General features: G+C 34.6%; 43 protein-coding genes and 1 tRNA gene. 22 read left to right on the top strand and 22 right to left on the bottom strand.

Features of this window, described 5'->3' with window-relative positions; all coding sequences use genetic code 11:
* Nucleotides 1-142: 142 nt before the first annotated feature.
* Nucleotides 143-226 (top strand) — tRNA-Leu (locus EIG86_RS14040).
* 24 nt (nt 227-250) lie between these two features.
* The gene (locus EIG86_RS14035) at nt 251-1,018 is read left to right on the top strand and encodes a class I SAM-dependent methyltransferase (protein ID WP_127846815.1); all 768 of its coding nucleotides are present in this window, start codon (nt 251-253) and stop codon (nt 1,016-1,018) included.
* Here the strand turns inward: EIG86_RS14035 and EIG86_RS14030 are convergent, their stop codons facing one another.
* The 8 genes from EIG86_RS14030 to EIG86_RS13995 all read right to left on the bottom strand — a co-directional run bounded on the left by EIG86_RS14030 (nt 1,019) and on the right by EIG86_RS13995 (nt 8,409).
* Nucleotides 1,019-2,020, bottom strand: coding sequence for an FAD:protein FMN transferase (locus EIG86_RS14030; RefSeq protein WP_127846814.1), 1,002 nt, complete (start codon nt 2,018-2,020; stop codon nt 1,019-1,021).
* Nucleotides 2,017-2,376, bottom strand: a complete 360-nt coding sequence (locus EIG86_RS14025) for a Na(+)-translocating NADH-quinone reductase subunit F (protein WP_127846813.1) — start codon at nt 2,374-2,376, stop codon at nt 2,017-2,019. The genes EIG86_RS14030 and EIG86_RS14025 overlap by 4 nt, the downstream gene beginning before the upstream one ends.
* A gap of 64 nt (nt 2,377-2,440) precedes the next feature.
* Nucleotides 2,441-3,730, bottom strand: a complete 1,290-nt coding sequence (gene nqrF, locus EIG86_RS14020; RefSeq protein WP_127846812.1) for an NADH:ubiquinone reductase (Na(+)-transporting) subunit F — start codon at nt 3,728-3,730, stop codon at nt 2,441-2,443.
* 10 nt (nt 3,731-3,740) lie between these two features.
* Entirely contained in the window at nt 3,741-4,355 is a 615-nt protein-coding gene (gene nqrE, locus EIG86_RS14015) for an NADH:ubiquinone reductase (Na(+)-transporting) subunit E (RefSeq protein WP_127846811.1), read from the bottom strand.
* Nucleotides 4,356-4,376: 21 nt separating this feature from the next.
* Nucleotides 4,377-5,126, bottom strand: coding sequence for an NADH:ubiquinone reductase (Na(+)-transporting) subunit D (locus EIG86_RS14010; protein WP_127846810.1), 750 nt, complete (start codon nt 5,124-5,126; stop codon nt 4,377-4,379).
* 2 nt (nt 5,127-5,128) lie between these two features.
* Complete coding sequence (nqrC, locus tag EIG86_RS14005) at nt 5,129-5,887, bottom strand: NADH:ubiquinone reductase (Na(+)-transporting) subunit C (RefSeq protein WP_127846809.1); 759 nt, start codon at nt 5,885-5,887, stop codon at nt 5,129-5,131.
* A gap of 1 nt (nt 5,888) precedes the next feature.
* Nucleotides 5,889-7,052, bottom strand: a complete 1,164-nt coding sequence (locus EIG86_RS14000; protein WP_127846808.1) for an NADH:ubiquinone reductase (Na(+)-transporting) subunit B — start codon at nt 7,050-7,052, stop codon at nt 5,889-5,891.
* A gap of 13 nt (nt 7,053-7,065) precedes the next feature.
* A complete protein-coding gene (locus EIG86_RS13995; RefSeq protein WP_127846807.1) occupies nt 7,066-8,409 on the bottom strand; it encodes a Na(+)-translocating NADH-quinone reductase subunit A in 1,344 nt (447 codons plus the stop codon).
* Between the two features lie 150 nt (nt 8,410-8,559).
* On the opposite strand from EIG86_RS13995, the gene EIG86_RS13990 reads away from it, so the two are divergent.
* Both EIG86_RS13990 and pruA read left to right on the top strand, forming a co-directional pair.
* Complete coding sequence (locus tag EIG86_RS13990) at nt 8,560-9,804, top strand: type IX secretion system plug protein (protein ID WP_127846806.1); 1,245 nt, start codon at nt 8,560-8,562, stop codon at nt 9,802-9,804.
* A gap of 110 nt (nt 9,805-9,914) precedes the next feature.
* Nucleotides 9,915-11,540, top strand: a complete 1,626-nt coding sequence (gene pruA / locus EIG86_RS13985; protein WP_127846805.1) for an L-glutamate gamma-semialdehyde dehydrogenase — start codon at nt 9,915-9,917, stop codon at nt 11,538-11,540.
* Between the two features lie 80 nt (nt 11,541-11,620).
* Here pruA and rsmG read toward each other — a convergent pair whose 3' ends face one another.
* Nucleotides 11,621-12,253 carry a 16S rRNA (guanine(527)-N(7))-methyltransferase RsmG gene (gene rsmG, locus EIG86_RS13980; RefSeq protein ID WP_127846804.1) on the bottom strand — a complete coding sequence of 211 codons (633 nt, stop codon included), beginning with the start codon at nt 12,251-12,253 and terminating at the stop codon, nt 11,621-11,623.
* A gap of 259 nt (nt 12,254-12,512) precedes the next feature.
* Between rsmG and EIG86_RS13975 the strand changes: the two genes are divergently transcribed.
* Together EIG86_RS13975 and EIG86_RS13970 are read left to right on the top strand one after the other, a co-directional pair.
* Nucleotides 12,513-13,607: a fatty acid desaturase family protein gene (locus EIG86_RS13975; protein WP_127846803.1), complete on the top strand. Its 1,095-nt coding sequence runs from the start codon at nt 12,513-12,515 to the stop codon at nt 13,605-13,607.
* Between the two features lie 13 nt (nt 13,608-13,620).
* Complete coding sequence (locus EIG86_RS13970; RefSeq protein WP_127846802.1) at nt 13,621-14,805, top strand: pyridoxal phosphate-dependent aminotransferase; 1,185 nt, start codon at nt 13,621-13,623, stop codon at nt 14,803-14,805.
* Here the strand turns inward: EIG86_RS13970 and EIG86_RS13965 are convergent.
* Complete coding sequence (locus EIG86_RS13965; protein ID WP_127846801.1) at nt 14,802-15,659, bottom strand: mechanosensitive ion channel family protein; 858 nt, start codon at nt 15,657-15,659, stop codon at nt 14,802-14,804. The two genes, EIG86_RS13970 and EIG86_RS13965, sit on opposite strands and share 4 nt — an antisense overlap.
* Nucleotides 15,660-15,803: 144 nt before the next feature.
* On the opposite strand from EIG86_RS13965, the gene EIG86_RS13960 reads away from it, so the two are divergent.
* Entirely contained in the window at nt 15,804-16,466 is a 663-nt protein-coding gene (locus EIG86_RS13960; protein WP_127846800.1) for a ferredoxin reductase domain-containing protein, read from the top strand.
* 12 nt (nt 16,467-16,478) lie between these two features.
* Here EIG86_RS13960 and EIG86_RS13955 read toward each other — a convergent pair whose 3' ends face one another.
* The 4 genes from EIG86_RS13955 to EIG86_RS13940 all read right to left on the bottom strand — a co-directional run bounded on the left by EIG86_RS13955 (nt 16,479) and on the right by EIG86_RS13940 (nt 20,959).
* A complete protein-coding gene (locus EIG86_RS13955; RefSeq protein ID WP_127846799.1) occupies nt 16,479-16,940 on the bottom strand; it encodes a hypothetical protein in 462 nt (153 codons plus the stop codon).
* A complete protein-coding gene (locus EIG86_RS13950) occupies nt 16,940-18,979 on the bottom strand; it encodes an alpha-ketoacid dehydrogenase subunit alpha/beta (RefSeq protein WP_127846798.1) in 2,040 nt (679 codons plus the stop codon). The genes EIG86_RS13955 and EIG86_RS13950 overlap by 1 nt, the downstream gene beginning before the upstream one ends.
* A gap of 60 nt (nt 18,980-19,039) precedes the next feature.
* The gene (locus tag EIG86_RS13945) at nt 19,040-19,417 is read right to left on the bottom strand and encodes a GxxExxY protein (protein ID WP_127846797.1); all 378 of its coding nucleotides are present in this window, start codon (nt 19,415-19,417) and stop codon (nt 19,040-19,042) included.
* A 201-nt stretch (nt 19,418-19,618) separates the two neighbouring features.
* Complete coding sequence (locus EIG86_RS13940; protein ID WP_127846796.1) at nt 19,619-20,959, bottom strand: dihydrolipoamide acetyltransferase family protein; 1,341 nt, start codon at nt 20,957-20,959, stop codon at nt 19,619-19,621.
* 192 nt (nt 20,960-21,151) lie between these two features.
* Here EIG86_RS13940 and EIG86_RS13935 point away from each other — a divergent pair, with 192 nt between their 5' ends.
* The gene (locus EIG86_RS13935) at nt 21,152-23,293 is read left to right on the top strand and encodes a S46 family peptidase (RefSeq protein ID WP_127846795.1); all 2,142 of its coding nucleotides are present in this window, start codon (nt 21,152-21,154) and stop codon (nt 23,291-23,293) included.
* Between the two features lie 60 nt (nt 23,294-23,353).
* Here EIG86_RS13935 and EIG86_RS13930 read toward each other — a convergent pair whose 3' ends face one another.
* The 3 genes from EIG86_RS13930 to EIG86_RS13920 are packed head-to-tail and all read right to left on the bottom strand — an operon-like array spanning nt 23,354 to nt 25,141.
* On the bottom strand, nt 23,354-23,953 hold the full coding sequence (locus EIG86_RS13930; protein WP_127846794.1) for an acyltransferase: 600 nt from the start codon (nt 23,951-23,953) through the stop codon (nt 23,354-23,356).
* Between the two features lie 13 nt (nt 23,954-23,966).
* Nucleotides 23,967-24,338: a four helix bundle protein gene (locus EIG86_RS13925; protein ID WP_127846793.1), complete on the bottom strand. Its 372-nt coding sequence runs from the start codon at nt 24,336-24,338 to the stop codon at nt 23,967-23,969.
* A 50-nt stretch (nt 24,339-24,388) separates the two neighbouring features.
* Entirely contained in the window at nt 24,389-25,141 is a 753-nt protein-coding gene (locus tag EIG86_RS13920) for an enoyl-CoA hydratase/isomerase family protein (protein ID WP_127846816.1), read from the bottom strand.
* A 285-nt stretch (nt 25,142-25,426) separates the two neighbouring features.
* On the opposite strand from EIG86_RS13920, the gene EIG86_RS13915 reads away from it, so the two are divergent.
* On the top strand, nt 25,427-26,605 hold the full coding sequence (locus EIG86_RS13915) for an acyl-CoA dehydrogenase family protein (RefSeq protein ID WP_127846792.1): 1,179 nt from the start codon (nt 25,427-25,429) through the stop codon (nt 26,603-26,605).
* 96 nt (nt 26,606-26,701) lie between these two features.
* On the top strand, nt 26,702-27,484 hold the full coding sequence (locus EIG86_RS13910; RefSeq protein WP_127846791.1) for a DUF3050 domain-containing protein: 783 nt from the start codon (nt 26,702-26,704) through the stop codon (nt 27,482-27,484).
* Nucleotides 27,485-27,572: 88 nt separating this feature from the next.
* Here the strand turns inward: EIG86_RS13910 and nhaD are convergent, their stop codons facing one another.
* The 3 genes from nhaD to EIG86_RS13895 form a co-directional block, all read right to left on the bottom strand.
* Complete coding sequence (gene nhaD, locus EIG86_RS13905; RefSeq protein ID WP_127846790.1) at nt 27,573-28,952, bottom strand: sodium:proton antiporter NhaD; 1,380 nt, start codon at nt 28,950-28,952, stop codon at nt 27,573-27,575.
* Between the two features lie 14 nt (nt 28,953-28,966).
* Complete coding sequence (locus tag EIG86_RS13900; protein ID WP_127846789.1) at nt 28,967-30,193, bottom strand: Glu/Leu/Phe/Val dehydrogenase dimerization domain-containing protein; 1,227 nt, start codon at nt 30,191-30,193, stop codon at nt 28,967-28,969.
* Between the two features lie 101 nt (nt 30,194-30,294).
* Entirely contained in the window at nt 30,295-31,347 is a 1,053-nt protein-coding gene (locus tag EIG86_RS13895) for an anhydro-N-acetylmuramic acid kinase (protein ID WP_127846788.1), read from the bottom strand.
* 194 nt (nt 31,348-31,541) lie between these two features.
* Between EIG86_RS13895 and EIG86_RS13890 the strand changes: the two genes are divergently transcribed.
* The 12 genes from EIG86_RS13890 (at nt 31,542) to paaD (ending at nt 48,351) form a co-directional block, all read left to right on the top strand.
* Nucleotides 31,542-32,684 carry an acyl-CoA dehydrogenase family protein gene (locus tag EIG86_RS13890; protein WP_127846787.1) on the top strand — a complete coding sequence of 381 codons (1,143 nt, stop codon included), beginning with the start codon at nt 31,542-31,544 and terminating at the stop codon, nt 32,682-32,684.
* Nucleotides 32,685-32,799: 115 nt separating this feature from the next.
* A complete protein-coding gene (locus EIG86_RS13885; RefSeq protein WP_127846786.1) occupies nt 32,800-33,825 on the top strand; it encodes a T9SS type A sorting domain-containing protein in 1,026 nt (341 codons plus the stop codon).
* A gap of 128 nt (nt 33,826-33,953) precedes the next feature.
* Nucleotides 33,954-34,517 carry a sugar transferase gene (locus tag EIG86_RS13880; protein ID WP_127846785.1) on the top strand — a complete coding sequence of 188 codons (564 nt, stop codon included), beginning with the start codon at nt 33,954-33,956 and terminating at the stop codon, nt 34,515-34,517.
* A gap of 10 nt (nt 34,518-34,527) precedes the next feature.
* Nucleotides 34,528-35,676 (top strand): DegT/DnrJ/EryC1/StrS family aminotransferase, encoded by a 1,149-nt coding sequence (locus EIG86_RS13875; protein ID WP_127846784.1) that lies wholly within the window; start codon nt 34,528-34,530, stop codon nt 35,674-35,676.
* Nucleotides 35,677-35,680: 4 nt separating this feature from the next.
* The gene (locus EIG86_RS13870; protein ID WP_127846783.1) at nt 35,681-36,235 is read left to right on the top strand and encodes a nitroreductase family protein; all 555 of its coding nucleotides are present in this window, start codon (nt 35,681-35,683) and stop codon (nt 36,233-36,235) included.
* A gap of 79 nt (nt 36,236-36,314) precedes the next feature.
* Entirely contained in the window at nt 36,315-37,268 is a 954-nt protein-coding gene (locus tag EIG86_RS13865) for a Fic family protein (RefSeq protein WP_127846782.1), read from the top strand.
* A gap of 576 nt (nt 37,269-37,844) precedes the next feature.
* Nucleotides 37,845-44,315: an alpha-2-macroglobulin family protein gene (locus EIG86_RS13860; protein ID WP_127846781.1), complete on the top strand. Its 6,471-nt coding sequence runs from the start codon at nt 37,845-37,847 to the stop codon at nt 44,313-44,315.
* A gap of 208 nt (nt 44,316-44,523) precedes the next feature.
* Nucleotides 44,524-45,597: a 2Fe-2S iron-sulfur cluster-binding protein gene (locus tag EIG86_RS13855; protein WP_127846780.1), complete on the top strand. Its 1,074-nt coding sequence runs from the start codon at nt 44,524-44,526 to the stop codon at nt 45,595-45,597.
* A 45-nt stretch (nt 45,598-45,642) separates the two neighbouring features.
* Nucleotides 45,643-46,626 carry a 1,2-phenylacetyl-CoA epoxidase subunit PaaA gene (paaA, locus tag EIG86_RS13850; RefSeq protein ID WP_127846779.1) on the top strand — a complete coding sequence of 328 codons (984 nt, stop codon included), beginning with the start codon at nt 45,643-45,645 and terminating at the stop codon, nt 46,624-46,626.
* A 71-nt stretch (nt 46,627-46,697) separates the two neighbouring features.
* The gene (gene paaB / locus EIG86_RS13845; RefSeq protein WP_127846778.1) at nt 46,698-46,982 is read left to right on the top strand and encodes a 1,2-phenylacetyl-CoA epoxidase subunit PaaB; all 285 of its coding nucleotides are present in this window, start codon (nt 46,698-46,700) and stop codon (nt 46,980-46,982) included.
* A 37-nt stretch (nt 46,983-47,019) separates the two neighbouring features.
* Complete coding sequence (paaC, locus tag EIG86_RS13840) at nt 47,020-47,775, top strand: 1,2-phenylacetyl-CoA epoxidase subunit PaaC (RefSeq protein ID WP_127846777.1); 756 nt, start codon at nt 47,020-47,022, stop codon at nt 47,773-47,775.
* Nucleotides 47,776-47,850: 75 nt separating this feature from the next.
* Nucleotides 47,851-48,351 (top strand): 1,2-phenylacetyl-CoA epoxidase subunit PaaD, encoded by a 501-nt coding sequence (gene paaD, locus EIG86_RS13835; RefSeq protein ID WP_127846776.1) that lies wholly within the window; start codon nt 47,851-47,853, stop codon nt 48,349-48,351.
* Nucleotides 48,352-48,360: 9 nt separating this feature from the next.
* Here the strand turns inward: paaD and EIG86_RS13830 are convergent, their stop codons facing one another.
* A complete protein-coding gene (locus tag EIG86_RS13830; protein ID WP_127846775.1) occupies nt 48,361-49,074 on the bottom strand; it encodes a tRNA1(Val) (adenine(37)-N6)-methyltransferase in 714 nt (237 codons plus the stop codon).
* Nucleotides 49,075-49,141: 67 nt separating this feature from the next.
* Nucleotides 49,142-49,268 (bottom strand): T9SS type A sorting domain-containing protein (locus EIG86_RS14365; protein ID WP_157983142.1); only part of this gene is annotated, 127 nt, incomplete at its 5' end.

Raw genomic sequence — 49,268 nt, 5'->3', positions numbered from 1 at the left:
TGGTAGAGCATCTCCCTTTTAAGGAGAGGGTCCTGGGTTCGAGCCCCAGCCAGATCACTTTTTCAATTCTATTCAGTTTTCAAATTCTTACGAAAAACTAAGTTTAATTTCTATTTTGAAATTATATTTGCATCTATAATTTGCCCAGGTGCTGGAATTGGTAGACAGGCATGGTTGAGGGCCATGTGTCCATTAGGGCGTGCGGGTTCGACTCCCGCTCTGGGCACTTTTAAAGAATAAATTATTTCATGTGAAAAAAATCTTCAAATTTATTCTAAACTCGGTTCCGAGACCTTTTCTCATTAAAATCAGCTTTCTTATTCGACCGCTTTTAGTTTTTATCTACAGCGGAAATACTTATGAAGATCCTATTGATGGCAAGCGTTTTTCTAAATTTTTGCCTTACGGTTATGGCGAACAACGCCCCAATGTTTTGAGTCCTTCTACCCTTTCATTAGAACGTCATCGGTTACTTTGGCTATTTCTTCAGAATGAAACCGATTTCTTTATTAAACCACTTAAAGTTTTACATTTCGCTCCTGAGCAAGCCTTTTATAAGCGATTTAGAAAACAAGAAAATCTAGATTACACCACCACTGACTTGAATTCTCCTATTGCAGATGTGAAAGCAGATATATGTGATTTACCTTTTCAGAATAATATTTATGATGTCGTAATCTGCAATCATGTTTTGGAGCATATTCAGGACGACACCAAAGCTATGCAAGAAATTTACCGTATTCTGAAACCTGGCGGCATGGCTATTTTGCAAATTCCACAGGATTTAAGTAGGACTAAAACTTTTGAAGACAACAGCATTAAAGACCCAAAAAAGAGAGCCAAAATCTTTGGTCAGTACGATCACGTCAGAATCTACGGTCGAGATTATTTTGACAAACTTCGCTCTATTGGTTTTGAGGTTGAAGAAGTTGACTACACTTCAAAAATGAGCGAAGAAAATATCGACCGTTATCGTCTATCTAAAGGAGAAATTATTCCGGTTTGTTTTAAAAACTAATTAGAGTTCAATTAATTTTTCTTGAAAGCCCTTTGTTGAAAACGTTTTTTGTTCGCCTTCATCATTGATATAAATAAAAAAAGCATCAATTTCTTCGAGAGATTCGACCATAATTTTAGCTTTTGAAAAACCCATTGCCATGCAAGCCGTTGCATAAGCATCTGCTTCCATACAGGTTTTTGCGATTATTGAAGCCGATAAAATATTACTTTTTTTCGCTAAACCCGTTTTCGGATTTATGGTGTGTACAAATTTGTTTCCAGTAGCAGAATCTATTCTGAATTTCCTATAATTTCCCGAAGTCGCTAGGGCTTCGTTACTGAGTTCAGTCGCATATTTAAGAATGCGCTCATCATTTTCGGTAGGCATGTCGATGCCAAGTTTCCATAGTTGATCAGTACGCTTATTTTTACCTTTAACTCGGACTTCTCCACCAATTTCAACTAAGTAATTCTCGATTCCATTTTGTTCCAAAAAAATAGCAACACGATCAACCGCATAACCTTTTGCGATAGCATTGAAATCAATATAAAAGTGTGGCTTGGTAGAAAGTACTTGACGATTTTGAATTCTAAGTTTGTCGAATCCGACATACGTCATCAATGAGTCTAGTTCTGTCTTTGTAAAGTTCTCATCATAGCCTTCAGGACCAAAACCGTATGCATTTACTAAAAGTCCAACTGTGGGGTCAAAATAGCCTTCAGATTCATTATAAATCTTTTTAGCAGAATTAAAAACTTCTAAAAACGCATCATCTACTTTAATGTTTTCATAGCCAGAATTTATTTTTGAAATATCTGAATAAGTGATATACGTACTCATCGATTGATTTAACTTATCAAAAATAGAGTCTATGGATTTTTCATTAATTGCTTTAGCATCTGAAAAAAACTGAATTCCGTAAGTGGTACCAAAAGCATTTCCTTGTAAAACTTTATATTCATTGTTCTCTTCTTGACAACTGATCAAGAAAAATATTAATATAGGTAAGATGTATTTCATTTGATTTCAATTAAGCCAGTATAATTCATTACATAGTTTTCATCGGAATCTACTGGAAGTTGATAATCTATAGAATTTGCTAAACCAACGCCAGCATAAAAAGTTTTAGCTTTAAATTTTTGGCCGTGATTACTAATTTTCAAAAGTAATTTTTCGTCATATAACACAGGATTTTCAGGATATTTTATGGCCTTAACAACCACAAAAATCAATTTTCCAGATTTTGTTGCAACGAACTGAGGATTCTTTCCAATTTTGCTATTGACCGCTAAAAACTCATAACCCAAAGATTCAAGATCTTCGCCAACGACATTCATGGCAAGGTTATGTAATTGTTGTTCATTTAAAATACTCATCATTCAAATATAAAAAAACCCAAGCATAGAATACTTGGGTTTGTAAGTTTAAGTAAAAAATATTTTAACCTCCAAAGTCATCGAATCTGATATTTTCATCAGGAATTCCGAAATCTTCACCCATTTTCTGAACAGCTTGGTTCATCAATGGAGGACCACAGAAATATAATTCAATATCTTCAGGTTCTTCGTGATGATTCAGGTAATTATCGATTACACATTGGTGAATGAAGCCAACGAATCCGTCACCTTCATCATCTATACTTTTCTTTTCTTTCCAATTGTCTTCTTCCATTGGCTCAGAAAGTGCTAAATAGAATTTGAAATTAGGAAAATCTTTTTCTAGCGCTCTGAAATGATCAATGTAGAATAATTCTCTTTTTGAACGACCACCGTACCAGAATGTTACTTTACGTCCAGTTTTCAAAGTTCTGAACAAGTGGTATAAATGAGAACGCATCGGCGCCATTCCTGCACCACCACCAACATAAAGCATTTCTGCTTCGCTTTCGTTGATGAAGAATTCACCATAAGGTCCTGAAATCGTAACTTTGTCACCAGCTTTACAATTAAAAATATAAGAAGAAGCAATTCCAGGATTAACACTCATCCAGTCGCCTTTATCTCGGTCGAAAGGAGGCGTAGCAATACGAACGTTAAGCATTACTCTTCTTCCTTCTGCTGGGTAGGAAGCCATAGAATATGCTCTTTCTACAGTTTCCGTATTTTTCATAACGAGTGGCCATAATTTAAATTTGTCCCACTCTTCTTTAAATTTATCTTTTTGATCAGGATGTTCTTCAGGATGGGCAGTGATGTCCATATCTTCAAACTTTACCTGGCATGGTGGCACTTCAATTTGAATATAACCGCCAGCTTTATAGTCCATATCTTCTGGAATTTCAACAATAAATTCCTTGATAAAAGAAGCAACATTATAGTTAGAAGCGACTGTTGCTTCCCATTTTTTAATTCCGAAAACTTCTTCAGGAATTTCGATTTTCATGTCTTGTTTGACTTTAACCTGACAACCTAATCTCCAGCCTTCAGCAATTTCTTTTCTTGTAAAGTGAGGTTCTTCTGTTGGTAGAATAGCACCACCACCGTCTTTCACAATACACTTACATTGAATACAAGTTCCACCTCCACCGCAAGCTGAAGGTAAGAATAGTTTATTATCACTTAAAGTATTTAATAAGGTAGATCCAGACCCAACTTCCAAATCTTTTTCTTCGTTCACATTTATCTTAACTGGCCCAGATGGCGATAATTTTGACTTGGCAGTCAACAAAATGATTACCAATAACAAAATTAGAGTTAAGAAAACTGCTACACTCGCTAATATAACTGTCATAATTTTTTATTTATAATTTAATTCCCATGAAACTCATAAAGCCAATTGCCATCAAGCCGGTAATAATAAATGTAATTCCCAAACCTTTAAGCGGTGCTGGCACGTTAGAATAGGCTATTTTCTCTCTAATGGCAGCGATTGCTAGAATAGCTAAAAACCAACCTACACCACTTCCAAGTCCATAAACTGCTGCACCTTCAATACCATCGAAATCTTTTTGCTGCATGAATAAAGATCCTCCTAAAATAGCACAGTTAACGGCAATTAGTGGTAAGAAAATACCTAAAGAGCCATATAGTGCTGGAGCAAATTTTTCTACTATCATTTCAACTAATTGTACCATTGAAGCAATTACCGCAATAAACATTATAAAGCTCAAAAAGCTCAAATCTACCTCAGCAAATTCAGCACCCAACCAAGATAATGCACCAGGTTGTAGTAAATAATTGTCTAATAAATAATTCACAGGAACTGTAATAAGCAATACAAAAACAACAGCAGCTCCAAGTCCAACAGCGGTTTTAACAGTTTTAGAAACAGCTAAGTAAGAGCACATCCCCAAAAAGTAAGCAAAAATCATATTTTCAATGAAAATGCTTTTTACAAATAAGTTTATTAAATCCATTAATAGTAAGGTTTAAATATTTTAATTTTCTTCAACTAATTTTCTATTTCTAGCTCTTTGTACCCAAATAATTACTCCAACAACTATAAGTGCCATAGGCGAAAGCAAGAAGAAACCATTATTCTCATAACCTAAAGCGTAAAGACCTGTCGATTCTGCTAGCGTTGCACCTTTGTGTCCAAGTACTTCATAACCTAACAATTTTCCAGAGCCAAAAAGCTCTCTAAAAAAGGCGATAATTATTAAAATCAAACCGTATCCAGCAGCATTTCCAATACCATCAAGGAAAGACTTATAAACACCATTTCCTAGAGCGAAAGCTTCCAAACGACCCATAATAATACAGTTTGTAATAATTAATCCAATAAATATGGATAATTGTTTACTAACGTCAAACGCATAAGCTTTCAGAATTTGATCGACTAAAATTACCATTGCAGCAACAACAACCAACTGAACTATAATTCTGATTCGGCTAGGAATGGAATTTCTTAACAATGAAATAATAACATTACTAAATGCCATTACAAACACAACTGCCAACGACATTACAATTGCAGGTCTTAACTGAACTGTAATTGCCAATGCAGAACAAATACCTAAAACTTGAACAGTAATCGGGTTATTATCATCTAAAGGGTCTGAAAGAATTTTTCTATTAGCCTTAGATAAAAAGTGTTCTTTTTCTTCTGAACTAGAAAGAAACATAATCATTTCTTTCTTTTTCTCAGACTTATTTTCTTCGCTGTTCTTTATCTTTTTATCTTCCATAATTAACGCGTTGCAACTTTACCTGATTTTTTAACTTTCTCAAAATACGGCTTATAATGTTTCAATCTATTTTCCATCATTTTGGAAACACCATCACCAGTAATAGTAGCGCCAGAAATAGCATCTACTTTATTGTCATCTTTATTGTCTCCACCGCCATAGCCTTTCACAACTTCAACACCAACTATCTCGCCAGATTCATTGTAAATTTGTTCATTTACAAATCTTTCCTGAAACCAATCTGTAGTAATTTCTGCACCTAATCCGGCAGTTTCACCTTTATGGTCGAAAATAACACCTTCTATAGTATTTGCATCTTCTTTTAAAGCCACGTAACCCCAGATAGCATCCCAAAGTCCTGTTCCTCTTAAAGGTACAACATAAAATCTACTACCTTCAAATTCAGCAACATAAAGCGGGAAAGTTTGTTTGTCTTCTTCCAAAGATAATTGCTTCGCTAAGTTCACTTGAAAGGCGTTTTCACCTTCTTTCAAATCACCTTTATTATCTAATGTCAATTCTTCAAGAATGAAATCGTCGTATATTTTTGAAGCTACCGATCTTGATAATTCTTGTTTTTGACCATCAATAGTGACAGAATCTCCAACAAATGTTGAAAGTATACTTTGCATTTTTTCTTGACGCACATTTTCAGCTTGCATTGGTTGCAAGGAAGTTGCTGTAAAAGAAAGTGTCACAGCAACAACAATAACCATTGCTATAGCAAATATAAATGTATAAGCGTTACTATTTTTATCCATTTTAAGCTGATTTAACTGATTTCAATTTTAATCTCTTTTGACGATTTTTTATGTTGCCCTGAATCACATAATAATCAATTGTTGGTGCAAATACATTCAACAACAAAATAGCAAGCATAATTCCCTCGGGATAGGCTGGGTTGAAAACCCGTATCATTATACCAAACAAACCTATCAAGAATCCATAAATCCATTTTCCTTTCATTGTTTGCGAAGCACTCACAGGGTCTGTTGCCATAAAGACAATACCAAATGCTAAACCTCCAACAACTAAATGCTGATACCAAGGAAAATTAGTCAAACCATTTCCTTCAATATTCAATGCATTAAAGATTAAACCCATCAAGGCTGCACCAATAAAGCCGCTAACGATAATTCGCCAACTCCCAACTTTGGTTAAAATTAGTAGTAAAGCACCGACTAAAATGCATAAAGTTGAAGTTTCTGAAATTGATCCCGGAATAACACCCGTAAACATTTCAGCAACATTGTATTCTACTTCTTTATTAGCCGCTAAAGTTCCAAGAATGGTTTCCCCAGAAATGCTATCTACATTTGAAGCTTCACTAACCCAAATTTTGTTACCAGACATGTATGTTGGGTAAGCAAAAAATGCAAAAGCACGAGCTGTAAGAGCTGGATTCAAAATGTTCATTCCTGTTCCTCCAAAAGCTTCTTTACCAATTAATACTGCAAAAATTACAGAAAGAGCTACCATCCAAAGTGGTATATCTACAGGCATAATCATTGGGATAAGCAAACCTGTCACCAAATAACCTTCATTGACTTCGTGACCACGCATAATAGCGAAAGCAAATTCTAATCCTAGACCTACGCCATAAGACACGATAATCATCGGTACAATTTTGTATGCACCGTGTAAGAATGCTTCAATAAATGCTGGGTTTTCTCCTAACTGTGTAAAATGCTGATAACCTGCATTCCACATTCCAAAAATCAATGCTGGAATCAAAGCAAGCACAACAGTAATCATTGTTCTTTTTAAATCTACAGCATCTCTGATATGTGCACCTTTTTTGGTGGTATGATCTGGCACAAATAGAAATGTGTCTAATGCATTTACAGCCGGCCTATATTTTTCTAATTTATTGCCAGGCTCAAATGGCTCCTTAATTTTGTCAATTTTTTTTCTAATCCAATTCATAGTCAATATAGATTTATCCTACCTCTGTTATCATTATATCTAAACCATTGCGAATAATTTCTTGCGCTTCGATTTTCGATGTATTTGTATAATCTATCAAGGCGAAGTCTTCTGGAATAACTTCATAAATACCAAGATTTTCCATTTTTTCAACATCGCCAGCTAGACACGCTTTGATGAGTTGCATTGGAAAAATATCCAATGGCATTACCTCTTCCATTTCACCAGTTACAACCAATGCACGTTCTTCCCCGTTCAAATTTGTATTAACTTCATATTTTTTGTTTGGAAACATCCAAGACAAAGAAGTTTTCGACATGGAATGAATATCATTATCTTTAAATGGTAACCATCCAAACATTCTATATTCATTGCCTTCAGGAATTACTGTCAATTCGTTGGCAAAGAAATTTAAATAACCATCAGCTGGAATTTTTTCGCCAGTCAAAACGTTCCCTGAAATAATTCTAGAATTATCTTCAAAATCTTTGAGAACTGATTTTACTTCCGCGCCAATTATAGTTTTGTAGTAATATTTTTCATTTGCAGAAGATCCGCAAACTGCTACAGTGCGTTCTGCGTTATATTTTCCGGTTGAAAACTGCTCTCCAATGATAGCAACATCTTCAGGATTTACAGACCAAACTCGCTCTCCTCGGTTCATTGGCTCAGTTTCATGAACTAAAGTTCCAACGTTACCAGCAGGATGTGGTCCGGAAATATTTAGAATCTCAACGTTTTCAATATCTTTTAGAAAACTGGCTGAATGTTTATCAACACCCAAATAGACTTTCCCTTCAGTAAGTTTTGTTAGGACATTTATTCCAGCCTGAAAGTGTTCAACTTTATTTTTCAAAATAATTTCTGCCGATGCTGCTAGTGGAGCTGTATCGAATGCAGAAACATAAATTGCTTTTGGAGAATCGTCCGCAACAGCTGGAATATCGTAAGGTCTTTGTTTTATAAAAGCGCCTAAACCTGTTGAAAACACACGCTCTTTAACTTCCTCGTTTGAGGATTTCAAAGGATTCATTGTGCCAAAATCTTTATATTCTATTGTGTCGTCAGACTCAACAATAACGCTCAATATTTTACGCTTTGCTCCTCTTACGATTTCCTTCAAAGTTCCACTCACAGGTGAAACAAATCTAGTTTTTTCTGAATATTTTGAAAAAAACAATTCTTCCCCTGCTTTTATTTTCTCTCCTTCTTTCAAAACCATTTTAGGAACGGCAGAATGAAAATTTGAAGGTCTGATGGCATAAGTCTTTGACTTTGGGGCATCTTTTAGGATTTTTTCAGCTTCGCCTTTCAGCCTGAGCTTCAATCCTTTTTTAACTTTAACGTCTTTAGACATGTTCAAAGTATCGTTTAAATTTTGGAACGCAAATTTAATAATTAAACTTGCAATTTCAGGGTAAACAATTATTATAGTTAATTTATTTATACTGATTCTAAATAGTTTTTATTCAAATTTGTTTAGTTTAGTGATTTAATTTACAGAGAAATGAAAAAAATAGCACTTGTATATCTAAGTTTAATCAGTTTTATAGCTTCAAGCCAAGAGTATGAAACGCTTCCACCAGACTTTATAAAAACCATAGAGTTTTATGGTGCTTCAGAATTTAGCGGCACGCCTGTTATTCCTTTGAATGGTAATTTGGTTTTGAAATTTGATGACTTGACTGCAAGTGAAAACGATTATTATTATGAAATCGAGCATTACAATTTTGACTGGACACCTTCAGATCTGGCTAAGAATGAATTCATAGAGGGCTTTGATGATATTCGTTTGTTCAATTTTACAAATTCATTCACAACCTTGCAACCTTACACTCATCATGAATTGAAACTTCCTAATAGTAATACTCGAAAATTCAAGGTTAGTGGAAATTATATGCTGAAAATTTTTAATAGTCAAGATGAAATTATTTTTTCAAGAAAATTCATTATTTATGAAAATCTTGTTGATGTTGCAGTCACTATAAAAAGATCTAGAGAACTGGAACATATTAACGAAAAACAAGTCGTGAATTTTGAAATTGGTCGTAATAATTTTATTTTTAGAAATCCAGACAATACTGTAAAAACCGTTGTGGTACAAAACAATGATTTCAACACAGCTATTTATGATTTGAAACCACAATTTACTCAGGGAAATAGGTTAATTTATAAATATGACCAAGAGTCGTCTTTCTGGGGCGGAAATGAATATCTGAACTTCGATAATAAAGACATAAGAGTTGGAACATTGCGAATACAACGCATAGAATTACAAGAGCTTTACCACTCCTATCTGTATCCTAATTTTGTAAGAGAAGGTCGACCTTACACCTACAATCCTGACATCAATGGCGCTTTCAGAATAAACACCGTACAAGGCGAAGACATAGACATTGAGTCTGATTATGCTTGGGTGCATTTTTTCTTAGAAAATTATAAAGATTTGAATGGTGGTGAATTGCATCTATACGGACGATTTAATAATTATGTTTTGGACAACAGTACTTTAATGACTTACAATAAAAACAAAAATCTGTATGAAAATAAGTTATTGTTGAAGCAAGGTTTCTACAATTTCAAATATGTGTATTTAGACAAAAATGGAAATTTCGACGAAGGTTTCATCAGTGGCGATCATGATGAGACAGAAAATGACTACATGGTTTTGGTTTACTACAGAGATATAGGCGCTAGATATGATAAGGTTATTGGAATAGGCAGAAACAATAGCAGGAACATCATAAACTAGTTTTTTAAGACAACTTAACAAGGATTAATAAAAACTTATGTTGATATTTTTTCAAATTGAATTTTTAAAATTATCTTTAACAAAATTAAAAAACAAAAAATTTAAATAGTATGGGAAAAGGATATTTTCAAGTGCCTAGCGCTATAAACGAACCTATAAAATCGTATGCTCCAGGCTCACCAGAAAGAGAATCAATAGAAAAAAAGTATAAAGAAATTTACAATCAAAAAGCCGAAATACCTTTGTATATTGGTAGTGAAGAGATTAAAACAGGTCATACGAAAAGTATAAGACCGCCACACGATCATCAGCACGAAGTAGGCATTTACCACAATGCTGAAGAAAAGCATGTTGACCAGGCTATTGATACTGCTTTGGAAGCAAGAAAAAAATGGGCGAAACTCCCTTGGGAGCAAAGAGCCGCAGTATTTTTGAAAGCTGCTGACTTAATTTCCGGACCTTATAGAGACAGGATGAATGCAACGACCATGATCGGTCAGTCTAAAACTGTTTTTCAGGCTGAAATTGATTCAGCATGTGAAATCTGTGATTTCCTTAGATTCAATGTTGAATACATGACTGAAATCTATAGAGAACAACCAGAATCTGCAGATAACGAATGGAACAGATTAGAACACAGACCGCTTGAAGGTTTTGTTTACGCTATCACTCCTTTTAACTTTACAGCAATTGCTGGTAATTTACCTTCAAGTGCAGCTCTAATGGGAAATGTAGCAGTTTGGAAACCTAGTGACAGTCAAATGCTTTCTGCACAAGTGATTATGGAAGTATTCAAAGAAGCAGGTCTTCCTGATGGTGTAATCAATATGATTATTGGCGATCCTGAAATGATTACAAACAAAGTCTTGGCTAGAAAAGAGTTCGCAGGTATACATTTTACTGGAAGTACTAATGTTTTTAAAGGAATTTGGTCTAAAATTGGTGAGAATATTCACAATTACAATACTTATCCAAGAATCGTTGGGGAAACTGGCGGTAAAGATTTCATTGTAGCTCACAAATCTGCAGATGCTCAAGTCGTTGCAACTGCATTATTACGAGGAGCTTTTGAATTTCAAGGTCAAAAATGTAGTGCTGCATCTAGATCTTATGTTTCCAGTAGCTTATGGCCAAGTGTAAAAGAGAAATTGGTCAAAGATGTGAAGTCCATCAAAATGGGATCAACTGGAGATTTGAGTAATTTCATTGGTGCGGTAATCCACGAACAATCTTTCGATAAATTATCTGAATATATTGAAAGAGCTAAGAAAAGTGATGAAGCAGAAATCATTGTTGGAGGTAATTGTGATAAATCTAAAGGTTATTTTGTTGAACCTACTGTAATTGTTACTACCAATCCAAAATATGAAACTATGGTCGAAGAACTTTTTGGCCCTGTGTTAACACTTTATGTTTACGATGATGACAAATACGAAGAAACTTTACATTTAGTAGATAATACAAGTCAATATGGATTAACTGGATCTATTATCTCTACAGATCGCTACGCTGCATCTGTGGCAACAGATATTTTACAAAATTCTGCTGGTAACTTCTATATCAATGATAAATGTACTGGCGCCGTTGTAGGACGTCAACCATTTGGTGGCGCTAGAAATAGTGGTACAAACGACAAAGCAGGATCTAAATTCAACTTATTGAGATGGTCTTCACCAAGATTGATAAAAGAAACTTTTGTTCCAGCTACAGATTACACTTATCCACACATGGGATAAATAATTAGATTTCAGAATTAATGTTAAAAGCCTCTTTTCAATTGAAAAGAGGCTTTTTTTTAGTTTTTGAAATGGATTTGTTATTTACCACGATATTTCATCGGCAAATACACTACTTTTTTGGTATCAAAAAAATCGTTGTTGAAAATTTCAGAGAGTTCAAAAATTTCGACTGTTTTATATGGTGAAAGTTCCTCACTGAGATCTCCTCCTTTTAAGTAAAGAATACCATTTTTTAGTTCATGTCTAGAGATTTTGGCAATTTTACCTTTTACCCAATGAACAAAACTTGGCATCACCGCAACAGCACGACTAACAATAAAATCGAATTCACCAGAAATGTTTTCAACTCGATCATTAACAGTTTTTACATTTTTTAAACCAAGCGCATCAACAACTTCGTCCACAACTTTTATTTTTTTTCCAATACTATCTACAAGTGTAAACTCAGTTTCTGGAAATAAAATCGCCAAGGGAACGCCTGGAAAACCGCCTCCTGTACCAACATCCAAAATTCTCGAATTTGGCAAAAAGGCTTGAACTTTTGCGATGCCTAAACTATGCAGAACATGGCGAATATATATTTCATCAATGTCTTTTCTGGAAACCACATTAATTTTTTGATTCCAATCTTTATAAACTTCAGCAATTTGACTGAATTGTTTTTTTTGAGTTTCCGATAAATTAGGAAAATGATCTCTTATAATCTCCAAAGCTTAAAATTTTATATTCTACAAAAGTAAAGTTTTCATTTGGGTTACCTCAAAACAATTCAAAATAAAGGAGATTCTAACTTACGTTCCAAAAAACATTAAGACAAATAAAAACTGGGTTTTCAGACCTGTAAGCTCATATTGAATCTAAGATCCAGCTTTAGAGAAACATGAAATTATGGTAAATTAGACTTAATTGAAGGTTTAAAATTCAGTTGCTAGAGATTAATTTTTATATTTGTGCCTTATAATTTTTACAATGAATACAACCACAATTAAATTTTCTAGAAAAGATCCTCAGAAATTTTTTCGAACGCTGAATAAGCGTGTCAATGCTTACTTTAGCGAAAATCAAATTAAAAAAACAGGCAACTGGAAGTTGCATTTGAAAACAATCATAATGTTTAGTCTGTTTTTAAGTCCTTACTTTTTAATCTTATTTTTAGATATTTCAGACTGGTGGAAGCTACTATTTACAGTTTTGATGGGCGCTGGAATGGCTGGCGTTGGCATGAATGTTATGCACGACGGCAATCACGGCACTTATTCAAAGAAAAAATGGGTGAATAAGTTTATGGGAAGTTCCATTTATATCTTGGCTGGAAATGTTTACAACTGGCAAGTACAACATAATGTATTGCATCATACTTACACTAACATTCATGGTCATGATGAAGATATTGATGCAGGTGGAATTATTAGATTTTCTTCTCATGCCAAATGGAAAAGATTTCACAAATTTCAACATATTTATTCTATTTTCTTATATGGCTTATTAACCTTTAATTGGGCATTAACCTCAGATTTTAAGCAAACTAGACGCTATCTAAAAAAACAATTGTCTTACGGAAAGATGCCAAGCAAATTCAAACAGTGGAGTTTGCTAGCTATTACTAAAACACTTTATGCTGCAATTTGGATTGCTATTCCTATGATTATTGGCATCACTTGGTGGAAAGTTTTAATTGGGTTTTTTGTTATGCACTATACAGCAGGCTTGATTTTAAGTGTTATTTTCCAGCTTGCGCATATGGTTGAAAACAACGAAATGCCAATGCCAAACGAAGCTGGTGAAATGAAAAATACTTGGGCAATTCATCAATTGTTTACCACAACAAATTTTGCAACTAACAATAAAATCATGAATTGGTTCAGTGGCGGTTTAAACCACCAAGTTGAACATCATATTTTTCCAAATATTAGTCATATTCATTATGACAAAATCAGCAAAATAGTTAAAGAAACTGCTTTAGAGTTCAATTTACCTTATAACGAATACGAATCTACACGTGAAGCGATTAGGTCGCATTTCAGACATTTGCGTATATTAGGCAGCGAACCGCAACTTTCTTAAACTTTACAATTTCATGATTCAACTTTCTGACAAAATCAACAAACTTGAAACCTCTGCCACGCTTGCAATGGCAGCGAAAACAAGAGAATTAAAAGCTGAAGGTAAAGATATAATTGGGCTAAGCTTAGGTGAACCCGATTTCAATACACCAGATTTTATAAAAGAAGCCGCCGTACAAGCTATTAATGACAATTACAGCTCATACACGCCTGTTGACGGTTATGTTGAATTGAAAAAAGCCGTTCAGAATAAATTCAAAAGAGATAATTCTTTAGAATATGATTTGAATCAAATCGTGGTTTCAACTGGAGCGAAACAATCACTTTACAATGTTGCATCTGCCCTATTGAATCCTGGAGATGAGGTTATTTTACCCTGTCCTTATTGGGTGAGTTACAAGGATATTGTCATGTTGAATGAAGGCGTTCCTGTTGAAGTGAAAACAGATATTGAGAAAGACTTTAAAATGACACCTCAGCAACTTGAGGAAGCAATTACGCCGAAAACCAAAATGATTTGGTATAGTTCGCCATGCAATCCAAGTGGTTCTGTATATACAAAATCTGAGCTTGAAGGATTAGCAAAAGTTCTTCAAAAATATCCTGATATTATTGTGGTTAGCGATGAGATTTACGAACATATTAATTTTGGAGACGAGAGATTTTCCATGGCTCAAATTCCAGAAATGTACGACCGAACAGTAACGGTAAATGGGGTTTCTAAAGCTTTTGCTATGACTGGCTGGAGAATTGGTTATATCGGTGCGCCGGAAAAAATCGCCAATGCTTGCAAAAAACTGCAAGGTCAAGTTACAAGTGGTGCAAACTGTATTGCCCAACGGGCTGTAATTACTGCTTTAGAAGCACCAATTGACAAGATTCAATACATGATTGATAAGTTCAAAAGTCGACGTGAGTTGATTTTAGGATTACTCAAAGAGGTTCCAGGTTTTGAATGCAACGAACCAAAAGGAGCATTTTATGTATTTCCAAATATTTCAAATTATTTCGGAAAAACTATTCAAGATTATAAAATTGAAAACGCTACAGATTTTTCTATGTTTTTATTAGAAAAAGCAAATGTGGCAACCGTTACAGGCGAAGCTTTCGGTAACCCAAATTGCATAAGACTTTCTTACGCCGCAAGCGAGAGTGATATTGAGAATGCAATTGACAGAATTAAAAATTCATTGAGCTAGTCTTTAGACTTAGCTTGTGAAGTATTTGATTGATATTCGCCTCCTTGATAAACGATTCTACGAGGAATTGGAGTTTCAATGCCATGTTCATCCAGTGATTTTTTTACGGCCTCCAATTGCTCCCAATAGGTTGGCCAGTAATGTATAGATTCTACCCAGCTTCTTGCGGTAACTTTTATTTCCGATTCTCCTATTTCCTCCAACCATACATCTGGTTCAGGATCTTTTTCAACTATAGGATGTGCTTTCAGGGCATCAAGAATGATGGGTCTTATCATTTCCATCTTAATATCGAAAGCAAATTTCAGATTTAGATCAACTCGTCTGATGGGCTTCATGGTTCTGTTATCAACATCACTATTGGCAACATTTCCGTTTGGCATGGTAATAATTCTTCCGTCAAACGTCTCAATTCTAGTGTAAAGTATATCAATTTTGATAACGAATCCAAGATTGGAATTAACATGGATTAAATCACCAACTTTAAAAGGCTTGAATACTAAAATTAAGACACCACCTGCAAAATTAGCAAGACTTCCTTGCAGCGCTAAACCAATAGCTATTCCGGCAGCTCCAAAAATTGCGAGAAATGAAGTTGCCTTTACTCCTAAAACAGATCCAATAAGTGTAAATAATAATCCATAAAGAACAAAAATGGATAAACTTTCTATAAAGGTTTTTAAAGATAATTCTACATTCGACTTTTTCAAAACAGCTTTCAGCATTCTCATTAGTAATTTAATCACGAGAATCCCTATAAAAAATATTATAATAGAATAAAGGATTTTTGGACCTAAATAAATAAGGGTGTCTTTAAAAAAACTCTTCAAAGCCTCAATAATTGAATTATCCATATAAAACTAATTTTGGAATAAGATAGATATTAAAATTCGTAATCTAAAGAATTTAGACAATAGTTTCTTATTGTTAAAAAACCTACTGTTATTTCTTAATACTGGTCGATAAATCGAATACCTTTTTTAATTTCAAATAAAAAAATGAATATTCTAAAGATTAAAGAGATTAAAAAAATAACTCGGGACGTCTTACAGTTTAAAACTAATAAACCTCCCGAATTAGAATTCAAACCAGGTCAAGCTACAGAACTATTTATAGATAAAGAAGGTTGGAAAAAAGAAGGGCGACCTTTCACATTTACCAACTTACCAGAGGAGGATGATCTTGAATTTATAATAAAAACCTATCCTGACCATAATGGAGTTACCGATAAATTACTCGATTTAAAAAGTGGTGACGAATTTCTACAAAACGAAGTTTTCGGGAATATTTATTTTAGAGGTGAAGGAACTTTTGTTGCTGGTGGAGCCGGGCTTACTCCAATGATTTCGATTCTTAGAGATCGAGAAAAAAATGGCGAAAACGAAAACAACAAACTCATTTTTGCCAATAAAACCAAAGCTGACATCATTTTGAAAGACGAACTTGAAGCAATGCTTGGAGATCGGTTTATCAATATTCTTTCTGAAGAAGACCACGATGAATATGCACATGGTCACATCAATCCAAGTTTTTTAAAAGATCACATTCATAATTTAGATCAAAAATTTTATGTCTGCGGACCAGAAGATATGATAAAAAGTGTTGTAAAAGATCTGAAAGAAATTGGCGTAAAAGACAGCAATATTATTGTGGAAGAATAAGAATTTTTATATTCAAATTTCACCCTTCAGCAACAATTGCAATTTTTGCTGATTATTGGTGACAATTAAAATTTTGGAGGAATTGTTTTTAAGTCTAAAACTAAGTGCTTTTCCAAATCCGGCACTGAAAATAACATTTCCTTTGAAATCATTTTTCCAACCTGAGCCACTCAAATAAAATGGTGCTTTTTCAATTTGAAAACTATCCAAATCAATTTCTGAAATTGAATAACTTTTATGAAAAGTGCCTATTCCTAAACTCAATTTCAATTCACTTTCAGAAACCTGAATTTTCAATTGATATAAATGAATGAAAAATACCAATAGAAAAATCATTGGGAAAATAATTCTAATGGCACTTAAATCTTGAATATTAATGCTAAAACTTGCCACCAACAAAAAAGCCATCAAAATACCAAAAGGCAGAATGATGACTTTATTGAAAATCCTTTCCGAATACCTTATCTTGGACATTAGTAATTCAGAAGTTCTTGAATTTTAGTTTTCACCTTTTCAGTACTTGGAATCATCGTTTCTTCCAAAGTTGAATTCAGAGGAATTGCCGGCATATTTTCAGAACCAATAGTCATCACTGGCGCATCAATATATTGAAAACATTCTTCTTGAATTTTACCACTTAAAGCTCTTGCAAAAGTGTTATCGGAAGGTTCTTCGGTAACGACTAGACATTTTCCACATTTTTTGACAGATTTCATAATTGTCTTCTCGTCCAACGGGTGTAAAGTCCTTAAATCAACCACTTCAATTTGATCTTGCATGCCTAATTCCTGAGAAGCATTCATTGCCCAATGAACGCCCATTCCATAAGTAATAATACTCAAAGTTTCCTGATCGTCTTGTGGCCAAATTTCTTGTAAAACCCAAGCTTTCCCAAAAGGCAAAACATAATCTTTATCTGGCTCAACGCTAGTTGCGCCTTTGGTTCCAGGCACTTTACTCCAATACAAACCTTTGTGTTCAAAAATAACCACAGGATTTGGATCGTGATAAGCGGCTTTCATCAAACCTTTTAAATCTGCGCCATTGCTAGGATAAGCAATTTTTAAACCGCGAATGTTGGTCACCACGCTTTCAACAGAAGAAGAATGGTAGGGACCACCACTTCCGTAAGCACCAATTGGCACACGCAAAATCATAGAAACTGGCCATTTTCCGTTCGATAAATAAGAACTTCTACTGACTTCTGTAAATAATTGATTGAGTCCTGGCCAAATATAATCCGCAAACTGAACCTCAACAATTGGTTTCAAACCAACCGCTGACATTCCAACGGTAGAACCTACGATAAAAGCTTCTTGAATTGGCGTGTTGAATACACGATGATCACCAAATTTTTGAGCTAGCGTAGCAGCTTCACGAAAAACACCACCCAATCTTCCTCCAACATCTTGACCGTACAACAAACATTCTGGAAATTCTTTCATCAATTCTTCAATGGCAAACAACGCACAATCCACCATAACAACTTTCTCGGCGCCTTCTGGAGAGCGATTTCCTTTTTCTTCAGTAATTTTTGTTGGTGCAAAATCGTGGGTAAACAAATCTTCAGGTTTTGGATCTTCCGCCAACAAAGCTTCTTGATATTCTTTAGAAACAATAGCTTTTGCTTCGTTTTCAATAGCTTCTAACTCATCTTCAGTAAACCCATTTTTCAATAATTGTTGTTTCAATTTTGGATAAGGATCACGTAATTTAGATTCTTCCAAATCATCTCGATAAAACTCCATTCGTACACCAGATGTGTGGTGATTCAACAATGGACATTTGGCGTGTACCAAAAATGGCCGACGTTCTTCCCTAACGGTTTTTAAAACTTTGTTGAATTCTGAATACGACTCTTCAAAATCAGTTCCATCTATTGTAATTGCTTCCAAACCGTTAAATCCACGGGCGTATTCAAACGCATTTTGAGCACGAGTTTCTGCTTCATTGGCTGAAATATCCCAACCATTATCTTGAACCAAATAAATAATTGGCAATTGCTTCAAAGCTGCCATTTGAAGCGCTTCAGCAATTTCACCTTCGGTAACGGAAGCATCGCCAAGAGAACAAACTACAACAGCTTGTTTGGTGTCTTGCTTGAGTTGTTCTTTGTACCAAAATCCCATTGCAGCACCAGTTGCGGGAATGGCTTGCATTCCTGTTGCTGAACTTTGATGTGGAATTTTCGGTTTGTCTTCATCCTTCAAACTCGGGTGTGAATAGTAAGTTCTTCCTCCAGAAAACGGATCGTCCTTTTTTGCCAATAGTTGCAACATAAGGTCTTTTGGTGTCATCCCTATGGAAAGTAAAATAGAATCGTCTCGGTAATATGGATAGACATAATCTTGCGGTTCTAACTGCATTCCTACAGCGGTTTGTATAACTTCGTGACCACGTGATGTGGCATGAACGTATTTAGAAACCACCTTAAAGTTTTCTTCATATAACTCGGTCAAGGCTTTCGCCGTTACCAAGTTTTTGAAAGCTTTTTTGAATATTTCTTTTTTCATTTCATCTGTCTTTTTTCTCGCAAAGTGCGCTAAGGTTTTCGCAAAGCCCACAAAGCTATTTTATAGATTATTAACGATACGATGAATACCGTCTTTTAGCAATTTAGTATTGAAATTAATTAATAGACCAAGTTTTTTATCTGATAATTTAAGATAAGTAAGCAATTGAGCAAAATGTACAGGAGCTAAATTTTCTAAAGATTTTATTTCTAAAATCAGTTTATTTTCAACAATTAAATCCAGCCTATATCCAACATCCATATTAATTTCTTTATATATGAAAGGCATTGCCACTTGTTGTTGTACGTGTAGTCCAGCTTTTTCCAAATCGTATTTTAACGCAGCCTCATATGAAGACTCCAATAATCCAGGTCCTAAAGATTTATGAAGCTCCATTGCCTTTCCAATTACTTTGTAGGATAGTTCGTTTTCCGTCATGATGCAATGCTTTCAAAATTTTAATCTAAAAAATATTAAGCGATAAGATTACTAAGTTTTCTTAAAGCCAGTAAACTTTTTAATTATACATCTTTGCAAACTTTGCGCTTTTCTCTTTGCGTTCTCTGCGTGAAATAACAACTAATCACTTTATTCTAGCTTTTCAGTTTTTAACAAATCTTGCTTTAAAAAAGCCTTTTATCAAATTTTATTCAGATTTTTTGAGTTCTCCAAATAATCCGCAATCCTCCTTAAAAAACTACCAGCTAAAAATCCGTCTACAATTCTGTGATCAAATGAAAGCGACAAATACATCATCTGTCGGATTTCAATTTTATCGCCGTCTTCATATTCCATAACCTCAGCGCGTTTTTTGATAATTCCTGTCGCCAAAATCGCTGCTTCCGGTTGATTGATAATCGGTGTCCCCATCAAACTCCCAAAAGTTCCTACATTTGAAATGGTAAACGTGCCGCCTTTGGTATCATCGTTTGATAATTTGTTATCTCTTGCTTTTCCTGCCAATTCATTCACTACTTTTGCCAGTTCTTCCAAGTCTTTCTGATCGGAATTTCTCACTACCGGAACAATCAAATTTCCGCTTGGAAGTGCCGTTGCCATTCCGATATTGATTTCGTCTTTAACGATGATTTGGTCTCCATCAAGCGAAGAATTAATCATTGGAAAATCTTGAATCGCTTTGGTAACAGCTTGAATAAAAAGTGGTGTAAAGGTCAATTTTTCACTTGTTTTTTCCTGAAAAGACTTTTTATTTGCATTTCTCCAATTCACCAAATCTGTGAGATCGGCTTCAACATAAGCTGTAACGTGAGGTGAAGTATGCTTAGAAAACACCATATGATCGGCAATCATCTGACGCATTCGGTCCATTTCTACAAGTTTTCCTTTGCCTTTATCAAATTTTAAATCTGGAACTTGAAAAGAACTTTTGTTTTGAGGTTGATGTTGCACCTCAACAGGTTGGGCAAATTGTGCTGGACGCCCGTTTTCTATATATCTAAAAATATCTGATTTCTGTAATCTATCATTTGCTCCACTTGCTGGAATTCGCGCTAATTCTTCATAGCTAATGTGATAATCCTGTGCGATTTTTTCCACCAAAGGGGAGTAAAAATTATTAGTTCGATTTACTGATTTCCATTCTTGTGAAACAGACTCAGGTGCTTGTGATCGTTTTTCAGGTGCGCTTGGTGTTGGTTTTTTAATAGAAGTTTTTGATTTGCTTTTATTTTCTTCAGTCTCAGATTTAGATGGATCCTGAGACGCAGTTTCGCCTTTTTCAGAAACTTCCAAAATCGCAATCACTGATCCTATTTTAACAACGTCTTTCGCTTGATATTTAGTTTCCACAAGTTTTCCAGCAAAGGGTGCTGGCACTTCGTTGTCGACTTTATCAGTCCCAACTTCAACCAAAATATCGCCTTCCTGAAAACTTTCGCCTTCATTGACTACCCAGTTCAAAATTGTGCCTTCGGTAATACTTTCTCCCATTTTTGGGAGTTTAAATTCTTTTGTTGACATAAAAAGTTTATGTGAAATATGATTGCTAACAAAAATAACATTTTAAGCGTATTTCAAGCTGATTTCACTAATGAATTCTCAAGGTTTGACTGGTTATTTTAAAGTTTCGTCAAAAAAAAATAAACTGAAAAATAGATAAAAATAGTATTTTGCCGAAGATTATATTTTCAAATTCAATTTAAAACAACACTAATGAAGTTATTTAGAATTTTATTTTTTTTAGTCGCATTTTCGAGTTTTGCACAGCAAGGCGGCATGTGGATTCCTTCACTTTTGGAAGGCATGAACGAGAACGAAATGCAAAACTTAGGCATGAAGATGAATGCCGAAGATATTTACAGCGTCAACCAAAGCAGTTTGAAAGACGCTGTACCGCATTTCAACGGTGGTTGTACTTCTGAAGTTATTTCACCAAAAGGTCTTTTGCTTACAAACCACCATTGTGGTTATGGACAAATTCAATCGCATTCTTCTGTAGAAAACGATTATTTAGCCAATGGTTTTTGGGCTAAAAATCTTTCAGAAGAACTTGCAAATCCTGGCATGACAGTCACTTTCATTGTTGAAATCAGCGACGTTACCGATCAGATTTTGGAAGGCACATACAACGTAACTTCAGAACAAGAACGACAAAACATCATTGAACAAAACAAACAAAAGGTGGTAGAAAATTCAACTAAAGAAGATTGGCAAACGAACCGCGTCAGCACTTTTTTTGATGGTAATCAATTCATGCTTTTCCGCGTGGAAACTTTCAAAGATATTCGTTTGGTTGGTGCGCCACCATCGTCAATCGGGAAATTCGGTTCGGATACCGATAACTGGATGTGGCCTAGACATACGGGCGATTTTTCATTATTTAGAATTTACGCTAATAAAAACAATCGCCCAGCTGAATATTCCGAAGGCAATGTACCATACACACCAAAACATTATTTGCCGATAAGTTTGGATGGTGTAGAGGAAGATGACTTCAATTTAGTGTTTGGATTTCCAGGCACAACCGACGAATATTTGCCAGCTGTGGCCGTTGAACAATTGGTAGAAACCATCAATCCAGCAAGAATCGGTCTTCGTGAAGTTGCACTTAAAGAACAAGATGCTTTTATGAGAAAAGACCAAGAAATTAAAATTCAATATGCATCTAAATACGCACGAATTGCCAACTACTATAAGAAATGGATTGGTGAAAATCAAGGTTTGAAAAAAACCGATGCTATTGGAATCAAAAAAGCCCAGGAAAAAAACTTTATGAAGCGTGTAAAAGCCGAGGGTTTAGAGGATGAATACGGAACAATACTAGAGGATTTTGAAACCGCTTATACTGAGTTTGAAGATTATGATCTGGCGTACAACTATTTTTCAGAAACTTTTTTAAGAAATGTAGAATTATTGAGACATGGTTTTCAAATCTACCAACTCGAACAAGTTTACGACGCTAGAGGAAAACAATCTTTCAAGGATCGAAGAGACAATCTTTTGGAAGATTTCAAATCTGATTTCAAAAATTACAACGCCGAAGTTGACAAACATGTTTTCGAGAAAGTAATCGAGGTTTTTGCAAATGAAATGCCAAAACAATTTCTTCCAGAGTCATTTATTAATCAAGATAAAGAGAAACTTACAAACGATATTTATGAAAACTCAGCACTCACATCTTTCGAGAGTACTGAAGATATTCTGAAAGGCAATCCTAATAAGGTTTTCAAAAAGCTAAATGAAGACAAAGCTTATAAATTTGTAAAAATGTTGACACAGGAATTTTACGCTAAAGTGCTTCCTACTTACCAAAGCAAAAGACTTGAAATCGATGCTTTACAGAAAAAATACATGAAAGCAATCGTGGAATTGAGCCCTGAAGATGCTAGAATTTTCCCTAATGCTAACGGAACTTTACGAGTTACTTATGGAAAAGTAAAAGGTTACAGTCCACGCGATGCTGTAAAATACGAACACATCACTTATTTGGAAGGTGTTATGGAAAAATATGTTCCAGGCGATTATGAATTTGACGTTCCTCAAAAATTAATCGATCTGTATCAAACTAAAGATTATGGAAATTACGGTGAAGACGGAAAAATGCCAGTAAATTTCATAGGAACCAATCACACTACTGGCGGAAATTCTGGAAGTCCAGCGATCGACGCATATGGCAACCTCATCGGGTTGAATTTTGATAGAGTTTGGGAAGGCACGATGAGTGATATTTATTACGACCCAAGTATTTCTCGAAATATCATGGTCGATGCACGTTATATTCTATTTATCATAGATAAATTTGCTGGCGCACAGCATTTAATAGAAGAAATGACTTTGGTTCATCCCAAAAAATAAGAGTCTTTATTTTAAAATAAAAACCAAAAAATCCGATGCTAAACACATCGGATTTTTCGTTTACTGTTTTTTCATTTCTTGTAAAGTTTGATAAAAATCTTCCTGTTTTGGACGATTTTTCGGTATTTCTCTCAATGGCTCGACTACTTCCAAACTGTCATGGCAATCGGCTGGTAATTGCTGGTAAAGCTTTGTTCCAGCGGTTTTCCAGGCAATCATATCATCAGAAACTTGTTTGATGATTTTTGCAGGATTACCTACGACTAAACTTCGCTTTGGTATCACAGTTTCTGCTTTTACAAACGCCATTGCGCCAACAATCGATTCATCGCCAATTTCAGCATCGTCCATAATTACAGTATTCATTCCTATCAGACAGTTTTCGCCTAAATTCGCACCATGAATTATAGCGCCATGACCAACATGCGCTCCTTTTTTCAATCGAATACTTTTACCTGGAAACATGTGGACAGTGCAGTTTTCTTGCACATTTACACCATCTTCCAAAATAATTTCGCCCCAATCGCCTCTAATTGCTGCACCTGGTCCGATGTAGCAATCTTTACCGATAATAACATTTCCAGTAACAGCCGCTAATGGATGGACAAAACTAGATTTGTGAACAACTGGTATGTGATTTTTGAATTTGTATATAGCCATTAGGCATTAGCTTTTAGCTTTTAGCTGTTAATCTTTTTCTTAAAGATGAATTCATTTTTGACAATTCTGATAGTTCTTTTCTTAATTCTTCATTTTCTTTTTCTGTTATGTATTTTCTTAATTTAGCTTTTGTTGTACATGCAACACATTCATTTACGCTACCTTGAGAAACAATTAAATATCGATTAAAATTAGCATCAGATCCAGAATAACCTTCCGCTATGTTTAGAGCAATAGAATCAGAAGCTCTGCTAAATTGAGAAGAAAGCTTAAAGTCCTCTCTCTTTGGAAACTTTTGAATAATTTTATGAACGAACTCTCCAAGTAAAATAGCTTTTTGGTAGATTTTTAAATCTTCAAACTTGAAATGATATTTACCATTCATATTTATCCTATTTTTCTAAAGGCTAATAGCTACAGACTAACAACTACCCTCTACTTAAACCTTTTCAATTTCTCTTTTGTAAATGAACTCAATACTAATTTCCCACTGATTTTAGCGCGTTCATTTAACAATTCATCCCAATCTTCGGTGCCTCGCCAAAACATTTGTTTCATATGTTTTACCGCTTCCGGGTTGTATTCGCATAAATTTTTAGCAAATTCTGCGACGGCTTCATCCATTTCCTCTGTACTTTCAAAAACTTTGGCAAACAAGCCTTTTTGCATTGCCCATTCTGGTGAATAAAACGAATTAGCATCTATCGCGATTTGCGACATTCCGCTTACGCCCAATTTACGTTCTACGGCTGGTCCGACAACAAATGGTCCAATGCCGATATTCAACTCACTCAATTTGATTGCTGCAAATTTTGTCGCCATACAATAATCCATTGCTGAAGCTAAGCCTACGCCTCCCCCAACAGTTTTGCCTTGCACACGCCCAATAATGAATTTGGGACACTTTCGCATGGCATTGATCACGTTTGCAAAACCCATAAAGAATTTTTCGCCTGTTTTTTCGTCATCAATATTGATTAATTCTTTGAAGCTAGCTCCTGCGCAAAAGGTTCGGTTTCCGCCAGATTTCAAAATGATGACTAAAACCTCATCGTTTTGTCCAACCTCTGTAATAGTTTCAGCTAGTTGAGCCAAAATATCACTCGGTAAAGAATTGTGTGCTGGATGAAAAAATTCAATTATTGCAATTTTGTCTTGTATGTCTTTTTTTACGTAAGCTTCTGTCATCGTATTTAATTTCTTAATGTTCATATTATTTAATCTCCAAATCTAACAATTGTTAGCTTGAAAGACAAGATTTCAGTTTAGAAGCTGAATCAAATTATCATCATTTTTAAAAACAAAACAGTGAATATTCATATAAATGATAGTTTTCAACAATTAAAAGTCGGTTTTATTGCAAAATCTTAAAAAAATATAACAAACCTTAGTTGATGTTGAAGTATCTAATGATTAAATTTGTAATGTCTTAAAAGGCTTTTTTTAATTAAAATTTAAAATAATAAAAGATCTATGAAACAAGATACATTTCAGGCTCCAGATTACTATAATATTGACGATTTATTAACTGAAGAACATCGTTTAATTCGTCAAGCGGCTAGAGATTGGGTAAAACGTGATGTTAGCCCAATTATAGAAGAAGCAGCACAGAAGGCTGAATTTCCAAAATCGATTATCAAAGGTTTATCAGAAATCGGTGCTTTTGGACCTTACATTCCTGAAGAATATGGTGGTGCTGGGCTCGATCAAATTTCTTACGGATTGATTATGCAAGAAATTGAACGCGGTGATAGTGGCGTGCGCTCAACAGCATCGGTGCAATCTTCTTTAGTTATGTTTCCAATTTATGCTTACGGCACTGAAGCACAAAAGAAAAAATTCTTGCCGAAATTAGCTTCTGGTGAAATGATGGGATCTTTTGGTTTAACTGAACCCGACCACGGTTCAAATCCAAGCGGAATGGTGACCAATTTCAAAGATAAGGGCGACCATTATTTACTAAATGGCGCCAAAATGTGGATTTCAAACTCTCCGTTTTGTGATGTTGCTGTCGTTTGGGCAAAAAATGAAGAAGGCAGAATTCATGGGCTTTTAGTAGAACGTGGGATGGAAGGTTTTTCTACCCCAGAAACCCATAATAAATGGTCGCTTCGTGCATCTGCCACTGGCGAATTGATTTTCCAAGATGTAAAAGTGCCAAAGGATAATTTATTAACTGGAAAAAGCGGTCTTGGCGCTCCACTTTCTTGTTTAGATTCTGCTAGATATGGTATTGCTTGGGGCGCGATTGGCGCAGCTATGGATTGTTATGATACCGCTTTGCGTTACGCCAAAGAACGCATTCAGTTTGGAAAACCAATTGCTGGTTATCAACTCCAACAAAAGAAATTGGCTGAAATGATTACTGAAATTACCAAAGCACAACTTTTAGCACTTCGTTTGGGTCAACTTAAAAATGAAGGAAAAGCAAGTTCTGCACAAATTTCGATGGCGAAAAGAAATAATGTGGATATGGCAATAAATATTGCGCGAGAAGCCAGACAAATTCTAGGCGGAATGGGAATTACTGGAGAATACAGCATTATGCGCCATATGATGAATTTGGAAAGTGTAATAACTTACGAAGGCACCCACGATATTCATTTATTGATTACTGGTCTAGATATAACAGGAATTTCTGCTTTCAAATAAAGTATTTGATTTTTATTAAAAACAGTTTAAAACCGTGGTTTTCACTTAGAACCACGGTTTTTTTATTGTAATTTTGTCTATATAAAAATTATTTAAATGAATATCGAACAAATTCAATCTGAACTAAAATCGCAACGAAATCAACTCATAGAACACAATTTATATAAAAGCATAGAAAGTCCGCAAGATTTGAAGATTTTCATGCAACATCACGTTTTTGCAGTTTGGGATTTTATGTCCTTATTAAAATCGCTTCAGTATGAATTGACACGAACCTCTGCTCCTTGGTTTCCTGTTGGCAATGCCAAGCATCGGTATTTGATTAACGAAATTGTTTTAGCTGAAGAAACAGATATCAATATGAACGGCGAACGCCAAAGTCATTTTGAAATGTATTTGGACGCGATGCAAAAAGCCAATGCCAATACTGAACCTGTCCATACTTTTATGGAACAAATAAAACACGGTACAGATATTTTTTTAGTTATTGCAACAAGTGATTTACCCGAAACAGTAAAATCTTTTTTAATATTCACTTTCAACACTATTAAAGAAGGAAAATTACACAAAATTGCCGCTGCGTTTACGTTTGGTCGCGAAGAATTGATTCCGGATATGTTCACTTCTATTATTAATGAAATTCAACAGAGATTTCCAGAAGAGGATTTGAGTTTGTTCAAATATTATTTCGATAGACATATTGAATTAGATGGCGATGAACATGGGCCAATGGCGCTAGAACTTATTTCTGAATTATGTGGCGAAGATGAAATAAAGTGGCAAGAAGCCCTAGAATGTTCTAAAGAAGCTTTAGAAAAAAGACAACAACTTTGGAATGGTATTGCTAAAGAAGTAAATTATTTCAAGGCGATTGCTTAGCTTTTAAATATCATATCTACACTAAAATAAAAAGCGGCAAAATTCAAATATGAATTTTGCCGCTTTTTATTTGTTTCAAATTTATAATCTATGCATAAAAATATTTTTCTATAACAATAAAGACAGCTGCGCCAGCTAGAAATCCAGTAAGAGCAATCCAAGCAATTTTCTTGAAATACCAAATAAAATCGATTTTTTCCATGCCCATAGCCGCAACTCCAGCCGCAGAACCAATTACTAACAAACTCCCTCCTGTTCCCGCAGAATAAGCTATAAAATGCCAGATTGGACTGTCTGTTGGAAAATCGTACATTCCCATTGTAGCAGCAACCATCGGCACATTGTCGATTAAAGAAGACAAAGCTCCTAATAACAAAATCACCAAATCCATATTGGGTATGGTTTGCGATAATGATTCCGCAGCATAACGTAAAGTGCCAACCTCTTGACCATTGATACTGCCATAAACTAAACTTTCCAAAGCCGCAACAGAAAGTAGAATTCCTAAGAAAAACAAAATACTAGAAAATTCAATTTTAGAAAGTGCTCTATGTGTTGAATAGCGATACTTTTGATTTTTAGGCAAGTTTTTTTCTGGTCGAACGTATTCAGAAACCAACCAAACCACGCCCAAACTAAACATCATGCCCAAGTATGGAGGCAAGCCTGTAATTCCTTTGAAAATTGGCACAAAAACTATCGCAGCTAAGCCAACATAAAGCATCGTTTTACTACTCAATAATCTTTCGGCTTCTTCATCAACAATTAATTCCTTACGAATTGCTTTCCCCCGAAACGGTTTCATATTAGAAGCAATTAGAAACGGAACAATAAAACAAAATAGAGAAGGAACAATTAAATATTCTGATAGTCCAACGGCGGTCACTTTTCCGCCAATCCAAAGCATGGTAGTTGTAACGTCTCCAATTGGTGACCAAGCGCCACCAGCATTGGCTGCTATAATAATCATGGCAGCATACCAAATTCTGTAATTTCTTCTAGCTAAAATTTTTCTTAATAAAGTAATCAAGATAATTGTAGCCGTTAGGTTATCGATAATTGCAGAAAGTACGAAAGCTAAAATCCCCAAAGTCCAGAGTAATCGTTTTTTACTTTTGGTAGTAATTGCGTTTTTAATAATTCCAAAACCACGATGTAAATCAATAATTTCAACAATTGTCATTGCACCGATTAAGAAAAATAAAATCTCGCCAATACTGCTAAAATGATGAATCAAATTACTTTTGAAACCTTCTGCAATTGCTTCTTCATCATCTAGAAAAAAACCAAAGACATGTCCATGACTATCTACGATATTGAACCAGCCAGCATTAAAACCAATAGCTAAAAATGCCCACATTGTTGTTCCCATTAACAATGCAGGCACAGCTTTATCTAACTTTAAAGGATGTTCTAATGTGATGCCTAAATAGCCAATCACAAAAATTATAATGATTATTGAAACCATTTTTTATGTATGTATTACACCAACTGTTTTAGAGCAATTTCAAAAGCAGTACGGCTGATATTTTTTGTATCGTTATTATTTTCAAATGTATTCTGGATTGCGTTTTTGATAGTAATTGAAATGTCATTGAAAATAGCTTCGTCTGTCATTTGAATTTTGCGTTCCATAAAATAGGCGAAAACTCTTGCCATGCCGCAGTTTGCAATAAAATCTGGAATCACGCTCACTTTACTATCGGCGTATTCCATAATTGGACCGAAGAAAATTTCTTTGTCAGCAAACGGAACATTTGCTCCACTTGAAATCACCTCTAAACCATTATTTACCAAAGCATCTATCTGGTCTTTTTGAATTAATCTTGATGCTGCGCACGGTGCAAAAATTTCAGCGCCTAAATTCCAAAACTTTTCGTTAGCTTCTTCAAAATTGATCATATTTGGTGAACGCAAAGTATTGCCGTCTTTGTTCAAAAATAATTCTTTGATTTCTTCAAAAGTAAACCCATTTTCATTGATCAAACCGCCATCTTTATCCAAAATCCCAACAACTTTAGCGCCCATTTGTGCCAAATAATACGCGGCTGCGGAACCTACATTACCAAATCCCTGAACAATGGCTTTTTTACCTTCAACATTGCCACCATAAATATTGTAAAAATGCTTCACCGATTCTGCCACACCAAAACCAGTAATCATATCTGCTACAGTGAATTTACGCAACAAGTCTGGCGTATAATCTTTGTTTTCAATCACTTTTATAACACCGTGTCTCAACTGACCTATTCTATTGATTTTGTCAGCTTCTGTAGGTTTAAAGTGACCGTTAAAAACACCTTCTTGGGGATGCCAAACTCCACAACTTTCTGTAATAGGAATGACTTCATGAATTTCATCTACATTCAAATCGCCACCAGTTCCGTAGTAACTTTTCAGTAAAGGAGAAACCGCTTTGTACCAACGTTCCAAAACTGCTTGTTTTCTTGGATCTTTAGGGTCGAAGTTAATGCCCGACTTTGCCCCGCCAATGGCCGGTCCGGAAACAGTAAATTTTATTTCCATCGTTTTAGCCAAAGACATAACTTCATTTTCATTTAGGCCTTTTCTCATTCTGGTTCCGCCACCAGCTGCACCACCTCGTAAAGAGTTGATTACAGTCCAGCCTTCAGCATCAGTTTCAGAATCCTTCCAGTGAAAAACTATTTCTGGTGATTTTTCTTCGTATTTATTCAGTAATTCTTTCATTCTAATAACTTTAATAAATTCAAAATTTGCCACAAATATAGAGAATAGAATGCGTTATCTTTAACAATTCATTATAAAAAAAAGAGGGTTTTGAATAATTTTTAAGCGCGAAAAACTCTCCCGGAACTATGGTTTTTTTTCACACCTGTTACCGAAGCTAAAACGTTAATCTCATTACGGATTCTCAGAATTCCCAAAAAAGCGAAAATCAAAGCTTCCTTGTAATTTACCAATTGAGATTCGGGAATAATTAATTTTGAATCTGATAATTTTTCAATTTCTGAAATTAAATAAGAATTGAATGCTCCACCGCCAGTCACAAGAACTTTGGAATTCCATTCAAACTGAGAAGCAATTTGCATGGCGAAATGTTTGGTACATGTTGCAATGATTTTTTCTGGCTTCAAATTATATTGTTCCAAAATTGGAAAAAAGTTGGCTTCCAGCCATTCTGTTCCAAGTGATTTTGGAGGTTGTTTTTTGTAAAACTGAATCTGATTCAGCTGTGCTAATAAGTCTTCATCAATTTTTGAATTTCTGGCGATTGCTCCTCCTTCATCGTATTCAAAGCCAAGTTTTTCGGCGTAGAAATTTAATATTTTATTCACTGGGCAAATATCGTAGGCAAGCCTTTCGGAATTTCTTTTGAAAGACAAATTGGCGAATCCACCCAAATTCAAACAATAATCGTATTCAGAAAACAAAAGCTCGTCACCAATTGGCACAAGCGGCGCACCCTGACCACCTAAAGCCACATCGCCTACACGAAAATCACAAACGACAGTTTGCCCTAACAATTTTGAAATTTTTGGTAAATTACCGATTTGCAAAGTTTGTCCCAATTCTGGCTCATGCAAAATAGTATGACCGTGAGAAGCAACAAAATCAAGTTTATTTATATTATATTTTTCAATAAAACTTTGAATAAAATCACTTAAATAAACTGTGTAATGTTCATTGACTTGTTTTAAATCAAATTCATTATATCGGTGAGCTGAATGAAGTTTATTTTTCCAAACATCTGTATAAGGAAGGGTTTCCGCATGAATAATTTGATAATTCCAAGTTTCATTTTTAGTAAATTCGGCATAAACTAAATCGACTCCATCCAGAGAAGTTCCCGACATTACACCAATCACATTATAGGATTGCATTTTAATTTTTCTATCAAAAATACGGTAAAATTGAAATTTCAAGCTCCATGATTGATAAGAATAATGAATTAATGCAAAAAAAAATTGAAGTATTCTTTTACACAAATCTTAAATTATCACATCAAAGACTGAGAAATATTTAGCTAAGCCTTATATTTGTAGCAAAATTTTAATAAATCTGAAACTACTATAATATGGATTTTAAGTTGACAGAAGAACACGAAATGATACGCCAAGCGGCTAGAGATTTTGCCAATAATGAGCTAAAGCCGGGTGTTATAGAACGGGATGAAAAGCAAGAATTTCCAAAAGAGCAAGTGAAAAAGTTAGGAGAGCTTGGTTTTCTTGGCATGATGGCTTCACCAGAATTTGGTGGCGGCGGAATGGACACAGTTTCCTATGTTTTGGCGATGGAAGAATTATCTAAAATTGATGCGTCAGCATCTGTGGTTGTCTCTGTTAACAATTCTTTGGTTTGCTGGGGATTAGATACTTATGGCTCTCAAGAGCAAAAAGAAAAGTATTTGTCTAAATTGACAACAGGAGAAAAATTGGGTGCATTTTGTTTAAGTGAACCAGAAGCAGGAAGCGATGCTACTTCGCAGAAAACGACTGCAATAGATAAAGGCGACCACTATGTGATCAACGGCACTAAAAACTGGATTACAAATGGAAATTCTGCCGATATTTACTTAGTAATTGCACATACCGATAAATCAAAAAAACATCGTGGAATCAATGCTTTTATTTTAGAAAAAGGCATGGAAGGTTTTGAAATTGGACCGAAAGAACAAAAAATGGGAATTCGTGGAAGCGATACGCATTCTTTAACTTTCAATGACGTAAAAGTTCCTAAAGAAAACCGAATTGGTGAAGATGGATTTGGTTTCAAATTTGCGATGAAAACCCTTTCTGGTGGTAGGATTGGTATTGCTGCCCAAGCTTTGGGAATTGCTGCTGGCGCCTATGAATTAGCTAAAGAATATTCTAAAATCAGAAAAGCATTTGGTACGGAAATCAAAAACCACCAAGCTATTGCTTTCAAATTAGCTGATATGCATACAAGTATTGAAGCAGCTAGACATATGGTTATGAAAGCCGCTTGTGATAAAGATAATGGTGAAAACTACGATTTATCCGGCGCGATGGCAAAACTATATGCGTCACAAGTTGCGATGGATGTTGCTGTTGAGGCGGTTCAAATTCATGGTGGAAATGGTTATGTGAAAGAATATCATGTTGAGCGATTGATGAGAGATGCTAAGATTACACAAATCTATGAAGGCACTTCAGAAATCCAAAAAATAGTGATTTCAAGAACAATTTTAGCAGACTAATTTTTGACTAAATATTATTTCAAAGCTTGGGTGTATGCTCAAGCTTTTTTTGTGTTTAAAAAATCGAGTCTGGATTAAAATATTATACTTAAATTTGTCCAAAATCTAATTAATTATGAAAAGAATTTACCTCACTCTTATTTTGTGTTTTGGTGTTTTATGTTTGCAAAGCCAAAACGCTCCTTACAACTTAGAAGTTGATAATGAGCCGTATAACGATTTAGTTAATCCAACTGTCATAACAAGTTCTCAAGCTTGGATGGCACCTAACTTAAACATTCCAATTGGGTTTGATTTCAATATGTTTGGCGAAGATATAAACACGTTTTACACTTCAGAAGACATAGGATCTGTAACTTTTTTAATCAACAATCCAAACGACCAAGGTGATCAGAATATTGTATTGGCAGGTTATGGTAGTTTTGTCGTAGATCGCGGTTATACAGGAGACACTGGTCCCCCAGATTCTTTAATTGAAAATTTAAATAATTCTCAATCGACAATTTCTTTTACACATGAAGGCCAAACTGGGAGTCAAATTTGTAAAATTGAATGGAAAAATTTGGGCTTTCTTCTCGAAATATTATTTAATGAAACCAATAACGATTATGCCAATGCACAAGTTTGGCTATATGAATCAGATAATTCTTTTGAAGTTAGATTTGGAGACTCATCTACTAATTCTCCATTCACATATAGCCCGTCAAGTGATGGTTTAACCGGCCCAATTGTGGCTGCGTCTTTTGAAGATGTTTCAGAAGAAGGTGGAATTATACTTTCTGGAAATCCAGATTCACCAAACATTGTTACAGATTTTGAATCTAACATTACTGGACTAAATGGCCACCCTCAGGAAGGTTTGGTCTTAAGGTTAACGCCAAATAATTTAACTTCAGAAGAATTCAAAAATCTTCAAAACATCAGTTTATATCCGAATCCAGCTGTAGATTATTTCAGTTTGGCAAATACCGCCAATCTTCAAATTCAAAAGGTGAAAATCTTTGATTCTGCTGGAAAGAAAATTTCTAAAATTGAACATAATTTTGACAAAATAAATATTCAAAATTTGAATTCTGGTTTGTATTTCATTCAAATTGAAACTGAGAAAGGCAAAACCGTTAAGCAATTGCTGAAAAAATAAAAACCAGTTTTATTGAAAAAATTTAACAGCCTAAGCGATTTTAGTTTAGGCTGTTTTTATTTGAAATTTAAACTAAAGTCTTGTTCACTTATCTTATTTTTGAACATAACTAAAAATAATGACTTCAGATGTACATAAGGTTTTTCAAAGTAATTTTTGATGTATTTTGGTCATTAGTTTTACTAGCGGTTTTATTTCCTTTGTTACTTTTTGTTTATCTTATTTTACTTATGATCCATAAGTCAAATCCAATATTTTATCAGAAACGTGTCGGGCAATTTGGTGAAAACTTCACTATTTTAAAATTCAAAACAATTAAAGCAGATTCCAGTTCAAATCTTTTTTTAAAATTTCTTAGAAAAACTAAAATCGACGAGCTTCCACAACTAGTCAATGTCATAAAATGTGAAATGAGTCTTGTTGGACCGAGACCTGATTTGCCTGGATATTACGATCAGCTTCAAGGTGGAAATCGAAGTATTCTAGACTTGAAACCTGGCATTACTGGTTACGCCTCTATTGAGTTTGCAAACGAAGAGGAAATTCTATCCCAACAAGAAAATCCATTAGAATATAACGATCAGGTTATATTTCCTGAAAAAGTTAAACTTAATTTGAAATATCGAAATAATATTTCTTTTGGTCTTGACATTAAAATACTGATTAAAACTTTACTTTTACCTTTCAAATAAAATAGCCAATATGTCATCAGAATTATCTAAAATATGGTTGTCTTCTCCACATATGGGTGGTAAAGAACAAGATTTTGTAAATAGCGCTTTTGCGGAAAATTGGATTGCTCCGCTTGGACCAAATGTCAACGGATTTGAAAAAGACTTGGTCAACTATATCAATCAAGACAAGCATATTGCAGTCTTAAGTAGCGGTACTGCTGCTATTCATTTGGCACTGGTAAAACTTGGTGTTCAATCTGGTGATGAGGTAATTTGTCAAAGTTTTACTTTCTGCGGTTCTTCGAATCCGATTGTCTACCAAGGTGCAAAACCTATTTTCGTAGATAGTGAGCCAAGCACTTGGAATATGTGTCCAAAAGCTTTGAAAGAAGCTATTGAGGATAGAATTTCTAAGGGTAAAAAACCAAAAGCAATTATACCTGTTCACTTGTATGGCATGCCTTATTTGGTCGATGAAATTCATGCCGTCGCATCGAAATATGAAATTCCAATTATTGAAGATGCAGCGGAGTCCTTAGGTTCAACTTACAAAAATAAATCTTGCGGTACTTTTGGAGCTTATAGCGCTTTGTCCTTCAATGGTAATAAAATCATTACAACTTCTGGCGGTGGTGCATTGGTTTGCCCAACTGAATCCGACAAACAGAAAATCGTATATTATTCCACTCAAGCTAGAGATAATGCACCGCATTATCAACATTCAGAAATCGGTTTCAATTATAGAATGAGCAATATTTCAGCTGGAATTGGTCGCGGACAAATGTTGGTTTTAGACAAGCATGTTGCATTGCGTAGAAAAATGCATGATTTTTACGTTTCTATTTTTAAAGACATCAAAGGCGTAAAGGTGTTAACTGAACCGAACGAAAATTTCAAAAGTAATCATTGGTTGTCTGCAATTACTATAAACCCAGAGCAAACGAATGGTATTTCTCGTGAAGATTTGAGACTTCACTTGGAAAAATATAATATAGAAAGTCGCCCACTTTGGAAACCGATGCATATGCAACCTGTATTTGAAAACACACCTTTTTATGGTGGGAAAGTTGCTGAAAAATTATTTGAACAAGGGCTCTGTTTGCCTTCGGGTTCAAATCTTACGGACGAGGATCGAGAAAGAATTAAGCAAGGAATTAGAGAAGTTTTTAAAATCTAAATTCATGAATTTACAAGACATTATTCAATCCAGACGGTCAGTATATCCTAAGCAGTTCAATTCTGAAGAAATTTCTAAAAAAGAATTAGATACGGTTTTGGAATCTGCCAACTGGGCACCGAATCACAAACATACTGAACCGTGGCGATTCAAAATTTTGCAAGGCGATAGCAAGTTAAAACTTGGACGTTTTCTCGTTGACAAAAAAGCTGAAATTAAGGGAAAAAGTTCAAATTTTGAGAGCAAAAAAAATATTTCGAAATTCGAAAAATCACACACAGTTATAGCTATTTGCATCAAAACTCACCCTGGCAAAATACCTGAATGGGAAGAAATTGCAGCAGTTGCCATGGCTGTACAAAATATGTGGCTTACTGCATTTGACTTGAAAATCGGTGCATATTGGAGTTCACCAAAAATGATTCACCATTTAGACGAATTTTTTGAATTTGAAACAAACGAAAGATGTTTAGGCTTTTTTTATATGGGAAAATTTGACGGAGAATTACCACAAGGCAAACGAAAAACAAGCATTCAAGATAAAATTGAATACATTTAAAGTATTGAATTTTAGTCAAATACTATTATCGGATAGTTAAAAAAAAGGAATTTCCCGATAATAGTTGTATATTTGTGGTATGTGGAGAATGGATAATACATATCGCCCAAAATTAGACACAACTTTCAAAAGACTGGAAGAAAAGAAGAATCTGCTAACCAAAGCCAGACCGCTCCCAAGCATAGCTTTGGGAAAAATAAAAGAAGCTTTGGCTGTAGAATGGATTTACAACTCCAACAGCATCGAAGGCAACACACTTACACTCAGGGAAACCCAAATGGTGCTTCAAGAAGGCATCACTGTCAAAGGAAAATCGCTTCGTGAGCATTTTGAAGCCAAAAATCACGAGTTAGCTCTGAATTATCTTTACAAACTAGTGAACCCAAACTATGAGCTGTCTGCCAAAGACATCATGAAGCTTCATGAGTTTGTGCTTAGAAGTATAGAAGAAGATTTTGCTGGACGCTTCAGAACAGCAGGTGTGCGTATTACTGGCGCAAATTTTGTACCTCCAAATGCAAGAAAAGTTTCAGATTTGGTCGATGAATTGGTAAAATTCATAAAAGAAAATCCATTAGGACTCAACACTTTGGAGTTGGCTACATTTTTCCATCATAAATTTGTTTGGATTCATCCATTTTTTGACGGAAATGGCAGAACAGTACGCTTGGCAATGAATTTAATTTTGATGAAAGAAGGTTTTACGCCTGCTATTATTTTGAGTACAGACCGCAAGAAATATTATTCAGCATTGAATTCTGCAAACAAAGGCAATTATGAAAAGCTAATGCTACTCATGGCACAAGCTTTGGAACGCACACTGAATATTTATCTCAATGCATTGCCAGAAGCCAATGACGATTATCAAGAAATTGCTAACTTAGTAGAAGAGGAAAACTTGCCTTATAGCCAAGACTACATTAGTCTTTTGGCACGTCAAGGTAAAATAGACGCCTACAAAGAAGGTCGAAACTGGCTGACTTCCAAAAAAGCGATTGAAGATTATATTCAAAATAGAAAGCGAAAACGCTAGCAAACGGTAAGGTTATTTTTAAGAAATATTGAAAATTTAACATTACAAATTTCAAGAAGTTATTTATATTTTTTTAATTTTCATTTTAATTTAGGCTACAAATAATTATGTAAAAAATTGACAATTGTAGCCTAACACATAAAGAATTCATTCGATTAAATTAAAATGATGGCCGACGGTAAAAAATATAGAATTTCTACTAAAAACTTTCAAATATTCCCTTTTGGAATGCTTGCAACTTACTATATCTTCATTAAAGACTCTGAATTTATAAATAGCAATTTGAAAACAAACATAGCAACAGGAATGGCAATTCTTTCATTAGTTTCTTTGTATATTGTCTTAAGGAGGCAATATAAAGAAGGTCAAATAAAAAAAGTGAAACAAAAATTACTTTCGTTTTCTCTTTTTATTTGTATTTCTACGGGGGCATTTATGTATTATCATTTTTTCGTAAATTAAAACAAACTCAAAGTTTGTTTTAGATAAGAACCTGGAGTTTTCACTTCAGGTTTCTTGTTATAAACGGCACGCTTTATGAATTAATCTGTATTTTTAAATCATAAATTTCTACCTATGAAAAATTTCTTGATTCTACTTATCTGCCTTTTAAGTTTGAACTTATTCGCCCAAAAGAAATATGACAAATTATGGGATAAAATTGAAATTCTAGAAACTAAAGATCATTCTAAAGATGCTTATGAGTTGGTTTTAGAAATTTATGACAAAGCCAAGCGAAAAAACAATCAAAAGCAAGCTGCAAAAGCATTCATCTACAAGTCGAAATTTGAATTGATGCTGAAAGAAAATAGTGAAAACGATGTCTATCAAGCATTTTTAAAAGAAATTAAATCTCAAAAATTCCCTTTCAAACAAATCTTGACTTCACATTTAGCCGAAAGCCTGAATGAATATTACAATAGCAATTACTACAAAATCAGAAGACGAAGCGAAACCAATAGATCTTCTGAAGACTTTACAACTTGGAGTGAAAACAAGCTTTACCATCAGATCGACAGTTTGTACCAAGAGTCACTGAATCCATCATCTAAATTGCAAAAAATTGAGGATAAGGACTACAAAGACTTTTTAAAAATAGGCGATAATTACCAAAAATTCAGAACAAGTATTTACGACATTCTAGCCAACAGATATATTGAATTCCTAGAACAATACCGACAACCTTCTGAATTTAAATCATCGTTTAAACCTGAAGATTCTATTTTTTTAGCGACAACAAAAAACTTTATTAAATTAAATATAAACACAGAACAATCGACAGCTTCTATTTTCAAGCAATTGAAAATATATCAGAATTTAGAAACTTTCCATTGGCAAAACAATAGCGAATTATCTGTATTTTCTTTGGCTTTAGAACGTTTAGAGTTTTTAAAAAACAATGGTGATTTCGGTGATAAAACAGTCGAATTATATATCAAAAGTCTTCAAAGTTTAAAAAATGAATTCGACGAAGATTATTCTAAAGCAAGCATTCTTCTGAAGTTAGCAGAATATCACGAGCAATTTGCTAACAAAGAAAATTACCCCGATTTTAATAAAAAGAGTGTGAAATTAGCTGAAGAATGTATCGAAACATATCCAGAATCTCAGTTATCTAGCCAAGCCCGAAAATTGATTAAAAAGATAAAATTCCCAGACCTAGAAATCACTAGTCAAGAAATCATTTCTCCAAATCAAATGTCAAAAGTTTTGGTGAATTTCAAAAATATAGACAGTTTAGATTTAGAAATATACAAACTCTCTGCAAAAAATTCGTTTTTCGACGAAATTTCAAAATATGATTACAAACAACGAGAATCGATCATTAAGTCTTTTTTCGAATCGAACACAGCAGAAATAAGCAAAACTTACAAATTACCAAACCAAAACGATTATTTCAACTATAGCACAGAAGTGCTCATTCCAGAACTTGAGAAAGGGCAATACGTATTAAAATTTTCAGAAAAATCGAACTCGGACGTGATTTACGATGAATTTAAGTATCAAATCGTAAAAGTGTCTGATTTGGCTTTTCAAATTCTAATAAAAGACAATTTCATAGACTTTCAGCTGGTCGAACGTCTGAATGGCAAACCGATTGAAAATGCACAAGTTCATTTAGAATTCAAAAAAAAACGTAGCGATAAAAGTTTTGTAAAACCTACCAATAATAATGGAATTGCCAGATTTAATTTTGAAGAACCTTACCAGCCTTACCAAATCACATTTATCCACAACCAAGATACGCTAAGCACCAAAGATTCCTACTCAAAACCCTATGAAAGACAAGCTTCAAATTCTGATGAGGGTTTGCAGATATTCGCACAAAGTATTACTGATAGAAGTATTTACAGACCAGGACAAGAAGTGTTTTTCAAAACTTTTGTCCATTCCATAGAAGAAAACCAAACATCTGCTGTAGAAGACTTTTCCGTTCAAATTTTACTTTTAGATCAAAATCAAGATGTGCTAGACTCGCTTCAACTCAAAACGAATGAATTTGGTAGCGTTCATGGCAAATTCAAAATTCCGCGTGGTCGGAATTTAGGTCAATATTCTATTGAAATTGACGAAGATTTTGATAATAATGATTCGTTTTATGACAAATATGATTATTTCGATTTTGAAGCTAAAACTGCCAATTTCAATGTTGAAGAATATAAACGTCCAAAATTTGAAGTTGACATAAACGATCTGAAGACCACATATAAATTGAACGACAGTATTAATATTAGTGGCAAAGCGCAAGCCTTTTTTGGCGGTAATGTTTCTAATGCCAAAGTAGAATTTACTGTTGAAAGACGAATGAATTACAACCCGTTGTATCGCCAAACACGTTATTTTGAATCAGTAGAGCCAGAAAGAATTGCTGCTGGTGAAGTTGAAACCGACCAAGACGGTAATTTTGAAATCATATTCAAAGCTGAACCCGATAGGACTGTCGATAAAAAATTCTTACCAATTTTCGTTTATCAAATCAAAGCTTCGGTTACGGATATTAATGGTGAAACCAGAACCGCTGAAAAAAATATAAACATCGGTTATCACGGTCTAAACATAGATATTCTTACGGAAAACGAAATTACTGAAGGTCAAAATCAGGAGTTTCAGATTACTGCAAACGACTTGAACAAAAACAAAAAAAACATTGAAGACACTTTAAAAATTTACCGTTTCAAAAGTCTGGATCGAAAACTTAAATACAGACCGTGGTCGCCACCAGAAATTCAGCAAATTCCATTCGAACAATTTACAGAACTTTTCCCTCATGAAGCTTACGATCAGAATGAACTAGAAAAACTGAATGAAATCGATACTCTAGTTTCACAAATTATCGTCGATACTGACAAAAAAAATATCTTTAATTATGATGAAAAATTAAATTTAGAAAGCGGAAAATACCAATTAAAAATCGAAACCAAAGATGAATTCGGTATCGAAATAGAAGCGAAACAAAACATCAATTACACTTCCAAAACAGATGCAGAGCTTCCGCAAGAAACTTTCACTTTAGAAGCTGAAAGTTTAGAAAATTCAAATGGAAAATTTGCTCAACTCAACATGCAAAGCGATGCAGAAGAGCTTTATGTGTTTTTAGAGATTTCCAATCAAAACGGCTTTTATGAGCGTCGATTTTACACCTTAAAAACCAAGCTTTCAAAACAAATCAAACTGCCAGATAACACAGAAAAAGCGCAAATTCAGTGGAGTTATATTTACGGAAACCAATGGCAAAGCAATTCAAGAAACATCGATTTCAAAACGAAGAATAGTTCAATACAAGTTGAAGTAATTTCTCACCGCAACAAACTTGAACCTGGTAGTGACGAAACTTGGTCGCTAAAAGTTACGGATGATACTAAAAATCCAGTAGCTGCAGAAGTTGTTGCCAGCATGTACGACGCATCTCTAGATGATTTCAGACCACACCAATGGCGAGTAAAATTCGAAAAAGAAGATTACAACCTTTATAAAACTTTTGGGAATTCTAACATTTATAGCAGAGTTTTCAGTATTTCCAGTTTTACGACACTCAACAGAAGTTACTTCAGTTATAGAAGAAGCTTAGCAGCACCAACTTTAGTAAAATTAGAGAATTTTGGTTATGATTTTACAAATCCATTTGAAGCACAAAATGAATATGTCAAAAAACTAATCGCAAAGCTAAAAACAAAAATAAAATTCAAAAATGGAACTGTGAGCGGTTATGTGTATGATGAAGACGGTTTACCAGTTCCAGGTGCCAACATTTTAATTAAAGGCACGAATCGCGGCACTCAAACCGATTTTGATGGTTTTTATGTAATAAAAGCCAATAAAGGAGACGAATTAATTGCTGAATCTATTGGCTACGCAACCCAAACAACTACAATCTATAACTCGGGGATAAACTTTACACTAAAAGTCAATTCCGAAAGTCTCGATGAGGTTATTGTTACAGGATATGATGATGAAAGTTCATTTGCTATGAAAGGAGCTGTGTCAGGAATTCAAGTTGAAGATGCAGAAGCTTCACCAACTCATAATTCTTCTGTAACTATAAGAGGCAACGGAAGTATAAGTGGTGGCAAAACCCCATTATACGTTGTCGATGGTGAAATTGTTTCTGGGGAAAACTTTAGAAATTTAAATCCAAACAATATCGCTGAAGTTAATATCTTGAAAGGCGAAGAAGCCACCTCTTTGTATGGCAGTCGTGGTGCCAATGGCGTTATTCTTATCAGTTCAAAATCTGGTGATGCTGAACTGGAAGCTGCTTTAAAACAAATCAAACCCAGAAAAGATTTGAAAGAAACCGCTTTCTTTATGCCACAATTATCCACAGATAAAAACGGCGAAGTTATATTCAATTTTGAAAGTCCTGAAGCTTTGACCAAATGGAAATTTCAAGCCCTAGCTCACGATAAAAAAATGAGAAGTCATCGTACAGAATTGAATGTCGTAACTCAGAAAAAACTGAATATATCGCCCAATTTCCCAAGATTTTTCAGATCGGGAGATCGAATTTTCATTTCGGCAAAAATCACAAATTTGACCGATGAAGCATTAAATGGTATGGCACAACTTTCATTCAAAAATGAAATTACTCAAGAAAGTATAAACATTATCAATTCAGAAGATTCCCAACGAGTAAATATTCCTGCAAAAGGCAGTAAAAATGTAAGTTTTGAACTCAAAATTCCTGAAAATATTGAAGCTGTTCGCTACAAAATTATAGCCAAAGCTGGACAATTCACAGACGGGCAAGAAGATGTAATTCCAGTCTTGAGCAACAAAGTTTTGATCACAGAAACCTTACCGATTTGGGTTGAACCTAACAGTAAAACTGACTTTACATTTTCAGCAATGAAAAACAATGATTCAGAAACTTTAGTTCACAAAAGTTTGACCTTCAATTATAATATGAATCCAATTTGGACGGCATTGGAAGCGCTGCCCTACACCATGGATTTTCCCCACGAATGTAGCGAGCAAACTTTCGCCAAATTATATTCGAATTTGCTTTCAGTGAAAATTCTAAACACGCATCCCGATGTTCAAAATATTTTGAAACAATGGCGTGATTCTGAAAATGAAACCGGCGCAATGTTCGAAAACGAAGAGTTGAAACAAATTCTAATCGAAGAAACACCGTGGTTACAAGAAGCATTGGATGACGATGCCCAAAGAAAACAATTGAGCAAACTTCTGGACAAAGACAAAAACGAACAGAATATCCAGGAGTTAATATCAAAATTGAACGCCATGCAATTGCCAAACGGCGCATTTCCATGGTTTTCTGGTGGTCACAAAAACTTCTTGATTTCTCAACATATCTTAGCTGGTTTTGGACATTTAGAACAATTGGAAGCCTTCGACATCGAAAATTCAGAGGCAGAAAATATGGTTAAAAAACTAGTCATGTTTTTAGACAAAGCTTACCAAGATGATGAAAATAAAAAGACAGAGTATCAAACACTGCATTATCTATACAGCCGAAGTTTTTTCAAAACCTACAACAAGCCAACAATTACAAAACTTGCAGCAGAGTTTCTAGATGCTCATCAAGACGATTGGATCTCTTTTAGTTTTAGTCAAAAACTGCTCTTCGCCTTAATTTCAAATAGATTTGGATATGACAATTTAGCTAAAACGGTGCTGGAAGCTTTGGAGCAAAATGCTGTGATAGAAACGGACAAAGGCATGTATTGGAAAGAAAATTTCACCAATTACAACTGGCAAAATTCGGCTATAGAAAACCAAGCATTGGCGGTGGAAGCTTTTCGTGAGATTTTAGAAGACCAACAAAAAACAAATCTTTTGAAACAATGGCTGATTCATTCCAAAAGAAAGGCAGCTTGGCCAACAACAAAAGCCACTACAGAAGCCATTTACGCACTTATGTTGTCTGGCAAATCTTGGACAACTTCAGAAAAAATACCGAGTATAAAACTTGGCGATATTTCAATTGAAATATCGGAAGAAGAACGACAAAGTAAACGCATCAAAAAAGTATTTTCTGCAGAAAATATTCAGCCTGAAATGGCAAATATCGAAATAAAAAACAAAAGCGATTCTCCACAATTTGGTGGTATTTTTTGGCAATATTTAGAAAATCTGGACAATGTAAAATCTTCTTCAAGTGAATATCTTCAAGTTGAAAAAGAATGGTTTGTGGTGAAACAGACTTCAGATGGAGAAAATATGATTCGGCTTCAAAATGAAAGTTTGAAAATTGGTGATTTGGTAAGAATCCAGTTGACAATAAAAGCTAAAGACGATTTCAATTTCATTCACTTGAAAGATTTGCGAGCTTCTACTTTTGAACCAACCGATGTAATTTCAGAATACAAATACAAAGATGGTTTACGATTTTATCAAGTGACCAAAGATGCGTCGACCAACTTTTTTATTGATGATTTGCCACGCGGTACTTATATTCTAGAATACGATTTGCGAGCGAATCAAAATGGAGATTTTACAGGTGGACATTCAAATTTACAAAGTATGTACGCTCCAGAATTTAGTGCAAGAACTAAAGGCGGCAGAATTTTAGTTGAAAAATAAGGTGTTAAATTAAACTTTACAAATATTTCACTTGAAGAATGAAAGCCAAAATTTTGAATCGGAATGAGCAATAAAATCCCTTGAAGTTTTGTTGGTGACGCGAAAAATTTCAAATTCAAGGTTGAACAAATCTTATTTTAACATGAATAATTTTCAAAACAGACTAACAATCGTTAGTTTTGTTTGAAAATAATATCAAAACACATCGATGGCTACATTTTACCCATTAGAAGTCAAGTCAGTACATAAAGAGACAGATGATTGTACAGTTGTTTCTTTCAATGTTCCTGAGCATCTGAAATCAGAATTCAAATATCATCAAGGACAGCATCTTACATTGAAAAAAGACATCAACGGAGAAGATGTCCGCCGATCTTACTCTTTGTGTTCCAGCCCTGTTGACGATGAATGGCGCGTTGCTATAAAGCAAATTTTTGAAGGTAAATTTTCTAGTTTTGCCAATTCAGAATTAAAAAGCGGCGATATTTTAGAAGTTATGCCACCAAGTGGAGAATTTGGCATTAATATTAGTGAAACTGAAGAAAAAGAGTATTTATTTTTTGCTGCAGGAAGTGGAATAACACCAGTTCTTTCGATGATTAAAACCCATCTGGCTAAAGAACCAAATGCTAATTGTAAGTTATTTTACTTGAATAAAAATGCTAAATCTATTATATTTAAGGAAGAAATAGAACAATTACGCAATCTTCATTTTGGAAGGTTTGAAATATTTTATTTCTTGACAAGAGAAAAGCGTGATATCGAATTGTTAAACGGAAGATTCACACCTGAAAAAATACAACAGTTATCTAGTGGAATTTTCGATATTGATCATGTGGACGAAGTTTTTATATGTGGACCCGAAAACATGATATTCATGATTCGTGACGAAATGGTTAAACTTGGTTTAAGCAAATCACAAATTCACTACGAATTGTTTGTCACAGGTCTTTCAGAAGAAGATAAAAAACGTGCTGAAGCCGCTATGGCTAAGCGAAAAGACGGTACAAAAATTACTGTTTTAGATGGTGGGAAAGAATTCCACTTTGAAATGACTAAGACAGATGACAACATTTTGGATGCTGCGCTTGCCGCTGGCGCTGACCTGCCATTTGCATGCAAAGGTGGCGTCTGTAGCACTTGCAAATGTCAAGTAAAAGAAGGAACTGTTGAAATGAAAGTCAATTATGCTTTGGAAGAGGAAGAATTGAAACAAAATTTTATTTTGAGTTGTCAAGCTATCCCGACTTCAGATCAAGTTATTGTCGATTTTGATGTTTAGCTGTATCGACTTCAAAGATTTTAAAATAATAAAAATTAGAATGCTATGAGTAATGTAGAAAAGAATACAAGTCAAAACGAAAAAAGTAAAAGTTTAGAAGATATTTTTGAAGCAAAAATTGCTCGCGATGAAAAAATAGAGCCGAAAGATTGGATGCCTGAGAAATATAGAAAAACACACATTCGTCAGATTTCTCAACATGCACACTCAGAAATTGTTGGTATGTTGCCAGAAGGAAACTGGATTTCTAGAGCGCCATCACTACGAAGAAAAGTAGCTTTATTAGCAAAAGTTCAAGATGAAGCTGGTCATGGATTATATCTTTATTCAGCTTGTGAAACTTTAGGTATTTCTCGTGAAGAAATGTATGAACAGTTGCATTCTGGAAAAGCAAAATATTCTAGTATTTTCAATTATCCAACGCTAACTTGGGCAGATATGGGCGCTATAGGTTGGTTGGTAGACGGTGCAGCCATTATCAATCAAGTTCCTTTATGTAGTACTTCTTTTGGACCTTACGCCAGAGCAATGGTTCGCGTTTGTAAGGAAGAAAGTTTTCACCAAAGACAAGGCTACGAAATCATGATGACACTTTGCAATGGTACGCAAGAGCAAAAAGATATGGCTCAGGATGCCTTGAACCGTTGGTGGTGGCCTTCATTAATGATGCTTGGTCCAACGGACGATGAATCCATCCACACAGAACAATCGATGAAATGGAAATTGAAACGTAAAACCAACGATGAGTTACGTCAGCAATTTATTGATCAAACTGTACCGCAAGCCGATATTTTAGGTTTGAAAATTCCTGATGAAGATTTAAAATATAATAACGATACAGGACATTATGATTTTGGAAAAATAGATTGGGATGAGTTTTGGCAAGTTGTCAAAGGTCACGGCCCTTGTAACAAAGAGCGACTAAAAGCTAGAAATGAAGCTTGGGATAATGGCGCTTGGGTTCGAGATGCAGCCGTAGCTTATGCTGAAAAACATACAGATGACGAATCGATAAGAAAAGCAATATAGTTTCAAAATGTTCAATACTAAATATTGAATTCATCTATAATGTCTATGAAACTTATTTAAAATAAAATGGAATGAAAAAAAATTGGCCCCTTTGGGAAGTATTTGTTAGAAGTAAAAACGGTTTGGAACATCGTCATTTTGGAAGCTTGCACGCTCCAGACGCAGAAATGGCTATCAACAATGCTAGAGATGTGTACACTAGAAGAAATGAAGGTGTCAGTATTTGGGTAGTTGAATCCAAAAACATCAAAGCTTCCAATCCAGAGCACAATGGCGAAATGTTTGAACCAGCGGCTGACAAAGCTTATAGACATCCAACATTTTACGAATTGCCGGATGATGTAGAACACATGTAAAATCTAATCGGTTGATAAATTTTAATTATTTATAATAATGACAAACGAAAATTTAATTCATTACATACATAGCATTGCAGATAATTCTTTGATTTTGGGTCAACGCTTATCTGAACTTTGCGGTCATGGTCCAACTTTAGAAACCGATATTGCTATGACCAATATCGCTTTAGATTTGTTTGGACAAACTAGGAGTTATTTTCAGTATGCCGCTGAATTGTCTAATGAAGATTTAACCGAAGATGACATTGCTTTTTTAAGAAAAGAGCGCGATTATAAAAATGTATTGCTTGTAGAACAGCCTAATACTGATTTTGCATATATCATAGTGAGGCAATATTTCTTTGATGTTTACCATTATTTACTTTTGAAGCAGTTGGAAAATTCTAAGAATGTTAATCTTCAAAATATTGCTAAAAAGAGTTTAAAGGAAGTTGCTTATCATAGACGATTTTCTGGAGATTGGTTGAAACGTCTTGGCGATGGTACCGAAGAAAGTCATGAACGTGTGCAGAAAGCGATAAATGATTTGTGGGTTTACACCGATGAATTATTCCACATGAATGAAGACGACAAGATTGTTGCTAATGCAGGTTTTGGTGTAGATAATTCAAGCTTGAAAGATGAATATTATCAAATTATTTCGGACTTAATCAAACAAGCTACGCTTGAGGTGCCAGAGATTCAATATTTTCAAAAAGGTGGTAAAAAAGGCATTCATACTGAACATATGGGTTATATTTTATCCGAAATGCAGTACATGCAATTGGCTTACCCAAATATGAAGTGGTAGAACAGATTATAGATGTTAGACGTTAGAATTTAGACTGATAATTTTTTTATTTAAAATTCATAACTCTTTTAGTAAATGACACAAGAAGCAGACATAGCAACAGAATTACTACCCATTTTAAAATCAGTCTCTGACCCAGAAATACCAGTATTGAGTATTGTAGATTTAGGCGTGGTTCGCTCTGCCTATTTGCTAGAAAACAATAAAGTTAAAGTAGAAATTACGCCGACATACAGCGGGTGCCCGGCTATGGATGTCATTGGCGATGATATTAAAACTGCGCTTAAAGAACATGGCTACGAACCAGAAGTTAAGCTAATTTTATCTGAAGCCTGGACAACGGATTGGATGACTGAGGAAGGCAAAAAAGCATTGAAAGATTACGGCATTGCGCCTCCCGTTGATCCTACATCTGACAAAGATGCGCTTTTGGGAAACAAAAAAATCATAGAGTGTCCACAATGTGGTTCCAAAAACACGCAATTGGTAAGTCAATTTGGGTCTACAGCTTGCAAAGCCATGTTCAAGTGTGAAGACTGCGAAGAAACCTTTGATTATTTTAAATGTTTGATTTAGTCTAATCGCTTACATTTTCAAATAAAAATCCTCAACCAGTTCTATATATTCTGTTGTGTAATTATGTCGACTGATTTCAATGGTGAGTTCATCTATTTCTATTGATGATTTCTCTCGACAGAAATTAATTAAAGACCTCTTTATTTTAGAATTAAACTGTCCCCTCACATTCAAAATTTGGTTTGGAAACAAATTGAATTGTGTGGCCATTTCAATAAATTCTTTTTCCCTTTCATAAGGAATAACAACTGCAAAGTTTCCAGTTAAAGTCAAAAGTTGGTTTACACCTTTTAGTAACTCTTCAAAACTTAATTCAGATTGACTCCTAGCTGTGTTTCGCTCTTCAGTGGAAATATTCTCGGAAACTTTAAAAAACGGTGGATTACTGATGATTAAATCATATTTTTCATCCATTTCCTTAGAGAAATTTTTGAAGTCAAAATGATAACAAAATAACCGATCGCCCCAAGGACTGTTCTCAAAATTATCTACACATTCTTCATAAGCTGCGGAATCTAGCTCTACAGCATCAATGGTTTCTGCAAAGCTTCTTTGCGCCATTTGCAATCCTAAAATTCCTGTACCTGCGCCAACATCTAAAATACTCTGTGTTGATTCTGGAATATTAATCCAAGCGCCCAAAAGCACAGCGTCCGTACCAATTTTCATTGCCGATTGAGACTGCTGAACTTCGAATTCTTTAAACTTAAATACTTCTGTCATTTTTTGGCTTAAAATAAAAAAAGCACGCTTATTTACAAACGTGCTTTTTATTCAGTTATGAAAAATATTATTTAACGATTAACTTTTTAGTGCTTTGTCCGGAGTTGGAATTTACCTTTACTAAGTACACTCCTGAATTCAAACTTCTTGCCTCTATATTTATTCGGCCTGATTCTGATTCGTATTCTTTTGAA

This window comes from Psychroflexus aestuariivivens (genome assembly GCF_004010055.1).
GTDB classification, from domain to species: Bacteria; Bacteroidota; Bacteroidia; order Flavobacteriales; family Flavobacteriaceae; genus Psychroflexus; species Psychroflexus aestuariivivens.
The sequence above is the reverse complement of the archived record's forward strand: the minus strand, read 5'-3'. Positions and strand labels throughout refer to the sequence as shown.

Coding starts and splice junctions, on each gene's coding strand:
- paaB (WP_127846778.1), top strand. CDS start 46,698: ATGAAAAAAAATTGGCCCCTTTGGGAAGTATTTGTTAGAAGTAAAAAC.
- EIG86_RS14025 (WP_127846813.1), bottom strand. CDS start 2,376: ATGAGTATTTTAAATGAACAACAATTACATAACCTTGCCATGAATGTC.
- EIG86_RS13975 (WP_127846803.1), top strand. CDS start 12,513: ATGAATACAACCACAATTAAATTTTCTAGAAAAGATCCTCAGAAATTT.
- EIG86_RS13910 (WP_127846791.1), top strand. CDS start 26,702: ATGAATATCGAACAAATTCAATCTGAACTAAAATCGCAACGAAATCAA.
- paaC (WP_127846777.1), top strand. CDS start 47,020: ATGACAAACGAAAATTTAATTCATTACATACATAGCATTGCAGATAAT.
- EIG86_RS13945 (WP_127846797.1), bottom strand. CDS start 19,417: ATGACGGAAAACGAACTATCCTACAAAGTAATTGGAAAGGCAATGGAG.
- nqrE (WP_127846811.1), bottom strand. CDS start 4,355: ATGGATTTAATAAACTTATTTGTAAAAAGCATTTTCATTGAAAATATG.
- EIG86_RS13830 (WP_127846775.1), bottom strand. CDS start 49,074: ATGACAGAAGTATTTAAGTTTAAAGAATTCGAAGTTCAGCAGTCTCAA.
- EIG86_RS13925 (WP_127846793.1), bottom strand. CDS start 24,338: ATGAATGGTAAATATCATTTCAAGTTTGAAGATTTAAAAATCTACCAA.
- EIG86_RS13895 (WP_127846788.1), bottom strand. CDS start 31,347: ATGCAATCCTATAATGTGATTGGTGTAATGTCGGGAACTTCTCTGGAT.
- nhaD (WP_127846790.1), bottom strand. CDS start 28,952: ATGGTTTCAATAATCATTATAATTTTTGTGATTGGCTATTTAGGCATC.
- paaA (WP_127846779.1), top strand. CDS start 45,643: ATGAGTAATGTAGAAAAGAATACAAGTCAAAACGAAAAAAGTAAAAGT.
- EIG86_RS13955 (WP_127846799.1), bottom strand. CDS start 16,940: ATGTCCAAGATAAGGTATTCGGAAAGGATTTTCAATAAAGTCATCATT.
- EIG86_RS13875 (WP_127846784.1), top strand. CDS start 34,528: ATGTCATCAGAATTATCTAAAATATGGTTGTCTTCTCCACATATGGGT.
- EIG86_RS13950 (WP_127846798.1), bottom strand. CDS start 18,979: ATGAAAAAAGAAATATTCAAAAAAGCTTTCAAAAACTTGGTAACGGCG.
- EIG86_RS13920 (WP_127846816.1), bottom strand. CDS start 25,141: ATGACAGAAGCTTACGTAAAAAAAGACATACAAGACAAAATTGCAATA.
- EIG86_RS13960 (WP_127846800.1), top strand. CDS start 15,804: ATGAATATTCTAAAGATTAAAGAGATTAAAAAAATAACTCGGGACGTC.
- EIG86_RS13930 (WP_127846794.1), bottom strand. CDS start 23,953: ATGGCTATATACAAATTCAAAAATCACATACCAGTTGTTCACAAATCT.
- EIG86_RS13990 (WP_127846806.1), top strand. CDS start 8,560: ATGAAAAAAATAGCACTTGTATATCTAAGTTTAATCAGTTTTATAGCT.
- EIG86_RS13870 (WP_127846783.1), top strand. CDS start 35,681: ATGAATTTACAAGACATTATTCAATCCAGACGGTCAGTATATCCTAAG.
- EIG86_RS13855 (WP_127846780.1), top strand. CDS start 44,524: ATGGCTACATTTTACCCATTAGAAGTCAAGTCAGTACATAAAGAGACA.
- EIG86_RS13860 (WP_127846781.1), top strand. CDS start 37,845: ATGAAAAATTTCTTGATTCTACTTATCTGCCTTTTAAGTTTGAACTTA.
- EIG86_RS14000 (WP_127846808.1), bottom strand. CDS start 7,052: ATGAATTGGATTAGAAAAAAAATTGACAAAATTAAGGAGCCATTTGAG.
- EIG86_RS14010 (WP_127846810.1), bottom strand. CDS start 5,126: ATGGAAGATAAAAAGATAAAGAACAGCGAAGAAAATAAGTCTGAGAAA.
- EIG86_RS13935 (WP_127846795.1), top strand. CDS start 21,152: ATGAAGTTATTTAGAATTTTATTTTTTTTAGTCGCATTTTCGAGTTTT.
- EIG86_RS13915 (WP_127846792.1), top strand. CDS start 25,427: ATGAAACAAGATACATTTCAGGCTCCAGATTACTATAATATTGACGAT.
- EIG86_RS13900 (WP_127846789.1), bottom strand. CDS start 30,193: ATGAAAGAATTACTGAATAAATACGAAGAAAAATCACCAGAAATAGTT.
- EIG86_RS13885 (WP_127846786.1), top strand. CDS start 32,800: ATGAAAAGAATTTACCTCACTCTTATTTTGTGTTTTGGTGTTTTATGT.
- EIG86_RS13970 (WP_127846802.1), top strand. CDS start 13,621: ATGATTCAACTTTCTGACAAAATCAACAAACTTGAAACCTCTGCCACG.
- EIG86_RS13880 (WP_127846785.1), top strand. CDS start 33,954: ATGTACATAAGGTTTTTCAAAGTAATTTTTGATGTATTTTGGTCATTA.
- paaD (WP_127846776.1), top strand. CDS start 47,851: ATGACACAAGAAGCAGACATAGCAACAGAATTACTACCCATTTTAAAA.
- nqrC (WP_127846809.1), bottom strand. CDS start 5,887: ATGGATAAAAATAGTAACGCTTATACATTTATATTTGCTATAGCAATG.
- pruA (WP_127846805.1), top strand. CDS start 9,915: ATGGGAAAAGGATATTTTCAAGTGCCTAGCGCTATAAACGAACCTATA.
- EIG86_RS13865 (WP_127846782.1), top strand. CDS start 36,315: ATGTGGAGAATGGATAATACATATCGCCCAAAATTAGACACAACTTTC.
- nqrF (WP_127846812.1), bottom strand. CDS start 3,730: ATGACAGTTATATTAGCGAGTGTAGCAGTTTTCTTAACTCTAATTTTG.
- EIG86_RS13965 (WP_127846801.1), bottom strand. CDS start 15,659: ATGGATAATTCAATTATTGAGGCTTTGAAGAGTTTTTTTAAAGACACC.
- EIG86_RS14030 (WP_127846814.1), bottom strand. CDS start 2,020: ATGAAATACATCTTACCTATATTAATATTTTTCTTGATCAGTTGTCAA.
- EIG86_RS13995 (WP_127846807.1), bottom strand. CDS start 8,409: ATGTCTAAAGACGTTAAAGTTAAAAAAGGATTGAAGCTCAGGCTGAAA.
- EIG86_RS13890 (WP_127846787.1), top strand. CDS start 31,542: ATGGATTTTAAGTTGACAGAAGAACACGAAATGATACGCCAAGCGGCT.
- EIG86_RS13940 (WP_127846796.1), bottom strand. CDS start 20,959: ATGTCAACAAAAGAATTTAAACTCCCAAAAATGGGAGAAAGTATTACC.